General features: G+C 64.8%; 61 protein-coding genes. 39 read left to right on the top strand and 22 right to left on the bottom strand.

Going from position 1 to position 55,192, the window contains the following annotated elements:
* A partial coding sequence (locus D769_RS11665) for a tripartite tricarboxylate transporter permease (protein ID WP_008645236.1) occupies positions 1 to 437 on the top strand: 437 nt, incomplete at its 5' end.
* 107 nt (positions 438 to 544) lie between these two features.
* Here the strand turns inward: D769_RS11665 and D769_RS11660 are convergent.
* The gene (locus D769_RS11660; protein ID WP_008645234.1) at positions 545 to 1,429 is read right to left on the bottom strand and encodes a LysR substrate-binding domain-containing protein; all 885 of its coding nucleotides are present in this window, start codon (positions 1,427 to 1,429) and stop codon (positions 545 to 547) included.
* A gap of 169 nt (positions 1,430 to 1,598) precedes the next feature.
* On the opposite strand from D769_RS11660, the gene D769_RS11655 reads away from it, so the two are divergent.
* From D769_RS11655 to D769_RS11640, 4 genes are all read left to right on the top strand, one after another.
* Positions 1,599 to 2,576: a tripartite tricarboxylate transporter substrate binding protein gene (locus D769_RS11655; RefSeq protein ID WP_008645233.1), complete on the top strand. Its 978-nt coding sequence runs from the start codon at positions 1,599 to 1,601 to the stop codon at positions 2,574 to 2,576.
* 78 nt (positions 2,577 to 2,654) lie between these two features.
* On the top strand, positions 2,655 to 4,280 hold the full coding sequence (gene ggt / locus D769_RS11650) for a gamma-glutamyltransferase (protein WP_008645232.1): 1,626 nt from the start codon (positions 2,655 to 2,657) through the stop codon (positions 4,278 to 4,280).
* A gap of 323 nt (positions 4,281 to 4,603) precedes the next feature.
* On the top strand, positions 4,604 to 5,464 hold the full coding sequence (locus tag D769_RS11645; RefSeq protein WP_008645231.1) for a PhzF family phenazine biosynthesis protein: 861 nt from the start codon (positions 4,604 to 4,606) through the stop codon (positions 5,462 to 5,464).
* A 13-nt stretch (positions 5,465 to 5,477) separates the two neighbouring features.
* Positions 5,478 to 6,095: a pyridoxamine 5'-phosphate oxidase family protein gene (locus D769_RS11640; protein WP_008645230.1), complete on the top strand. Its 618-nt coding sequence runs from the start codon at positions 5,478 to 5,480 to the stop codon at positions 6,093 to 6,095.
* Here the strand turns inward: D769_RS11640 and D769_RS11635 are convergent.
* Positions 6,092 to 7,543 (bottom strand): CoA transferase, encoded by a 1,452-nt coding sequence (locus D769_RS11635; RefSeq protein ID WP_008645228.1) that lies wholly within the window; start codon positions 7,541 to 7,543, stop codon positions 6,092 to 6,094. The genes D769_RS11640 and D769_RS11635 overlap by 4 nt on opposite strands.
* 279 nt (positions 7,544 to 7,822) lie before the next feature.
* On the opposite strand from D769_RS11635, the gene D769_RS11630 reads away from it, so the two are divergent.
* The 7 genes from D769_RS11630 (at position 7,823) to D769_RS11600 (ending at position 12,426) form a co-directional block, all read left to right on the top strand.
* Positions 7,823 to 9,571, top strand: a complete 1,749-nt coding sequence (locus D769_RS11630; protein WP_008645226.1) for a glutamine--tRNA ligase/YqeY domain fusion protein — start codon at positions 7,823 to 7,825, stop codon at positions 9,569 to 9,571.
* 2 nt (positions 9,572 to 9,573) lie between these two features.
* The gene (locus D769_RS11625) at positions 9,574 to 9,804 is read left to right on the top strand and encodes an RNA-binding S4 domain-containing protein (protein WP_008645224.1); all 231 of its coding nucleotides are present in this window, start codon (positions 9,574 to 9,576) and stop codon (positions 9,802 to 9,804) included.
* A 109-nt stretch (positions 9,805 to 9,913) separates the two neighbouring features.
* Positions 9,914 to 10,297: an MAPEG family protein gene (locus D769_RS11620; protein WP_008645223.1), complete on the top strand. Its 384-nt coding sequence runs from the start codon at positions 9,914 to 9,916 to the stop codon at positions 10,295 to 10,297.
* A 39-nt stretch (positions 10,298 to 10,336) separates the two neighbouring features.
* Positions 10,337 to 10,930 carry a YceI family protein gene (locus D769_RS11615; RefSeq protein WP_008645221.1) on the top strand — a complete coding sequence of 198 codons (594 nt, stop codon included), beginning with the start codon at positions 10,337 to 10,339 and terminating at the stop codon, positions 10,928 to 10,930.
* A 127-nt stretch (positions 10,931 to 11,057) separates the two neighbouring features.
* A complete protein-coding gene (locus D769_RS11610; RefSeq protein WP_008645220.1) occupies positions 11,058 to 11,366 on the top strand; it encodes a hypothetical protein in 309 nt (102 codons plus the stop codon).
* 132 nt (positions 11,367 to 11,498) lie between these two features.
* Positions 11,499 to 12,047 (top strand): YaeQ family protein, encoded by a 549-nt coding sequence (locus D769_RS11605; RefSeq protein WP_008645219.1) that lies wholly within the window; start codon positions 11,499 to 11,501, stop codon positions 12,045 to 12,047.
* A gap of 31 nt (positions 12,048 to 12,078) precedes the next feature.
* Positions 12,079 to 12,426: an FKBP-type peptidyl-prolyl cis-trans isomerase gene (locus D769_RS11600; RefSeq protein WP_008645218.1), complete on the top strand. Its 348-nt coding sequence runs from the start codon at positions 12,079 to 12,081 to the stop codon at positions 12,424 to 12,426.
* A gap of 71 nt (positions 12,427 to 12,497) precedes the next feature.
* On the opposite strand, the gene D769_RS11595 is transcribed toward D769_RS11600, so the two are convergent.
* The 6 genes from D769_RS11595 to D769_RS11570 all read right to left on the bottom strand — a co-directional run bounded on the left by D769_RS11595 (position 12,498) and on the right by D769_RS11570 (position 16,779).
* Positions 12,498 to 12,725 carry a sulfurtransferase TusA family protein gene (locus D769_RS11595; RefSeq protein WP_008645216.1) on the bottom strand — a complete coding sequence of 76 codons (228 nt, stop codon included), beginning with the start codon at positions 12,723 to 12,725 and terminating at the stop codon, positions 12,498 to 12,500.
* Positions 12,726 to 12,737: 12 nt separating this feature from the next.
* A complete protein-coding gene (locus tag D769_RS11590; RefSeq protein ID WP_008645215.1) occupies positions 12,738 to 13,334 on the bottom strand; it encodes an NUDIX domain-containing protein in 597 nt (198 codons plus the stop codon).
* Positions 13,335 to 13,394: 60 nt separating this feature from the next.
* Entirely contained in the window at positions 13,395 to 14,426 is a 1,032-nt protein-coding gene (locus D769_RS11585; RefSeq protein ID WP_008645214.1) for a low specificity L-threonine aldolase, read from the bottom strand.
* A gap of 40 nt (positions 14,427 to 14,466) precedes the next feature.
* Positions 14,467 to 14,655 carry a 4-oxalocrotonate tautomerase gene (locus tag D769_RS11580; protein WP_008645213.1) on the bottom strand — a complete coding sequence of 63 codons (189 nt, stop codon included), beginning with the start codon at positions 14,653 to 14,655 and terminating at the stop codon, positions 14,467 to 14,469.
* 19 nt (positions 14,656 to 14,674) lie between these two features.
* Positions 14,675 to 15,448: a class II aldolase/adducin family protein gene (locus D769_RS11575; RefSeq protein WP_008645212.1), complete on the bottom strand. Its 774-nt coding sequence runs from the start codon at positions 15,446 to 15,448 to the stop codon at positions 14,675 to 14,677.
* A gap of 86 nt (positions 15,449 to 15,534) precedes the next feature.
* Positions 15,535 to 16,779 carry a YbfB/YjiJ family MFS transporter gene (locus D769_RS11570; RefSeq protein ID WP_040010990.1) on the bottom strand — a complete coding sequence of 415 codons (1,245 nt, stop codon included), beginning with the start codon at positions 16,777 to 16,779 and terminating at the stop codon, positions 15,535 to 15,537.
* A 197-nt stretch (positions 16,780 to 16,976) separates the two neighbouring features.
* Here D769_RS11570 and D769_RS11565 point away from each other — a divergent pair, with 197 nt between their 5' ends.
* From D769_RS11565 to D769_RS32300, 4 genes are all read left to right on the top strand, one after another.
* Positions 16,977 to 18,389, top strand: coding sequence for a nodulation protein NfeD (locus tag D769_RS11565; RefSeq protein WP_052018079.1), 1,413 nt, complete (start codon positions 16,977 to 16,979; stop codon positions 18,387 to 18,389).
* Between the two features lie 36 nt (positions 18,390 to 18,425).
* Entirely contained in the window at positions 18,426 to 19,181 is a 756-nt protein-coding gene (locus D769_RS11560; protein WP_008645208.1) for a slipin family protein, read from the top strand.
* 118 nt (positions 19,182 to 19,299) lie between these two features.
* A complete protein-coding gene (locus D769_RS11555; protein ID WP_234706942.1) occupies positions 19,300 to 19,782 on the top strand; it encodes a hypothetical protein in 483 nt (160 codons plus the stop codon).
* 34 nt (positions 19,783 to 19,816) lie between these two features.
* Positions 19,817 to 19,954: a hypothetical protein gene (locus tag D769_RS32300; RefSeq protein WP_160172182.1), complete on the top strand. Its 138-nt coding sequence runs from the start codon at positions 19,817 to 19,819 to the stop codon at positions 19,952 to 19,954.
* Between the two features lie 49 nt (positions 19,955 to 20,003).
* On the opposite strand, the gene D769_RS11550 is transcribed toward D769_RS32300, so the two are convergent.
* Genes D769_RS11550 through D769_RS11535 form a run of 4 tightly spaced genes read right to left on the bottom strand, consistent with a single transcriptional unit; the run spans position 20,004 to position 23,535 of the window.
* Entirely contained in the window at positions 20,004 to 21,200 is a 1,197-nt protein-coding gene (locus D769_RS11550) for a betaine/proline/choline family ABC transporter ATP-binding protein (RefSeq protein WP_008645205.1), read from the bottom strand.
* Positions 21,197 to 21,847: an ABC transporter permease gene (locus D769_RS11545; RefSeq protein ID WP_008645203.1), complete on the bottom strand. Its 651-nt coding sequence runs from the start codon at positions 21,845 to 21,847 to the stop codon at positions 21,197 to 21,199. The genes D769_RS11550 and D769_RS11545 overlap by 4 nt, the downstream gene beginning before the upstream one ends.
* A gap of 10 nt (positions 21,848 to 21,857) precedes the next feature.
* Positions 21,858 to 22,808 carry a glycine betaine ABC transporter substrate-binding protein gene (locus tag D769_RS11540; RefSeq protein ID WP_008645201.1) on the bottom strand — a complete coding sequence of 317 codons (951 nt, stop codon included), beginning with the start codon at positions 22,806 to 22,808 and terminating at the stop codon, positions 21,858 to 21,860.
* 10 nt (positions 22,809 to 22,818) lie between these two features.
* Complete coding sequence (locus tag D769_RS11535) at positions 22,819 to 23,535, bottom strand: ABC transporter permease (RefSeq protein ID WP_008645200.1); 717 nt, start codon at positions 23,533 to 23,535, stop codon at positions 22,819 to 22,821.
* Between the two features lie 644 nt (positions 23,536 to 24,179).
* On the opposite strand from D769_RS11535, the gene D769_RS11530 reads away from it, so the two are divergent.
* From D769_RS11530 to D769_RS11505, 6 genes are all read left to right on the top strand, one after another.
* Positions 24,180 to 25,103, top strand: a complete 924-nt coding sequence (locus D769_RS11530) for a pirin family protein (protein WP_008645198.1) — start codon at positions 24,180 to 24,182, stop codon at positions 25,101 to 25,103.
* 322 nt (positions 25,104 to 25,425) lie between these two features.
* Positions 25,426 to 26,994 carry an ABC transporter ATP-binding protein gene (locus D769_RS11525; protein WP_008645197.1) on the top strand — a complete coding sequence of 523 codons (1,569 nt, stop codon included), beginning with the start codon at positions 25,426 to 25,428 and terminating at the stop codon, positions 26,992 to 26,994.
* Positions 26,987 to 28,081 carry an ABC transporter permease gene (locus tag D769_RS11520; protein WP_008645196.1) on the top strand — a complete coding sequence of 365 codons (1,095 nt, stop codon included), beginning with the start codon at positions 26,987 to 26,989 and terminating at the stop codon, positions 28,079 to 28,081. The genes D769_RS11525 and D769_RS11520 overlap by 8 nt, the downstream gene beginning before the upstream one ends.
* Positions 28,082 to 28,099: 18 nt before the next feature.
* Positions 28,100 to 29,020: an ABC transporter permease gene (locus D769_RS11515; protein WP_008645195.1), complete on the top strand. Its 921-nt coding sequence runs from the start codon at positions 28,100 to 28,102 to the stop codon at positions 29,018 to 29,020.
* Between the two features lie 80 nt (positions 29,021 to 29,100).
* Positions 29,101 to 30,243 carry a BMP family ABC transporter substrate-binding protein gene (locus D769_RS11510; protein ID WP_008645193.1) on the top strand — a complete coding sequence of 381 codons (1,143 nt, stop codon included), beginning with the start codon at positions 29,101 to 29,103 and terminating at the stop codon, positions 30,241 to 30,243.
* Positions 30,244 to 30,375: 132 nt separating this feature from the next.
* Entirely contained in the window at positions 30,376 to 30,669 is a 294-nt protein-coding gene (locus D769_RS11505) for a YkvA family protein (protein ID WP_008645191.1), read from the top strand.
* Between the two features lie 24 nt (positions 30,670 to 30,693).
* Here D769_RS11505 and D769_RS11500 read toward each other — a convergent pair whose 3' ends face one another.
* The 3 genes from D769_RS11500 to D769_RS11490 are packed head-to-tail and all read right to left on the bottom strand — an operon-like array spanning position 30,694 to position 32,838.
* Entirely contained in the window at positions 30,694 to 31,116 is a 423-nt protein-coding gene (locus D769_RS11500; protein ID WP_008645189.1) for a methylglyoxal synthase, read from the bottom strand.
* Position 31,117: 1 nt separating this feature from the next.
* Positions 31,118 to 31,906 carry an SDR family oxidoreductase gene (locus D769_RS11495; RefSeq protein WP_008645188.1) on the bottom strand — a complete coding sequence of 263 codons (789 nt, stop codon included), beginning with the start codon at positions 31,904 to 31,906 and terminating at the stop codon, positions 31,118 to 31,120.
* Between the two features lie 44 nt (positions 31,907 to 31,950).
* The gene (locus D769_RS11490) at positions 31,951 to 32,838 is read right to left on the bottom strand and encodes a DMT family transporter (protein WP_008645186.1); all 888 of its coding nucleotides are present in this window, start codon (positions 32,836 to 32,838) and stop codon (positions 31,951 to 31,953) included.
* 243 nt (positions 32,839 to 33,081) lie between these two features.
* On the opposite strand from D769_RS11490, the gene D769_RS11485 reads away from it, so the two are divergent.
* From D769_RS11485 to D769_RS31005, 3 genes are all read left to right on the top strand, one after another.
* Positions 33,082 to 34,071: a tripartite tricarboxylate transporter substrate binding protein gene (locus D769_RS11485; protein ID WP_008645185.1), complete on the top strand. Its 990-nt coding sequence runs from the start codon at positions 33,082 to 33,084 to the stop codon at positions 34,069 to 34,071.
* Between the two features lie 91 nt (positions 34,072 to 34,162).
* On the top strand, positions 34,163 to 34,813 hold the full coding sequence (gene upp / locus D769_RS11480; protein WP_008645177.1) for a uracil phosphoribosyltransferase: 651 nt from the start codon (positions 34,163 to 34,165) through the stop codon (positions 34,811 to 34,813).
* 147 nt (positions 34,814 to 34,960) lie between these two features.
* Positions 34,961 to 35,113, top strand: coding sequence for a DUF3149 domain-containing protein (locus D769_RS31005; RefSeq protein ID WP_008645176.1), 153 nt, complete (start codon positions 34,961 to 34,963; stop codon positions 35,111 to 35,113).
* Positions 35,114 to 35,221: 108 nt separating this feature from the next.
* On the opposite strand, the gene D769_RS11475 is transcribed toward D769_RS31005, so the two are convergent.
* Positions 35,222 to 36,757, bottom strand: coding sequence for a helicase HerA-like C-terminal domain-containing protein (locus tag D769_RS11475; protein ID WP_008645175.1), 1,536 nt, complete (start codon positions 36,755 to 36,757; stop codon positions 35,222 to 35,224).
* A 255-nt stretch (positions 36,758 to 37,012) separates the two neighbouring features.
* On the opposite strand from D769_RS11475, the gene D769_RS11470 reads away from it, so the two are divergent.
* From D769_RS11470 to rng, 8 genes are all read left to right on the top strand, one after another.
* Positions 37,013 to 37,738 (top strand): YebC/PmpR family DNA-binding transcriptional regulator, encoded by a 726-nt coding sequence (locus tag D769_RS11470; protein ID WP_008645174.1) that lies wholly within the window; start codon positions 37,013 to 37,015, stop codon positions 37,736 to 37,738.
* 84 nt (positions 37,739 to 37,822) lie between these two features.
* Positions 37,823 to 39,091, top strand: coding sequence for a phosphoribosylamine--glycine ligase (gene purD / locus D769_RS11465; RefSeq protein ID WP_008645173.1), 1,269 nt, complete (start codon positions 37,823 to 37,825; stop codon positions 39,089 to 39,091).
* Between the two features lie 134 nt (positions 39,092 to 39,225).
* Entirely contained in the window at positions 39,226 to 40,137 is a 912-nt protein-coding gene (gene hemF / locus D769_RS11460; protein WP_008645172.1) for an oxygen-dependent coproporphyrinogen oxidase, read from the top strand.
* Between the two features lie 4 nt (positions 40,138 to 40,141).
* On the top strand, positions 40,142 to 40,849 hold the full coding sequence (locus D769_RS11455) for a nicotinate-nucleotide adenylyltransferase (RefSeq protein ID WP_008645171.1): 708 nt from the start codon (positions 40,142 to 40,144) through the stop codon (positions 40,847 to 40,849).
* A 45-nt stretch (positions 40,850 to 40,894) separates the two neighbouring features.
* Complete coding sequence (gene rsfS, locus D769_RS11450) at positions 40,895 to 41,641, top strand: ribosome silencing factor (protein ID WP_193750039.1); 747 nt, start codon at positions 40,895 to 40,897, stop codon at positions 41,639 to 41,641.
* Between the two features lie 34 nt (positions 41,642 to 41,675).
* Positions 41,676 to 42,155, top strand: a complete 480-nt coding sequence (rlmH, locus tag D769_RS11445) for a 23S rRNA (pseudouridine(1915)-N(3))-methyltransferase RlmH (protein WP_008645169.1) — start codon at positions 41,676 to 41,678, stop codon at positions 42,153 to 42,155.
* Positions 42,156 to 42,270: 115 nt separating this feature from the next.
* Entirely contained in the window at positions 42,271 to 42,873 is a 603-nt protein-coding gene (locus D769_RS11440) for a Maf family protein (protein WP_008645168.1), read from the top strand.
* Positions 42,874 to 43,006: 133 nt separating this feature from the next.
* Positions 43,007 to 44,464, top strand: coding sequence for a ribonuclease G (rng, locus tag D769_RS11435; RefSeq protein WP_008645167.1), 1,458 nt, complete (start codon positions 43,007 to 43,009; stop codon positions 44,462 to 44,464).
* Here rng and D769_RS11430 read toward each other — a convergent pair.
* Both D769_RS11430 and D769_RS11425 read right to left on the bottom strand, forming a co-directional pair.
* The gene (locus D769_RS11430) at positions 44,451 to 45,707 is read right to left on the bottom strand and encodes a multidrug effflux MFS transporter (protein ID WP_051705313.1); all 1,257 of its coding nucleotides are present in this window, start codon (positions 45,705 to 45,707) and stop codon (positions 44,451 to 44,453) included. The genes rng and D769_RS11430 overlap by 14 nt on opposite strands.
* Positions 45,707 to 47,050 carry an MFS transporter gene (locus D769_RS11425; protein ID WP_008645165.1) on the bottom strand — a complete coding sequence of 448 codons (1,344 nt, stop codon included), beginning with the start codon at positions 47,048 to 47,050 and terminating at the stop codon, positions 45,707 to 45,709. The genes D769_RS11430 and D769_RS11425 overlap by 1 nt, the downstream gene beginning before the upstream one ends.
* Before the next feature lie 280 nt (positions 47,051 to 47,330).
* Between D769_RS11425 and phnC the strand changes: the two genes are divergently transcribed.
* From phnC to D769_RS11400, 5 genes are all read left to right on the top strand, one after another.
* A complete protein-coding gene (phnC, locus tag D769_RS11420) occupies positions 47,331 to 48,185 on the top strand; it encodes a phosphonate ABC transporter ATP-binding protein (RefSeq protein WP_024570712.1) in 855 nt (284 codons plus the stop codon).
* 128 nt (positions 48,186 to 48,313) lie between these two features.
* Positions 48,314 to 49,294, top strand: coding sequence for a phosphonate ABC transporter substrate-binding protein (gene phnD / locus D769_RS11415; protein ID WP_008645163.1), 981 nt, complete (start codon positions 48,314 to 48,316; stop codon positions 49,292 to 49,294).
* 82 nt (positions 49,295 to 49,376) lie between these two features.
* Complete coding sequence (gene phnE, locus D769_RS11410) at positions 49,377 to 50,189, top strand: phosphonate ABC transporter, permease protein PhnE (protein WP_035881553.1); 813 nt, start codon at positions 49,377 to 49,379, stop codon at positions 50,187 to 50,189.
* The gene (locus D769_RS11405; protein ID WP_008645157.1) at positions 50,186 to 50,725 is read left to right on the top strand and encodes a phosphonate degradation HD-domain oxygenase; all 540 of its coding nucleotides are present in this window, start codon (positions 50,186 to 50,188) and stop codon (positions 50,723 to 50,725) included. Before phnE ends, D769_RS11405 begins: the two co-directional genes overlap by 4 nt.
* Positions 50,722 to 51,189, top strand: coding sequence for a GNAT family N-acetyltransferase (locus tag D769_RS11400; protein ID WP_008645156.1), 468 nt, complete (start codon positions 50,722 to 50,724; stop codon positions 51,187 to 51,189). The genes D769_RS11405 and D769_RS11400 overlap by 4 nt, the downstream gene beginning before the upstream one ends.
* A gap of 94 nt (positions 51,190 to 51,283) precedes the next feature.
* On the opposite strand, the gene phnN is transcribed toward D769_RS11400, so the two are convergent.
* From phnN to phnF, 4 genes are all read right to left on the bottom strand, one after another.
* Positions 51,284 to 51,871: a phosphonate metabolism protein/1,5-bisphosphokinase (PRPP-forming) PhnN gene (phnN, locus tag D769_RS11395; RefSeq protein WP_008645155.1), complete on the bottom strand. Its 588-nt coding sequence runs from the start codon at positions 51,869 to 51,871 to the stop codon at positions 51,284 to 51,286.
* Positions 51,868 to 52,602 (bottom strand): DUF1045 domain-containing protein, encoded by a 735-nt coding sequence (locus D769_RS11390; RefSeq protein ID WP_008645154.1) that lies wholly within the window; start codon positions 52,600 to 52,602, stop codon positions 51,868 to 51,870. Before D769_RS11390 ends, phnN begins: the two co-directional genes overlap by 4 nt.
* Entirely contained in the window at positions 52,599 to 53,822 is a 1,224-nt protein-coding gene (locus tag D769_RS11385; protein WP_040010989.1) for an alpha-D-ribose 1-methylphosphonate 5-triphosphate diphosphatase, read from the bottom strand. Before D769_RS11385 ends, D769_RS11390 begins: the two co-directional genes overlap by 4 nt.
* Before the next feature lie 93 nt (positions 53,823 to 53,915).
* Positions 53,916 to 54,650: a phosphonate metabolism transcriptional regulator PhnF gene (gene phnF, locus D769_RS11380; protein ID WP_008645152.1), complete on the bottom strand. Its 735-nt coding sequence runs from the start codon at positions 54,648 to 54,650 to the stop codon at positions 53,916 to 53,918.
* Between the two features lie 183 nt (positions 54,651 to 54,833).
* Between phnF and phnG the strand changes: the two genes are divergently transcribed.
* Positions 54,834 to 55,192: phosphonate C-P lyase system protein PhnG (gene phnG / locus D769_RS11375; protein ID WP_008645151.1), on the top strand; the 359-nt coding region annotated here is incomplete at its 3' end.

Here is a 55,192-nt window from a genome sequence, read left to right as displayed (position 1 = left end):
GGGGCCTGATCGCTTCGATGTGGATTGGCAACTTCATGCTGATCATCCTGAACCTGCCGATGATCGGCGTGTGGGTGAAGCTGCTCAAGGTGCCGTACCGCTTCCTGTTCCCGGCGATCCTGACGTTCTGCTGCATCGGCGTGTACTCGGTCCAGAACACCACGTTCGACGTGTTCCAGACCGCGGCCTTCGGCGTGATCGGCTACCTGTTCATCAAGCTGAAGTGCGAACCCGCTCCGCTGCTGCTGGGCTTCGTGCTCGGACCGATGATGGAAGAAAACTTCCGCCGCTCGCTGCTGCTGTCGCGTGGTGACTTCACCGTGTTCGTGACGCGCCCGCTGTCGCTGGGTCTGCTGATCGGCGCGGCAGTGCTGGTACTGATCGTGGCCATGCCGTCGATCAAGGCCAAGCGCGAAGAAGCATTCCAGGAAGAGTAAGGCCTCCGGCCTCAGCTTCCGCCGTACTGGAAGGGCGCCCATTGCGGCGCCCTTTTTTCATTCCGGCGCCGCAGCAATGCGGCATTCAGGTGGGGCTCATGCGGCGTTCAGGTGGCGAACAAATCGGCACACGCGGCGCGGATCGCTTCGGTCACGTGCGCGCGGCCGTGATCGCGCCGCTCCAGCATGCCGATGGTGCGGACCATCGGCTCGCCATCGGCCTGCAGCGGCAGGATGCGCAGCGCCTCGTCTTCCTGCCAGCGGGCACGTTTTAGCAGCGGCACCACGGTCACCCCCACTTCCTGACGCACGAGTTCCACCAGGGCCTCGATCGAATTCAGTTCGAGAAACTCGTTGGTGCGCAAATGGGCGCGGCGGAGCGCGCGCTCCACCAGCACGCCGGTACGCTGGGTGCGATCGAACCGCAGGAACGGATTGGCCGCCAGCGCCTGACGCGCCGTATCGCCGCTGCTGCCCCGCGCGGCGATGGCCACCAGCGGCTCGTTATAGAGGGGCGTCCAGCGCAGCACCCCGGATGGGCGCGCCATGCCTTCGACCAGAAACGCCGCATCGAGCTCGCCGCCCTCCACCATCGTCGCCAATTCGATCGACTTCGCGCCGATAAGCCGGACATCAAGCGCTGCGTGCGTGCGCTTGAGCCGCGCCACGACATGCGACAGCCCACCCATCACCGACACCACCGCGCCGACCGCCACGGCCCCCGCCATCGTATCGGACCCTGAAAGCGGCAGCCGCATCTCCTCATAGAGATCCAGCAGCCGCCGCGCCATGGGCAGCAATTCGCGGCCATCGGCATTGAGCACTGCCACGCGCCCGCTGCGGTCGAACAGTTCGCGCCGCAATTCTTCTTCCAGGGAGCGCATCTGCAGGCTCACTGCCGCCTGGGTCAGCGCCACCTGACCGGCGGCGGCGGCGAACGAGCCATGCTCGGCCACGGCTACGAAGGTCCTTAGAAAGCGGATTGTGCTCATGGGGTGCTCATTGAATGCATATGGGTCGCTGGCCTCCTTGCCTGATCCACAAGTTTTTCTTGTGGATCAGGCAAGGAATATTAACTTTCATTATGTCGACCGGCGCGGAATAATTTTGGGTTGCTGCCCAGAAGAGATGTGCCGTACCCATCCGCACCGGAGAAGAGAAATGAAAACCTGGCTTCGCCTGATTGGCGTCGGCCTCGCCACGAGCCTGACCCTGGCTGCTGCCCCGTCGCACGCAGAGAACTATCCCAGCAAGCCGATCCGGCTGATCGTGCCCTTCCCGGCCAGCGGCGCCACTGATCTGCTGGCGCGCGCCATTGCCCAGAAGGTGGGCACGAGCATGGGCCAGCAGATCGTGGTGGACAACCGGCCCGGCGCCGGCGGCGCGATCGGCTCGGACATGGCGGCCAAGGCGCCCGCCGACGGCTACACACTGCTGATCGCCACGACCAGCACGCACTCTATCGGCCCGTATATCAACACCCATCTGCCGTACAACACCGAGACGGACTTCACGCCGATCGGCCAGGTGGCCACAGCCACCAACGTGCTGGTGGTGCCGAACTCGCTGCCGGTGAAGAACGTCAAGGAACTGATCGACTACGCGAAAAAGCATCCGGGCGAACTGAATTACGCATCGAGTGGCAACGGCACGGTCGTGCATCTGACCGCCGAGGCATTCAAGGCCCAGGCCGGCGTGTTCATCACGCATATTCCGTACCGTGGCACAGCGCTGGCGGTACCTGACCTGATCTCGAACAAGGTGCAGATCCTGTTCGACAGCATCGTATCCGGCATGCCGCACGTGAAGGACGGCAAGCTGAAAGGGCTGGCCGTGACCAGCATGAAGCGCTCGCCGCTGGCACCGGACCTGCCGACGGTCAACGAATCGGGGCTGCCCGGATTCGAATCGGACACATGGTTCGGCATCTATGGTCCCAAGGGCCTGCCGGCTGATATCGTCAACCGCCTGAACAGCGAGTTCAACAAGGCCATCCAGTCGCAGGACGTCAAGGATCGCCTGGCCAAGCTCGGCGCCGAGCCCGTTGGCGGCACACCGGCGCAGTTCGCCGCGATGGTGAAGAAGGACAGCGCCCGCTGGGGCAAGCTGATCAAGGATCGGAAGATCCAGGTGGATTGATTCTTTGATCCCCAATTTTGCTCTGCTCTCCTGCGTGATGGGAGAGCAGAGAAAACACTAGGCATAGCGAGAGACACCATGCAGAACTTCAACTGGACCAACCCCTACCCCACCGTGCGCATTCCGCTGTTCGCGCGCAACGTTGTGTCGACCTCGCATCCGCTGGCGGCCCAGGCCGGCCTGCGGATGCTGCTCAAGGGCGGCAACGCAGTGGACGCCGCGATTGCCGCCGCCGCGGCGATCACGCTGGTGGAACCAGTGTCGTGCGGCCTGGGCAGCGATGCCTTCGCAATCCTGTGGGACGGCAAGCAACTGCACGGCCTGAATTCGTCGGGCGTGGCGCCGGCCGCGTGGAATCCGGACTACTTCAAGAACAAGTACGGCGCCGATGGCAACGGCCTTGCGAACCGGCCCATCCGTGGCTGGGATTCGGTCACCGTGCCTGGTGTCATCGCCGGCTGGGCCGCGCTGCACGAACGCTTCGGCAAGCTGCCGTTCGAAGACCTGATGGAACCCGCGATCGAGATCGCAGAACGTGGCTATGCAGTGCCGCCGGTGGTTGCGCACAAGTGGGCCGCCGCCGTGCCGGACCTCAAGAGCCAGCCCGGCTTTGCCGACACGTTCATGCCGAATGGCCGCGCGCCGGCCGTCGGCGAGAAGTTCTTGTTCAAGGATGCCGCAGACACGCTGCGCAAGATCGGCGCCACTGGCGGCCGTGCGTACTATGAAGGCGAAATCGCCGAGAAAATCGCCGCGTTCAGCAAGGCATGCGGTGGTGCGATGACGCTCGACGATCTGCGCAACTACCGCCCCGAGTGGGTCACGCCGATCAGCAAGTCCTACCGTGGCTACGAAGTGCACGAGATTCCGCCGAACGGCCAGGGCATTGCCGCGCTGATGGCGCTGGGTATCCTCGATCAGTTCGACGTCGGCTCGCTGCCGGTGGATTCGGTCGACTCGCAGCACCTGCAGATCGAGGCGATGAAGCTTGCCTTCGCGGACCTGTACCGCTACGTGGCCGATCCGCGCAGCATGGAGGTCACGCCCGAGCAGATGCTGGACGATGCCTACCTGAAGTCCCGCGCCAAGCTGATCGACATGCAGCGCGCGACGCATTTCAACTTCGGCATGCCCCGCACTGGCGGCACGATCTACCTGACCGCGGCGGACGAGAACGGCATGATGATCTCGTTCATCCAGTCGAACTACATGGGCTTCGGTTCCGGCGTCGTGGTGCCGGGCACCGGCATCAGCCTGCAGAACCGTGGCGTGGGATTCTCGATGGATCCGAAGTCGGCCAACGTGGTGGAAGGCGGCAAGCGCCCGTTCCACACGATTATCCCGGCCTTCCTGACCAAGCAAGGCAAGCCGGTGATGAGCTTCGGCGTCATGGGCGGCGATATGCAACCGCAAGGTCATCTGCAAACCGTCGTGCGCATGCTCGACTACAACCAGCAACCGCAGGCTGCCTGCTGCGCACCGCGCTGGAAGGTCAACCGCGACTTCACGCTGGACGTTGAAGGCACCATGGACCCGAACACCGTGGCCGGGCTCAAGGAGCGCGGCCACAAGCTCAAATCCGTGGAAGACCCGTATATGGACTTCGGCTCCGGCCAGTTCATCTGGCGTTTGTCGGACGATGCCGAGCAAGGCTATGTGGCCGCCAGCGACAGCCGCCGCGACGGTCAGGCCGTGGGCTTCTGAGGCAGAGGTTTAGCTGTACCGCTGTAGGTAGTACGTAGTAGAAGTCCTGCGAGGCGCCATGGGGAAACCCATGGCGCCTATTTTCATTCCGGGATTGCCACGCTCAGTACTCAATACACCGGCAGGCTCAGGAAGCGCTTGATCGCCACGGCATAGACGATATCAATGCAAAAGGCGCCAATCGTAGTTCGCTCAAACGCGCACGCCGCTTGCATCAGGTCCCGACTGCAACTGTTCCGCTGCATTCGCGTGAAACTGTGCATGGCATGGCGTGGCGGCTCCCGTACACTTGCCGAGTCGCTGATTTCTGGAAAGCCGCCCCCATGCCTACTTTTGCCTACCGAATCGTCAACGTATTCGCCGAGTCCACCTTCGGCGGCAATCCCCTGTGTGTGTTCGAGGACGCGCGCGGACTCGATGACACGACCATGCAGGCGCTGGCCCTGCAGTTCAACCTGTCGGAGACCACCTTCGTGCTCCCATCCGACAACGCCAACGCCGCCGTGCGCATTTTCACGCCGGGATACGAGATGCGCTTCGCAGGCCATCCGACGCTTGGCACGGCGCACGTTGTACGGGACCTGATGAAAACGGGCGATGCGCTTTCGCTCGAATTCAAGGCCGGCGTGGTCCCGGTCACGGCCAAGGGTGACCGCTGGACACTGACCGCGCCGCACACAGGCGCGCCGAAGACCGCCCCGGCGGGCCTGCCGGATGCCGAGATGGCATCGTTGCTGGGCCTGACCATGGACGATCTTGCCGGATCACCGATGTGGGTCGACACCGGCGCCGACCAATTGCTGGTCCCCGTGAAGACGCCCGACGCAGTACGTCGCGCACAACCGGACAGCAGCCGGCTCGATCGCTGGCCGCAAAGCAGCCTGGGCCGCAAGACCGCCTATGTCTTTGCATTCGACCCGGAACAGCCAGGCAAGGCACTCGTGCGGTATTTCTTCACCAAGCAAGGCGGCGGCGTAGCGGAAGACCCGGGCACCGGCTCCGCTTGCGCCAACCTGGGCGGATGGCTGGTGGCAACCGGCCACCCGTTGCCCGCCAGCTACGAGGTGGACCAGGGCGAGTTCGTCGATCGCCGCTGCCGGCTGGACCTGAACGTGACCACCGAGGGCGCGATTCGCGTGGGCGGCCGCGTGATCGAACTCGGTCGCGGCACCGTGACACTCTGACAAGGACTCTGCCATGCCATCGCACGACATTGCCACACTTGCCGATCTCGAATCGTTGTACGCCGAGCCGTCAGGGGCATCGCTTGCCAAGGAGGTGGACTACCTCCACCCGTATTACCGAGCCTTTGTGGAGGCGTCACCGTTCTGTCTGCTCTCGACGGCCAGCGCAAAGGGAGGCGACTGCTCCCCACGTGGCGACGCGCCCGGATTCGTGCATGTGCTCGACGATCGCACATTGTTGCTGCCGGACCGTCGCGGGAACAATCGCATCGACAGCCTGCGCAATATCATCGCCGACCCGCGCGTCGGACTGCTGTTCCTGATTCCGGGCGTCAACGAAACACTGCGCGTCAGCGGGACCGCAAAGATCTCCACGGATCCGGATCTGATCGCCCGCTGCGTGGTGCAGGACAAAGCGCCGACCTCGGTGCTCGTCATCGCGATCCAGTCGGTATTCTTCCAGTGCGCCCGCGCGCTGATGCGATCGCACCTGTGGTCCGCCGACGCGCAGATTTCACGTGAGACGCTGCCAAGCAATGGCACGATCGTCGCAACGCTAAGCCAGAATGCGATCGACGCCACCACCTACGATCGCGAACTCCCGGACCGGCTGCGCAATAACCTCTACTAGCGCGGCAGCCACTCGGCCGCGTGGGTACCGAGCGGTTCGGACGGCAACGCCCAATATGCCGGCGTTTCCGATAACCGGGCCGCGTGACGCACCACGGTCAACTCGCCGAAGCCCGACTCCTGCACTTCGAGCAGGTCCGAAATCTCGTCGATGTGCTGGTCGGGCACGCTGAAACCATCCGGCACACGACCTAGCCCGCGCAACCATTGCCCGACCTGGGCCAGCGACACGCGCACATGCCAGCTTCCGCCTTCCACCGCGCGGCGGTGCAGCGCCGCCATCGCGCCAAAGGCCAGCAGGTATCCCGCGGCATGATCCAGCACCTGCGCCGGAAGCGGCTTCGGTTCAGTGCTGCCGGCTGCCCGGGCTTCGTCGTCATTGAAGCCGGTGGCCGTCTGCACGAGCGAATCAAAACCACGCTTACCCGCCCACGGCCCGACATGGCCATAAGCAGATAGCGACACATAGACGATGCCCGGACGCGCGCGCGCCGCGGCTTCGGCGCCGACCCCAAGCTCCGCCAGCCCGTTCGGGCGATATCCCTGCACCACGACATCCGCGCCATGCAGCAGCTTGTGCAGCGCGCGCTTGTCATCCGCGTCGCGCAGATCGAGCTGGCAGGAACGTTTGCCACGGCCGGTATCAATGACGAGCGGCGGAATCGACGGCAGGTGCGCAGCCGAAACCAGCAGCACATCGGCGCCGTGGGCGGCCAGTGTCCGCCCCGCCACCGGGCCGGCGATGATGCGCGTGAAGTCGAGCACGCGGACGCCGGACAGCGGCCTGGCATCGACATTGATTTCGGCCTGGGGTGCAAATGCCGGCAGCGGCATCGGCGGCGCATCGCCGATCCGTTCGATGATGACCGGCGGTAGCCCCCGCAACGCCTGAGCCTGCGGGTGCGCCTGCCATTCGTCATAGGTCCGCATCGCCGCCACGACCATGCCGGCGTCCGAAGCCGCCGCTTCGAAGTCCTCGGCCTTCCACTTGGACAGCGCGGCGCGCACGGCATCCTTGTCGTGCGCGCAATGCAGAAGCTTCAGCACGCCATCCCGATGATGCGGAAAATTCGTATGCAGCCTGACCCAGCGGCCATCGCCGCACGGGTACAGCCCCGCGATCTTGTCCCATAGCTCGGGCGCCGCGCCACCCTTGACGCGCAGATAGCGCTCGCTGCGAAACTCGGCCATGGCATGGCGCATGTCGACCGCGACGCCCTGCCAGTTGCCGGTCCGCTGCGCCCACAACGCGGCGGCAGCCAGCGCCGACGCACCCAGGCTGGCCTGGGCCGCAGTGCCAATGGCGAAGCTGGATGGGAGAACCGGATCGGCGCCGGTCAGCGTCAGATGCCCAAGTGCTTCCGGGGGCATCCCGGCCTCGCGCCAGAGCGCGGCCAGGACATCGGGGGCAGTTTGGGGGGAAACGGTGGCAAAGGAAGCGGAGTTCATGGCTTGTATTCCAGCAGCGGCAAGCCCCGGACTGTGCGACGATTGCGCACCACGGCCCGAGGTCCACCGCACGATGACGACCCTGATATCTCGTGGATTCTGCACCACTTCAGCCCATCGCGCCGTGAGACGATTCGGAAAAAGCCCCGCAGGTGCCGGGTTACCCCGCAGGCACGGTAAAATCGCCCCATTCCACGGAACATCAGGACCGCAAACCGGGTCAATCCAGGCCCGGACCGTCCGCCCAAGCAATCGAGCCGCCCCCGTTGCGGCGACAACATGAGCCACGACACCAAACCCAACGACACGCCCGCCGCCTCCAACTTCCTGCGGAGCATCATCGACCAGGACCTCGCCACCGGCACCTACGCCGGCCGCGCGGACAAGCAAGGCGACCCGCTGCCGACCGTCATCACGCGCTTCCCGCCGGAGCCGAACGGCTACCTGCACATTGGTCACGCCAAGAGCATCTGCGTGAACTTCGGGCTGGCCCGCGACTATGCCGGCCGCTGCCATCTGCGCTTCGATGACACGAACCCGGTGAAGGAAGATACCGAGTACGTCGACTCGATCATCGATGCCGTGCACTGGCTCGGCTTCTCCTGGGACAGCGCCCAGGCTGGCAGCACGCCGCACCTCTACTTCGCGAGCGACTACTTCGACCAGCTCTACAAGTTTGCCGAGACGCTGATCGAGCGCGGCGTGGCCTATGTGGACAGCCAGAGCGCCGAGCAGATCGCCGCCATGCGCGGCAACTTTTCCGAGCCGGGCAAGCCGTCGCCGTTCCGCGACCGCTCGGTCGAGGAGAACCTGAAGCTGTTCCGCGAGATGCGCGACGGCAAGTACGCCGACGGCGAGCACGTGCTGCGCGCGAAGATCGACATGACCGCCCCGAACATCGTGATGCGCGATCCGGTGCTCTACCGCATCCGCCACGCCCATCACCACCGTACCGGCGACAAGTGGTGCATCTACCCGATGTACGACTTCACGCATTGCATCTCGGACGCGATCGAGAACATCACGCATTCGCTGTGCACGCTCGAGTTCGAAAACAACCGCCCGCTCTATGACTGGGTGCTCGAGCACCTGCGCGACGCTGGCGTGTTCGCCAATCCGCTGCCGCATCAGTACGAATTCGCGCGCCTGAACCTGACCTACGCGATCACCAGCAAGCGACGCCTGAAGCAGCTCGTGGACGAGCAGCGCGTGACCGGCTGGGACGATCCGCGGATGCCCACCATCGTCGGTATCCGCCGCCGCGGCTACACGCCCGAGTCGATCCAGCTCTTCTGCGATCGCGTGGGTGTGTCGAAGGCCGATAGCTGGATCGACATGAGCACGCTCGAAGGCGCGGTCCGTGATGACCTCGACGCGCGGGCACCGCGCAGCGTTGCCGTGCTGGACCCGCTCAAGCTGATCCTGGACAACTACCCGGAAGGCCAGAGCGAGGAATGCTCGGCGCCGGTGCACCCGAAGCAGCCTGAAATGGGCCGCCGCGTGTTCCCGCTGTCGCGTGAGCTGTGGATCGAGCGCGAAGACTTCAACGAGAACCCGCCGAAGGGCTACTTCCGTCTGTTCCCAGGCAACAAGGTGCGCCTGCGCTACGGCTATGTGATCGAATGCACCGGCGTCGACAAGGATGCCGACGGCAACGTGATTGCCGTGCATGCGAACTACCTGCCGGAAACCAAGAGCGGCACGCCTGGCGCGGACAGCGTCAAGGTCAAGGGCAACATTCACTGGGTCAGCGCGCCTCACGCGTGTGAAGCCGAAGTCCGCCTGTACGACCGTCTGTTCAACGACCCGAACCCGGATGCCGGTGGCAAGAACTTCCTGGACGCGCTGAATCCGAACTCGAAGAAGGTCGTGACCGCCTATCTGGAGCCGGGCCTGCGCGATGCCAAGCCAGAGGATCGTTTCCAGTTCGAGCGGCACGGTTACTTCGTCGCGGACCGCGTGGATTCGCAGCCGGGCAAGCCGGTGTTCAACCGCACGGTTGGACTCAAGGACAGCTGGGGCAAGTAAGCATGGCGCAAACGATTACTTTTCCGCTTGATCGCGAGTTCATCGCGCTGAATGACCTGCTGAAGCTTGCCGGCGTCTGCGACAGCGGCGGTGCCGGCAAGGCGCTGGTCGCGGCGGGCGAGGTATCGGTGGACGGTGCGCCCGAGTCACGCAAGACCGCGAAGATCCGTGCTGGCCAGGTGGTCGGCGTGGGCGGCACCGGTGGTGTGCGCATCAAGGTGGTGGCAGCCTGAACGCCAGGCAGTGCGATCACGAGGCGGCGGTGCAATACCGTCGCCTCATCAACTTGTCACATGATTGGCCGCATCAAATCGAAGGCGAAGCGGCTTCCAAGGAGCACTAATGCCAATCGCGTTCTGGTGTGTACTCGTGGCTGGCCTGATGCCGGTCCTGACCGTCGCCGTTGCCAAGGCCGGTAGCCGTGGTTACGACAACCATGACCCACGTGCCTGGCTGGAACGACAGAGCGGCCGCGCGCGGCGTGCCGACATGGCCCACCGCAATCATTTCGAGGCATTCCCGTTCTTCGCCGCCGCCGTGCTGATCGCCTCGCATCTGGCCGCACCGCAAGCACGAATCGACGAACTGGCGATTGCTTTCATCGTCATCCGGGTTCTGTACACCATTTGCTACCTGACTGATCGCGCCACGCTGCGCACGTTGTTCTGGACGATTGGGCAACTGACGGTGATCGGCATATTCCTGCTGCCCGTCTTCGTTCACTGAGTCTGTTCACGGATTGCGTCCATGAAGCGGAGGCCCCGAATGCGCGTCGTCCTTCCGATTGCCGCAGCCCTGCTGGCCTCCCCTGCCCTGGCCGCGCCGGCCACCTACACCGTGGACCCGACACACACCGCCGTGTACTTCGGCGCGAGTCACTTTGAACGCACCACGGTTCGTGGCCGCTTCGGCAAGATGGACGGGCGCATTCTTTACGACCCCGACAGCGGCACCGGGTCCATCGACTTCACCGTTGACACCGACTCCGTCGACACGGGCAACCGCAGCCTCGATGGTGTGCTGCGTTCCGCGCAGTTCCTCGACGCCCAGAACTTCCCCGTTGCCCGGCTGCAGGCGAACCGCTTTATTGTCGAGAACGGCAAGCTTGTCGCCGTGGAAGGTTCGTTATCGCTCCATGGCGTCAGCCAACCCTTGCGGCTCGAGGCCGATCGTTTCAGTTGCGGAGAGACGGTCCTGTTCGGTGTCAGGCGGAACGTGTGCGGCGGCGACTTCCACGCCAGTTTTCCGCGCAGTGCCTTCGGGATAACACGTTTCCTGCCCGAGGTTGGCGATCTGGTCACACTTCAGGTGTCTGTCGAAGCATCCCCCGCCAGCACGGCGGAACCGGCGGGAAAATAGCCGGCGGCACATCCTGTCGAAGGCGACCCGGCGTCACCTTTATCTGGAGGAAGTTCAGTAAAATCAGCCCTTTGCCAAGACCATCCAGCCGCGTAGCCCCACTGCGAACGGCGATGCGCGAGCCAAGATGAGCATGATTCACCTGAACGACGTCGTTGCGGCGTCGCTAGCTGCTGCCGGCGCCTGCCTGGCGTGCAGCATTCCCGCCGATTTTCTTCGCCAATTTCCACTCTGGGCCTACAAGACCTATGGCCGTGGCGCGCTGTTGCTGCCGCTGCTCGCCGTCATGGTCGGGACGTTGATCGCTGGTGTAGCCGTCGAGGGCGACATCAACAGTGATGGCGGTATTGCCTTGGTGGCGGCCGCCTCGTTCCTGGGCCTGATACTGGCATCCGCCCTGCTGCGCTTCTGGCTCGCCGACTATCGCAAGCGCTGACCCGGCGCGGGCCAGCCGGGACAATTACCGCTCCGGATACCCCATTTCCATCGTGTGGACGTCCGGATCACGTATGATTCGGCCTTTCGCGCACAGAGCACGATTGCTGGCGCGTGCCGCTTACCTGATCCCATGGCGCTCAAGTCCACCATTTTCAAAGCCGACCTGTCCGTGTCCGACATGGATCGGCCGTACTACGGCAGCCACACGCTGACCATTGCCCAACACCCGTCCGAGAACGACGCACGCATGATGGTCCGCCTGCTGGCCTTTGCCTGCGAAGCCACCGAGACGCTGACCTTCACTCGCGGCCTGGACGAGCCCGACGAACCCGATCTCTGGGACAAGACGCTGACCGGCGACATTTCGCATTGGATCGACCTCGGCCAGCCCGACGAAACCCGGCTGAAGCGTGCGGCCGCACGTGCCGATCACGTCACCGTCTATACCTACCAGAGCGCCAGCGCGCGTGAATGGTGGAAAGGCATGTCGGGCAAGGCCAGCAAGCTGCGCAACGTGACCATCTACAATGTGCCTTCGGATGCCGTGGAAGCGCTGGCACGTATGGCCCAGCGTGCCATGCGCCTGTCCGTGACCATCCAGGATGGCGACATCTGGGTCAGTGACGACGACCACAATGTGCAGATTACGCGCGAAGTGCTCCAGCGCGCGGACGATTGATTCCCAGCCACACTCAAAAAGGAAGACTGCGATGCAAACCACTCCCTCCGGCCTGCAATTCGAAGACACCGTCGTCGGTTCGGGCGACGAAGCCAAGGCAGGCAAGCATGTGACCGTGCACTACACCGGCTGGCTCTTCGAGAACGGCCAGGCTGGCCGCAAGTTCGATTCGAGCAAGGATCGTAACGACCCGTTCGTGTTCCCGCTGGGCGCCGGTCACGTCATTCGCGGTTGGGACGAAGGCGTGCAGGGCATGAAGGTTGGTGGCACGCGCCGCCTGGTCATTCCCGCCGACCTGGGCTACGGTGCCCGTGGCGCCGGTGGCGTGATTCCTCCGAATGCCACGCTGCTGTTTGAAGTGGAACTGCTCGCGGTCTGAGCCAGCACCCGCCAATAAAAAACGGACGCCTTGGCGTCCGTTTTTTATTGCGCATGAAGCACAAGCGAGAATCAGCGGCGCTTCATGTAGAACACAAAGACCTTGTCGACCTCGGCGTGCGACAGCAACTCATTGCCCGTCTGCTTCGCGAATGCCTGGAAATCGCGCGTGGCGCCCGGATCGGTGGCCAGCACCTTGAGCACTTCGCCACTGGCCATGTCAGCCAGCGCCTTCTTGGTCCGCAGGATCGGCAGCGGGCAATTCAGGCCGCGGGCGTCCACTTCTTTTTGGAAATCCATTCCTCACACCTTCTATTTCTGATAGATGCCGTATTGTAGCGAAGCGCCGAGCAGGCTGAAGTCGGTCGGGCGACGCGGGTCGGGAATGTCGTCACCAGTAGCGCGATCATAGAATCGCACCGGCATTCCGCGGCGCTCCAGGAAATCGGCCACGGCGAAGCCGGTACCCGCATTCCAGATCCGCATCTTCTCCGGCGCCACGAGCTTGTATTCCGCCAACTCTTCCGACAGCCGGATGTTCCCGATCGCCTGAACGTGGTAGGCAATGATCAGCTCGTTCTTGCGCATGAAGTCGTAGACACCAATCAGCGATGCCGACACCGTATCGAGATTGGTCTCTTCCTTGAGCTCGCGTGCCACGCCCAGTTCCGGCGTTTCGTCGCGTTCCATAAAGCCGGTCACCAGCGCGAACATCTTCTCAGGCCACACGGCATTGCGTGCCAGCAGCAGCTTGCCTTCGTACTCGACCACGGCCGCCAGCACCGGCAACGGATTGTCCCAATGCACGAATCCGCAGCCATCCCGCAGGCAAACATGGCGATAGCGTCCAGACATTGGCAGATGCTCAAGTTCCGAACCGCATTGCGGGCAAAAACGATAGTTATGCATCGGGGGTCTCCTGTCTTCTGTCTCGTTATTGTTGATGAATGCTGGATGCGTAACTGCCCTTCAACCCGGGCAGGCCGCGCGGATATCGGCGGCAAACGCTTCCACTGTATCTGGCTGCAGGTCCCACGCGCACATCAGCCGGCACCCGCCTGCGCCGATGAACGTGTAGAACAGCCAGCCCCGGGCGCGCAGCGCCTCGATGGCCGGCAGCGGCAGTTCGGCAAAGACGGCGTTTGCCTCGGTCGGGAACATGATGCGCACGCCAGGAATATCGGCGATGCGCTGGTGAAGCAGCGTCGCCATGGCGTTGGCGTGGCGCGCGTTATTCAGCCACACGTCGTTTTCGAGCATGCCGAGCCATGGCGCCGAAATAAAACGCATCTTCGACGCCAGTTGCCCCGCCTGCTTCACGCGGTAGGCAAAGTCCTCCGCCAGCTTGCGGTCGAAGAAAACCACGGCCTCCCCCACGGGCAAGCCATTTTTGGTGCCACCAAAGCAGAGCACATCGACGCCCGCACGCCAGGTGATTTCTGACGGGTGCACACCGAGCGATGCCACCGCATTGGCGAATCGCGCGCCATCCATATGCACGCGCAACTGGCGCCGCTTGGCGATGGCCGCAATGGCACGCACTTCCTCCACCGTGTAGACGGTGCCCACCTCGGTGGCCTGCGTCAGCGAGACGACACGCGGCTTCGGATAGTGGATATCGGCGCGGCGCGTGACCAGCGCCTCCACCGCATCGGGCGTCAGCTTGCCGTTCTCGCCGGGGGCGGTGAGCAGCTTCGACCCGTTCGAGAAGAACTCGGGGCCGCCGCACTCGTCCGTTTCAATATGGGCGAGTTCATGACAGATCACCGAGTGGTAAGACTGGCACAGCGAGGACAGCGCAAGCGAATTGGCCGCCGTGCCATTGAAGACGAAGAAGACCTCGCAATCGGTCTGGAACAGATCGCGGATGCGATCGCAGACCTTTTGCGTCCAGCTGTCGTCGCCGTAGGCCTTCTCATGGCCGCTGGCGTTGGCCTCGAGAAAATATTTGAGCGATTCCGGGCAGAAACCCGCGTAATTGTCCGAGGCGAACTGCTGCATGGTGGAGACTGCGGAGGTCATCGTTCAGCCTTGCTGGAAGTTACTTCTTGTCGGCCCAGAGTTCGCCACCGGTAGCCCAGTTCTCGCGCTTGACGTCGGTGATGATGATGTCGACCGCGCCCGAGGAGCAGCCAAGCGTCTCGCACGTGACACGGGTAACTTCCTCGACAAACTTGCGCTTCTGCTCGACGGTGCGGCCTTCAAACATTTCTACGTGGAAAGTGGGCATTCGTGACTCCTTTGGAATGTCAGTTCTTGTAAGAGGGATCGATTTTATCGAGTTTGCGCAGCAGTGCGGGCCATTCCATCACGCCCTCGACGGCGCCACCGTCATAAAGCTGCAGAGAGGTCTTGTCCGCAATGGCCGCTGACGGCTGGACGGTAGCGCTGCCGAGCTGCGCGCCGAGCTGGATCTCACACGCCTTGATCAGCGTGGCCATCAACACATAGGCCTCCGCCACCGTGCGGCCCACGGTCAGCGTGCCGTGGTTGCGCAGCAGCATGGCCGGGTGCCCGCCCAGCGACCCGGTAAGCCGCCCGCCCTCAGCCGGCGAGAACGCCAGCCCTTCGTAATCGTGATAGGCAATCCGCCCGTGGAAACGCATCGCATGCTGCGAGAGCGGCAGCAGCCCTTCGGCCTGAGCCGACACCGCGATACCTGCGGTGTTATGCAGGTGCATCACGCAGTGCGCATCGGGGCGGGCCGCATGGACCGCGCCGTGCAGCGCAAAGCCTGTCACGTTGACGGGATGGACGGTTTCGCCGACCACCTCGCCTCGGCTGTTGATCTTGACGAGATCGGACGCACGAATCTCGTCGAAGGCAAAGCCAAACGGATTGATCAGGAAGTGATCGGGCTCACCGGGCACGGTGGCCGAAATATGGGTGTAGATCAAGTCATCCCAGCGCGCCAGCGCGGCCAGCCGGTAGGCGGCGGCAAGGTCCACGCGCACGCGCGCTTCTTCGTCGCTGATCGGGAAAGCCGGGCCCGCGGCACGGCCGGGCTGCAAGGCAAAAGACATGGGGCAAAGGCTCCGCGCCGCCCTGCAACGCCTGCGCGGGTGCGTCCGGTCGAGTGAGCGGCGGAGCCGATACTGTAGCGCAGTCCTCAGGCGCCGGCATGGGCCGGTTTGCCACCCACCGGCATCGCGCGCGACATCCAGACGTAGATCAGTGCGCCCAGCAGCAACGCGCCGGCTGCCACTGCCAGCGACGCCGAAAATCCGCCCGTGCGGGCCACCAGCGCCGTGGCCAGCGGCGGCCCCGCGATCTGGCCGAGCGCGTATGCCGCCGTCATCAGGCCGATCAACTTCGAGGCACGCTGGCCCCACAGGCGCCGCGCTTCACGCATCGCAAACGACACCAGCGCCGTGAACGGCAGGCCCACCAGCAGGCTGCTGAGCGCGAATCCGGCCACCGTCGGCCAGACCGCCGCCACGCCCACGCCGATGGCCTGCATCGTGTACAGGATCGTCATCATGCGGCGGTTGTCGTGGTGCATGCCCACGCGCGTGACCAGATACGCGCCCACCATCACCCCTGCTCCCAGGATCGGCCAGAACAGGTCTGCCCAGACACTGCCCGGCATGGCCTGGCGTGCGATCACCGGCAGGAATGTCGCGGTAATGATGTAGCCGAATCCGGCCAGGCCGTAAGCCAGCGTCAGGGCCCAGGTTTCAAGGTCGAGTCTCGGCGTGGGTGCCGGTGCGAGAGTTGGTGCGCTGCCGCCGCACGGCGCGTGTAACGCTGGAGGCGGCGAACCGAACACACGCCACACCAGCGCCAGCATGACCGCGCCAAGCACCGCGAACGTCATCCATCCCCAATTGGCCAGCCAGTGCGCCGCCACCATGCCGAACGCCGACACCCCTGTGATCACGATGCCGACCCCCGGCCCGCAGAACATCAGGCCGCCAAGGGTCGGATGGTCGAGTTCGGCGAGCCGCTGCATACACCACGCGGTCGCGTAGACCATCACCACCGCGCTGGCGATACCGGCCAGCGTGCGCCAGGCGAGCCACGCCACCATGCCGCCCGGGAGCGCCATGGCCAGCGTCAGCACCACGGTCAGCACCAGCGCGCCGCGCACCATGCGCACCGGGTCGGGCCGGATGAACAGGCATAACAATGCACCCAGCAGGTAGCCGATGTAGTTCAGCGTCGCCAGCGCACTGCCCTCGGCCAGGGTCACGGTGCCGTCGTGCAGCATCATCGGCAGCAGCGGCGTGAAGGCGAAGCGCCCGATGCCCATGGCCAGCGCCAACGAGACGAGCCCGGCCAGCGCCACGGCCCATGGGCCAGCGGTTTGCCGGGTCAACCTTCCGGAGGAAACATCGGCGTTTGCGGAAGGCATGTGACGGAATCCGGGCTGGCGCCGCATTCGGCGGATTTGACAATGTCGCCAATGCTACGCCTGAATCGTCATACCTGCCGGCAGCCGGCCGGCCCGCGCCGGCACGCGCCGGCACCAATGCGCGATGGCGGAATGTGGCCGGTCGCCTACACTGGAAGTGGCGCGGCCACGGCATTCACTGCGGGCCGCTCCCCGCCATGACACTCGCACCGATCCGAGGCTGGCTGGCCCGGGTGCGCTGGCTCGCACTGGGACACGCCCTCGGGCTCACCTTGCTGGCGATTGCAGGCGCGCACGCGCAGTCCGCGTCATCCGCATCCACCGCGCCTGCCGTGCCGCCGGTCTACGTCATCCCCATCCAGGGCGCCATCAGTCCGGCCAGCGCCAGCTTTGCCGTCCGCGGCATCGAGCAGGCCCGCAAGCATGGGGCGCAACTCATCGTGATCGAGATAGATACGCCAGGCGGCCTGGACAAATCGATGCGCGACATCATCCAGGCCATCATCGCATCGCCCGTGCCGGTTGCAACATACGTCTATCCCGGCGGCGCGCGGGCCGCCAGCGCGGGCACCTACATCCTCTACGCCAGCCACATCGCCGCAATGGCGCCCGGCACCAACCTGGGCGCGGCCAGCCCCGTGGCGATCGGCATTGGCGGCCCGAAACCGGAAGCGGGTCCGGCACCCGCATCGGCACCATCCAGCGCCCCGGCGGCCGAGGACACGATGACACGCAAGCAGATGCATGATGCATCCGCCTATATCCGAGGGCTGGCGCAGTTGCGACACCGCAATGCGGACTGGGGCGAGCGCGCGGTAAGAGAGGCGGTGAGCCTATCCGCCGACGAAGCCGTGGCGCAGCATGTGGCGGACTTGATCGCCGTCGACCTTCCGGTACTGCTCAGGCAGGTGGACGGCAAACACATCGAGGCCGCGGGCGCCGTGCGCACCCTGCATACGGCGGGCGCGCCCGTGGTCACGCTGGAACCCGACTGGCGCAGCCGCCTGCTCGCCGTCATCACGGACCCGAGCGTCGCGCTGATCCTGATGATGATCGGCATCTACGGTCTGATCTTCGAGTTCTCCACGCCGGGCATGGTCGTGCCGGGCATTGCCGGCGCGATCTGCCTGCTGCTGGGCCTGTTCGCGCTGCAGATGCTGCCCGTCAACTACGCCGGGCTGGCGCTGATCGCGCTTGGCGTCGGCTGCATGACCGCGGAGCTGTTCCTGCCGACGTTCGGCGCGCTGGGTGTTGGCGGCATCATCGCCTTTGCGTTCGGCGCCGTGATGCTGATCGACACCGACGTGCCTGGCTTCGGCGTGCCGCTATCGCTGATTGCCACCCTGTCCACGGTGTCGGCGGTCTTCCTGTTCGGCATGTCGATGGTGCTGTTGCGCGCGCGCCGGCGGCCAGTTGTCAGCGGCGCAGACGCGCTGGTCGGCAGCATCGGCGTGGTGATCGACGATGCCCCGGTAGACGGATGGGCAACGGTCCATGGCGAACAATGGCGTATCCATAGCGCCGCCCCGCTGGTACGTGGCCAACGCGTGCGCGTGACGGCGCGGCGTGGGCTGGTGCTCGACGTGACGACCGCGGGCGAACGGTCATGAGCATTCCCACTGAAACAAGAACGGAAGGAGTCTGATATGGCTTTCGGATTCAGCTTCGGCGGCTTGATCTTCCTGCTGGTTCTGCTGGTGATCTCCGCATTTCGCGTGCTGCGCGAGTACGAGCGCGGCGTGGTATTCATGCTTGGGCGCTTCTGGCGCGTCAAGGGACCTGGGCTGGTGCTGATCATCCCCGCCATCCAGCAGATGGTGCGCGTGGACCTGCGCACCGTGGTACTGGACGTGCCCCCTCAGGACGTGATCTCGCACGACAACGTATCCGTCAAGGTCAACGCGGTGATCTACTTCCGGGTGGTCGACCCGGAACGCGCGATCATCCAGGTGGCCAACTTCCTCGAGGCCACGAGCCAGCTCGCGCAGACCACGCTACGCTCGGTGCTAGGCAAGCACGAGCTCGACGAAATGCTTGCGGAAAGGGAGAAGCTGAACCTCGACATCCAGAAGGTGCTCGACGCCCAGACGGACGCATGGGGTATCAAGGTATCGAATGTCGAGATCAAGCATGTCGACCTCAACGAGACGATGGTCCGCGCGATCGCACGGCAGGCCGAGGCCGAACGCGAGCGGCGCGCCAAGATCATTCATGCCGAAGGCGAATTGCAGGCATCGGTGAAGCTGCTGGAAGCCGCGCAGATGCTGGCGCGTCAGCCGGAGGCGATGCAACTCCGCTACCTGCAAACGCTCACCCAGATCGCTGGCGACAAGAGTTCGACCATCGTCTTCCCGTTGCCAATGGGCGTGCTGTCAGCACTTGCCGGCGGAGGGTCGAAATAGCACATTTTGATGCGATTGATTGGCCTCAAGAGTTGGCTCTGGGCGCCACAATCGTTCACAACTTCCCTATTGGCATGAGCCGGATCGAGGCCTAGCATCGGCCTCGCCGTCTGCACCTTTGCTGACGGTTTCCTCCACTCATTTCAATGGCACCATGGCAAGGACTATCGAGCTGTTCGGCTGGTTTGTGTTCAACGTCGCGATTCCGTTGCTCGCGCCGTTAGCACTGCTGCCGCTAGCCAAAGTGCCCCACTTCTTCCGGGAAGAAAGTCACGGCATCGTCCGGCGTGCGATCGAAGGCGGACAGCTACTCTGGGCCGCGATCCCGATGAGCGCCAGCGCCTGCTACCTGCTGGCTTCCGCGCTGGATGAGTCCCACTGGAACCGCCAGACCATGTGGATTGGCATTGCGATGCATGTGTTCCTGATCGTCTTCGCAGCCGTGCTGGTACTGCTGGGCGCAATGGAAGCCAGCGCCGCAGTCACGCGTCCACGCAATCGACCTAACTGGGTCTTGAGGATTTCAGTCTGCCTGACGATCGTCAGTGCGGGAGCCTATTTCGGGATCTATGCCGAACTGGTTCGGCCCAACGGCCTTTGAAAACATCGCGAACCATCAGCCAAGGAGCATCAACATGCAGAAAGCCATCATCAGATTCCTGGAAGACAACGACCTTCAGCGCAAGGTGATGACGAGGGTCTTCAAAGGGTACCTCGTCGTCTACGCGTCGTGGGTTGCCTGGGGCATCTATCTGAAGCATGCGGCAGCTTGAAGGTGTCGCGAATCCTGACCGCGCCACGCGGCTGCGGTCAGGAGATTCCCTATGCGGCGTGCGCTGTCGATTCCGCGGGCGCGGTGCGCTGAGACAACGCCGAGGCAAGGCCGCCCGCCATACCGCGCGACCGGCCCGAGCTGAGGTAATCCGCAATCGATTCCTGCGTCACATCCCCCAGGTACCCCCCATCGGCATCGAGCACGGGCAGCCAGCTCGTGTTGTGCTGATACATGCGCGACAGCACGATGCGCAGGTGTTCATCGCACGTCGCCGTGACGGTGAGCGGCCGCATGACATCGGCACAGTGCCCGCCAGACGCCATCGCGCCCCGCACATCGCGGCGCGTGACATAGCCAAGCACGTGCTGCGCGTCGTCGACAACGGGAAGGTGGCGCACATCGGCATCGTCCATCACACCAAATGCTTCGGCCAGCGGCATGTCGGGCCGGCTGATCGGCGGCATCGTGGCGGCGTCGCCCGCACGCACCAGCAGCAGGCGCTTGAGCGTGTTGTCGTGACCGACGAAGGCCTGCACGAAATCGTTGGCGGGATGCGCCAGCAACGCATCGGGATGATCGAACTGCACGAGCTTGCCACCACGGAACACGGCAACCTTGTCGCCGAGCTTGATCGCTTCATCGATATCGTGCGACACCATGATCACGGTCTTGCCGAGCTGGCGTTGCATCTGGAAGAACTCGTTCTGAATGCTCTCGCGGTTGATCGGATCGACCGCGCCGAACGGCTCGTCCATCAACAGCACCGGCGCGTCGGCCGCCAGTGCCCGGATCACGCCGATGCGCTGCTGCTGGCCGCCGGAGAGTTCGCGCGGATAGCGCTTGAGCATCTTGTCCGGGTCCAGCTGCACCATCCGGATCAGTTCGCGTGCCCGCTCGCGGCATTGTTTCCTGTTCCATCCGAGCAGGCGCGGCACGACCATGATGTTTTCTTCGATCGTCATGTTAGGAAACAGGCCGATCTGCTGGATCACATAGCCAATCTTGCGCCGCAGGGTCACGCCGTCGAGTCCGGCCGTGTCCTCGCCATCGATGCGAACGGTACCGGAGGTCGGTTCGATCAGGCGGTTGATCATCTTGAGCGTGGTGGTCTTGCCGCAACCAGACGGCCCCAGGAACACACAGATTTCGCCGCGCGGCACCGCCAGGCTGACGGCATCGACGGCATGCACTTCAGTGCCATCCTTTTGGTGGAAGGTCTTGGTAAGCTTGTCGAGTTCTATCATTGACGGATTCCTTTCGGCGTCAGCGCGCGCTGCAGTGCCTGCAGGCACGCGTCCGCCACAATGGCGAGCAGGCTGACGAGAACCGCGCCCACGGCCAGCTTGCTCATGTTGCTCTGGCTGATCGCTTGCAGGATCAGCACGCCCAGGCCACCGGCGCCGATGACCGCCGCGATCGTGGCCACGCCGATGTTCATCACGACGGCGGTACGCACGCCGCCCAGGATCACGGGCACTGCGAGCGGAAGATCCACCAGCCGCATACGCTGCCACGTGGTCATGCCGATGCCGCGGCCGGCTTCCTGGATGCCAGGATCGATATTGGCCAGCGCGGTGTACGTGTTGCGCATGATCGGCAGCAGCGAGTACAGGAACACGGCGGTCACGGCCGGCAGGTAGCCCAACGCGTGGCCGAAGCGCGCGAAGATCGGGATCATCAGCCCGAACAGCGCGATCGACGGCAGCGTCAGCACCACGGTCGCCAATGCCAGCATCGGCCCGGCCAGAAAGCGGTGTCGCGTGATCAGGATGCCGAGCGGCACACCGATGACGATGGCCAACCCGACTGCGGAGCCGACCAGCGCGAGATGCTCGCCAGTCAGCCGCAGCAGCGTCGGCCAGCTATGGTGAAGGTAGGTCAGCAGATCCATGATGGGCTCCTCAGATCAGGCCATGGCTGCGCAGGAAGTCTCCCGCCACCTTGTCCACCGGCTGCTGGTCGATGTCGACCTGATAGTTCATATCGGTCATCGCCGCGTTGTCGAGCTTGGCGGCGAGCGCGTTGAGCAGGTCGGCAAGTTCGGGATGCGCGTCGAGCGCGGCCTTGCGCACCACGGGCACCGCGTTGTACGGCGGGAAGAAATTCAGATCGTCCTCAAGCAGGACCAGATCGAAGCCCTTCACTCGGCCATCGGTCGTGTAGACCAGGCCCAGGTCCACTTGGTTATTCTTCAGCGCCGTATAGACCAGGCCCGGGTCGAGCTGGATCACGTCCTTGCGCGTGAATGGCAAGCCGTAGGCCGCTTTCAGTGGATCGAGTCCGTCAGGGCGCGCGGCGAACTCCATGTCCACCGCCAGCGGGTGCCGCTTGTCCTCGCCGTCGGCACGCATTTTCTCGGCATACGCGGATAGCGTGGTGGCTGTGCCGGCGCGCTCCTTCGGCATCGCCAGCGCGTACGTATTGTTGATGGCCGACGGATCGAGCCAGACCAGCCCCTTGGCCGCGTCGAGCGCCTTCACACGCGCGTAGCTCTGCGGGCCGTCCAGCTTTTCCTCGACCTTGTTGAAGACGATCAACGCGGTGCCCGTGTAGTCCCACACGACGTCGAGCTGACCGGACTCCATGGCCTGGCGCATCAGCGTGCTGCCCAGCCCCGCGGTCAACGTGGTGTCGACACCGTGGGCACGCAGGTACTGCGATGTCATCGACGACAGGATCAGTTGTTCGGTGAAGTTCTTGCCACCGATGCGCACCGGATCGCTGGCGCTCTGCGCGCGTGCCGGGGCGGTAGTCAGCAGGATCGCGGCGAACGCCGCGCCTAGTGCGACGACCAGCCAGTAGAGCCGGCTCTCGGAGAACGGCGCAGGGTGTCGGTTCTTGTTGGATCTCATGGATGATTCCTCAGCGTGCCAGCCCGCGGCGGCGCAGGTAGACATGGCCAGCGGTGGCGAACAGCGCGTCCAGCGTGAGGGCCAGCAGCGCGGTGGCGCCGGCACCCAGCAGCAGGAGCGACTGGTTGTTCAGGTAGATGCCCGGGAAGATCAGTTCGCCAAGGCTGTTGGCGCCGATCAGGAACGACAGCGGCACGGTGCCGACATTGATCACCAGGCTGATACGCACGCCAGCCAGGATCACGGGCAGCGCATTGGGCAGTTCCACACGGATCAGTTGCTGGCACGGCGTCATGCCGATGCCGCGTGCGGCTTCGAGCAAGGCAGGTGACACAGTGCGCAGGCCCTCGTACGTATTGCGCACGATCGGCAGCAGCGATGCCAGCCACAGCGCCAGGATGGCGGGCCGTTCGCCGATGCCGAGCACTGCCAGCGCGAGCGCCAGTACCGCCAGCGAAGGCACGGTGTTGCCGACGTTGAAGATCTGCATCAGCCGGTCGGCCCAGCGGTGCATGCAGGGGCGGCTCAGTCCGATTCCGGCGGGGATGCCGGTAGCCAGCGCGAGCGCCATCGAAATGGCCACGAGGCGCAGGTGATCGACCACATCGTAGAGCAGGCGCTCCTGGTACTGATTGATCACATCGACGCCAATCCAGGCGACGAGTCCCGCCAGTGCGACGGCAACGACGCCACTCCAGGCAAATGCCCGGATGGTTTGCTTTGACATATTCCCTCTCTCCTCTTCCGGAACGAAAAGCGAAAGAGATTTCGCCGCCACTTCCGAAATGCGGAAAACAAAGGGGCCGGCGGAGTTGATTGGGGGTGCCCGCCGGGGCCCGTTTCAGATTGCCTTGCCGCCATGACCGGCACGATTGCCGGCGGACGGACTTTCGGGTGTCACACCACCGATGGCAGTGGCGAATCACCCTGTTGATGGGGTTCGAGCAAGAAGCCAGAACCCGCAGATTGCGGCGCAACCCGGAGGGCTGGCCAGTGGCGGCGACTGATGTCGTGTCAAACGCGCTTCGGTGGAGCGCCGCCAGGTCAATCGGCCGTTAGCGGATAACGCTTCGCGGGGTTCAGGAAAGGTCCGAGCCCATCGAAATTCACGTCAACGGATGACAAAGAGAGCGCTATTATACACATCTTCTGCGATTTCGTCATCTTCACGAATTCTGACGCCTCAACGACCCGATTTCACCGGCATTTTTCGGCCACTGCGGCGTTGCAGAAATACGCCTGACACACCCGCTTTCGTCCCATGCACAGAACAATCTGTTGCCTCCTGCCCCACTACCGCTTTGGCGCCGAAGCCTTACATTGAGTGGGTAGATCCGACGGCCAGAGCGCCGTCCCAATGGAGAGAAATTCATGGACACCACCCGCATCCAGACCGTTCCGGCAACCGCCACGGAGACCGTGCAGCGCTCGCGCAGCGTGGACCGCGTGGTTCGCGGCATTGCCACATCCGACGGCGCCGGCGTCAAGCTGACCCGTGTGCTGACGCAGAACCTGCAGCGTCGGCTCGACCCGTTCCTGATGCTCGATGCCTTTGGCACCGACAACAAGGACGACTACATCGGCGGCTTCCCTGATCACCCGCACCGCGGCTTCGAGACCATCACCTACATGCTGGCCGGCCGTATGCGCCACCGCGACAGCGCCGGCCATGAAGGCCTGCTGGAAAACGGCGGCGCGCAATGGATGGTCGCGGGCGCCGGCGTGGTGCACTCGGAACTGCCCGAGCAGGAGGACGGCCGCATGGAGGGCTTCCAGCTCTGGCTGAACCTGCCGGCTGCGGACAAGATGACGACGCCGTGGTATCGCGATATGCCGGCGTCGGCCATCCCGACCGTGGCGCTGCCATCGGGCGGCACCGTGCGCGTCCTGGCGGGGGCCTCGCATGGGGTGGCAGGCGCGGTGACGCGGCCGGTTACCCAGCCGCTGTACCTCGACGTGCACCTGCCCGCAGGCCAGACGTTCGCGCAGACGCTGACGGCCGGCCATAACGCATTCCTCTACGTCTATCGCGGCGCGGTCACCGTGGGCGACGCCGATGGCGCCGTGGTCGAGGCCCAGCGCATGGGGGTGCTCGACAACGCCACCCGTGCCGACGGGGTCGTGATCAAGGCCAATGAGGACGCGCGCTTCCTGCTGATCGCAGGTCAGCCGCTGAACGAGCCGATCGCGCAGTACGGCCCGTTCGTGATGAATACGCAGGATCAGATCTACCAGACCCTGGCAGACTTCCGCGATGGCCGTTTCGCCACGATTCCGGCGAATCAGGCCAGTTGACCTGACCGTCTGAGCGCGTCGCCCGACGCGCCCGACGTCTACCCAGCCGCCGCTGGGTCGGGGTTTCCCCGGCCCAGCGGCGGTTTTTCTTTGCCACTGTGGTCGGCACGCGACTTGCAACCTTCCTGGAACCGTTGTGGGGCATGGGAAAGAGGTCAAAGTGACCCGCCGAACCCCCACGCACTTATATAATTCATCGCAAATTCCGAGCATCACGCAACCATGATGATGACGACCTGTCGCGCAGCGATGCTGCGCCACGCACAGCCGCTGTCACGTGCCTGATCTCAACGTTGCTGCCACAACAATTCGAGCCGCCTCAGTGACATTACAAACCCCTTCCAGGCTGGCGCTTGCGCATATCACCAAGCGCTATCCCGGCGTGACCGCCAATGACGACGTCAGCCTTAGCGTCGCGCCCGGCGAAATCCATGCCGTCCTTGGCGAAAACGGCGCCGGCAAATCCACCCTCATGAAAATCATCTTCGGCGCGGTTCGCCCCGACGCCGGCGAGGTGCACTTCAATGGGGCGCCGGTGTCGATCAACAGCCCGCATGACGCCCGCAACCTGGGCATCGCGATGGTCTTCCAGCATTTCTCGCTGTTCGACACGCTGACCGTGACCGAAAACATCGCGCTTGGGCTGCCCCCCAAGGACATCGGCAGCATGAAGCAGCTCGCCGAGCGAATTCGCGCCACGGCCGAACGCTACGGCCTGCCGCTGGAGCCGCACCGGCACGTGCACACGCTCTCCGTGGGCGAACGCCAGCGCGTTGAGATCGTGCGCGCGCTGCTGGCCAATCCCCAGTTGTTGATTCTCGATGAGCCCACTTCGGTCCTGACACCGCAGGCCGTGGAAACGCTCTTCGTCACGCTGCGCCAGTTGGCCGCCGAGGGCACAAGCATTCTCTATATCAGCCACAAGCTCGACGAGATCCGCGCGCTGTGCCATCACGCGACGGTGATGCGAATGGGCAAGGTCACGGGTGTATGCGATCCGCGCGAGCAAAGCGCCGCGTCGCTGTCGCGCATGATGATTGGCGGCGAGCCGCCGCGCGAAGCCCGCGTGACGGCCGAACGTGGCCCGGTCCGGCTTGCCGTACGCGATCTGTCGCTGCCGCCCGCGCACCAGTTCGCCACCGAATTGCAGCACATCTCGCTGGATGTCCATGCGGGCGAGATCGTCGGCATCGCCGGCGTTTCCGGCAATGGCCAGCAGGAGCTGCTGGCCGCGCTGTCCGGCGAAGACGCACGCACGGCCGGTACAGCCGTGCATCTCGACGGCAAGGCGGTTGGCAAGCTTGACGCGCGTGGCCGCCGCCGCGCCGGCCTGGCCTTCGTTCCCGAGGAACGCCTGGGCCGTGGCGCGGTGCCGGGCATGAGCCTGTCGTCGAACACGCTGCTCTCTCACCAGACGCCGCCATTCGTCCGCCATGGCATGGTGTCGCCGAAGGCCGCCGACGGCCTGGCGGCTGGCATCATCAACCGCTTCCGCGTCAAGGCAAGCGGCCCCGCCGCGCTGGCGCGCAGCCTTTCGGGCGGGAACCTGCAGAAGTTCATTGTCGGCCGCGAGATCGAGACCGGTCCGAAGGTGCTGATCGTTGCCCAGCCAACCTGGGGCGTCGACGTCGGCGCCGCCGCCCAGATCCACAACGAGATCCTGGCGCTCAAGGCTACCGGCTGCGCAATTCTCGTCGTCTCCGAAGAACTCGACGAACTGTTCGCCATCTGCGACCGGCTCCACGTCGTCGCCAAGGGCCACCTGTCGCCGTCGATTCCGGTGGAATCGGCCACGCGCGAGCAAGTGGGCCTATGGATGAGCGGGCTATGGGAAGGTGGGCCAGCCAGCCGGCATGACGGCGTTGCCGCGGAGGTGACCGCCCATGGCTAAGCTCCTCTCCCCCGTCGTGCTCGCGCCGCGCGGTGTCCCCTCGCGCCGCATGGCCTATGCGTCGCCGCTATTCGCGATCGTGCTGACGCTGTTGTTCGGCGCCATGCTGTTCCTGTTGATCGGCAAGGATCCGATGGCCGCGCTCAAGGTCTTCCTGGTCGATCCGCTCAAGGACAAGCGGGCGATCGGCGAAGTCCTGCTCAAGACCGTGCCGCTCGTGCTCTGCGCGCTTGGCCTTTCCGTCTGCTATCGCGCCAATGTGTGGAATATCGGCGCGGACGGCCAGCTCATTCTCGGCGGCATCTTCGCCGGGGCCACCGTGCTCTGGTTCGACACGCCGGGCAACACCACCAGCGGCTTCGTCGTGCTGGTGCTGGCTTCGCTGGCGGGTGTCGTCGGCGGCATGGTGTGGGCATCCGTCACCGCGCTGCTGAAGGATCGCTTCAATGCCAACGAGATCCTGGTCTCGCTGATGCTGACGTATATCGCGCAGCAACTGCTGCTGTGGGTCGTCAATGGGCCGCTCAAGGACCCGAATGGCATGAACTTCCCGCAGTCGAAGGTGTTCTCCTCGGCATTCCTGCTGCCGAACCTGCTGCCCGGCTCGCGCCTGCACGTGGGCTTCGCGGTGATGCTGGTGCTCGTGGTCATCATGACCGTGTTCGTGTTCCGCAGCTTCGCCGGATACCGCCTGCAGGTGGGCGGCACCGCGCCGCTGGCCGCGCGCTACGCGGGGTTCTCGTCGCGCAATGCGCTGTGGAGCGCGCTGATGGTCTCAGGCGGCACCGCCGGGCTCGCCGGCGCATTCGAGGTCACCGGCCCGATCGGTCAGTTGCTGCCGTCGATCTCGCCGGGTTACGGCTTTACCGCGATCATCGTCGCGTTCGTGGGTCGGCTGCATCCGGTGGGCGCCGTGTTTGGCGGCATCGTGATGTCGCTGTTCTATATCGGCGGTGAGATGGCGCAGTCCCGACTGGGCTTGCCGTCGGCAATCGGCTGGGTGTTCCAGGGAATGTTGCTGTTTTTCCTGCTGGCCTGCGACACGCTGATCGATAACCGCCTGCGCTGGCGCGCCCGCGCCGCCTGATCCGGAGCCCACAAGAACATGGAACAACTCGCTCCCCTGATCGCCACCGCGATCAACGCCGGCACCCCGCTGCTGCTGGCCGCGCTCGGCCTGCTCATCAACGAACGCGCCGGCGTGCTCAATCTTGGTGCTGAAGGCATGATGCTGGTGGCCGCCGCATTCGGCTTCATGGTCGGCTACCAGACCCAGTCGCCGATGCTCGGCTTTGTCGCGGGCGCCGTGGCCGGCATGCTGATGGCCACGCTGTTCTCGTGGCTCGCGCTGGTGCTGGCCACCAATCAGGTGGCCACCGGCCTGGCGTTGTCGATCTTCGGCACGGGCCTGTCGGCCTTCATCGCCCAGCGCTTTGTTGGTTACGCCATGCCCGCGCAGGCCAAGTCGGTCCCGTATCTGGCCGATCTGCCATTCGTCGGCCCGGCGTTCTTCCAGCATCACTGGATGGTCTATTTCAGCCTGGCCCTGTGTTTCGCCATCATGTGGTTCCTGTTCCGCACGCGCGCCGGCCTGACACTGCGCGCGATCGGCGAATCGCCCGAATCGGCGCACGCGCTCGGCTATCCGGTGCGCTGGATCCGCTTCTGCGCGCTGCTGTTCGGCGGTGCGTGCTGCGGCCTTGCCGGCGCGTACCTGTCGCTGGTCTACACGCCGATGTGGGTGGAAAACCTCGTGGCCGGCCGTGGCTGGATCGCACTTGCACTGACCACGTTTGCAACCTGGCGTCCTGGCCGCGTGCTGATCGGCGCCTGGCTGTTCGGCGGCGTGACGATCCTGCAGTTCTACCTGCAGGGTATCGGCGTATCGGTGCCGTCGCAGTTCCTGTCGATGCTGCCGTACGCGGCGACGATCGTCGTGCTGGCATTGATTTCGCGTAACCCGGCCTGGATCCGCCTGAACATGCCGGCCTCGCTCGGCAAGCCGTTCCGCCCCGGCAACGCGTGACCCGTTTTCAGCAGTCAAACGAAGTCGAACCACAACTCGAATCACAAACGCATCACAAGACGTTCTACTAGGAGAGATCGATGATCGTCACACGCAGGACCACCCTCGCGGCCCTGGCCGCCACCGCAGTACTGGCGCTGGCCGGCTGCGGCAAGAAGGAAGCCGAGAAGCCGGCCGAAACCGCCGCCCCGGCATCTGCGCCGGCCGCTGCGGCTGCCGAGCCGCTGAAGGTGGCGTTCGTCTACATCGGACCGGTCGGCGACGCCGGCTGGACCTATGCCCACGACGCGGGCCGCAAGGCTGTCGAAGCCAAGTTCGGCGACAAGGTGAAGACCACCTTCGTCGAGAACGTGCCCGAGTCCGCCGCTGACGCCGAGCGCGTGTTCCGCGACCTGGCCAGCCAGGGCAACAAGCTGATCTTCGGCACCACGTTCGGCTACATGGAGTCCATGCTGAAGGTGGCCAAGGAGTTCCCGGACGTCAAGTTCGAGCACGCCACCGGTTTCAAGACCGCCGAGAACCTGGCGCAGTACGACGTGCGCACCTATGAGGGCGCGTACCTGGCTGGCGTGGTGGCCGGCAAGATGAGCAAGACCGGCAAGATGGGCGTGGTGGCGTCGGTGCCGATTCCTGAAGTGATCCGCAACATCGACTCGTTCACGCTGGGCGCGCGCAGCGTGAACCCGAAGGCCACGGTCAAGGTGGTCTGGGTCAACAAGTGGTTCGATCCGGGCAAGGAACGTGAAGCCGCCACGACGCTGATCGGCCAGGGCGTGGACATGCTGATGCAGAACACCGACTCGGCCGCCGTGGTGCAGACCGCACAGGAAAAGGGTGTGTACGCATTCGGCTGGGACAGCGACATGAGCAAGTTCGGCGAGAAGGCTCACCTGGCCGCGTCCGTGATCTCTTGGGGCGTCTACTACAACAAGGTGGTCGAGGACGTGCTCAACAACCAGTGGAAGCCCAACACCACGTGGTGGGGCCTGAAGGAAGGCATGATCGACCTGAAGGGCTTCAACGCCGTGGTGCCGGATGACGTCAAGGCACTGGTGGAAGAGCGCAAGAAGGGTGTGATCGACGGCACCGCGCCGATCTGGAAGGGTCCGCTCAAGGACAACGCCGGCAAGGAACAGCTGACCAAGGATCAGGTGGCCGACGACAACTTCCTCCACAACATCAAGTTCTACGTGGAAGGTGTGGAAGGGAACGTTCCGGGCTGATTGACCCGGTGACTGACTCCCCACTCCCGCCTTGCGAGAGTGGGGAGAAAACCAAAGGAACTTGAATCGGCTCCGGGCAGCCCAAACTAGCTGTTCACGCGCATGCGTGACTTGTGATCGAGGAGGCCCACCATGTGGAAACGATTCTCAGCCCTGTGGACGCTGGTACGACGTGACGGCCGGCTGTTCTGGTTTGCCCTGCGCCACCCGGACTCGCCGCCGTGGCTGAAACCCGCCGCAGCCGGGCTGCTGCTCTACGCGATCTCGCCGATCGACCTGATTCCCGACTTCATCGCCGGACTCGGCATCGTGGACGACGTCGTGCTGATTCCACTCGCCATCCATCTGATTCTGAAGCGCCTGCCGCCGCATATCCTGCGCCAGGCTGAAATGCGCGCCAGCGCGACCACCGTGCGGTCGCGCTGACTGCCGTACTACTACCGTACTTCCTCAGGGTGCCGCGTCGTCGGCGGCTGCCTGATCTTCCTCAAAGCAGATCCGCGCAAGTTCCACGACCACCAGTTCCGCCGTGGCAAGGTTCGTCGCGCATGGCACGTTGTGCACGTCACACGCGCGCACCAGCGCGTTGATATCCGGTTCGTGCGGCTGCGGCGTCATCGGATCGCGCAGGAAGACCACCGCGGTGACGCGGCCTTCCGCGAGTTGGGCGCCGATCTGCAGGTCACCGCCCCACGGGCCGGACAGCATCCGCGCGACAGGCAGCCCCGTTTCGGCAGCGATCCGGCCGCCGGTGGTGCCGGTGGCCAGCAGGTCGCATTGGGCCAGGAAGTCCCGATGGCGACCCGCGAACGCGACGATGTCATCCTTCTTGTGATCGTGCGCGATCAGCGCGATGCGTGGCTTGCTGCGCATGTCAGAACGTCCCCGGATACGCACCACCGTCGAGCAGCACATTCTGGCCGGTCATGAATGCGGCCTGGCGGCTGCACAGGAACGCGCAGGTGGCGCCGAACTCAGCCGGGTCGCCGAAGCGGCGCGTCGGGTTGGACGCCGCGCGGCGCTGCGCCATTTCATCGACGCTGATGCCGGCCTTCTGCGCGCCGCCTTCCATCGTCTTGTAGAGACGATCGGTGTTGAACGGTCCGGGCAGCAGGTTGTTGACGGTCACGCCATGCTGCGCCACTTCGCGCGCCAGGCCAGCGACGAAGCCGGTCAGCCCCGAGCGGGCGCCGTTGGACAGGCCCAGCACGTCGATCGGCGCCTTCACCGCGCCACTCGTGATGTTGATGATGCGGCCCCAGCGGCGCGCGATCATGCCATCGACCGTGGCCTTGATCAGCTCGATCGGGGTCAGCATGTTGGCGTCGAGCGCCTTGAGCCATTCGTCGCGGCCCCAGTCGCGGAAGTTGCCCGGAGGCGGGCCGCCGGCATTGTTGACCAGGATGTCGAGATCGCCCAGCTTCGTGGCTGCGTCGAGGGCAAGCCTGCGGCCTTCCGCCGTGGTGATGTCGGTAGCTACCGCCAGCACGCGGCGGCCGTGACGGGCGCGCAGATCGGCTGCGGCCTTCTCCAGCGCCTCGGCGCCACGCGCCACGATCACCACATCCACGCCTTCCGCCGCGAGCGCATCGGCACACGCAAACCCGAGCCCCTTGCTGGCGCCACACACCAGCGCATGCTTACCGCGCAGTCCGAGATCCATTTCTTGCTCTCCTTCCTTGGTTGATTCTTCTCGAATTTTCGAATTCAGGCTTTCTTCGTCGAAAGCAGATACATGCCGCCGAGCACCAGGGCACTACCGATCATCTGCACGCCGCTGATGGGCTCGCCAAGCAGCCAGAACGCCAGCAGCAACGTCGAGACCGGGCCGACCATGCCAGCCTGCGACGCCATCGGCGCACCGATCCGCGCCACCGCGATCATCGTCAGCGACACCGGCAACACGGTGCAGAACACCGCGTTCACCACCGACAGCCACATTACGGGCGCCGGCTGGGCGAGCTCTGCGATCGGCCGGCCCAACGCCAGATATTGCACCACGCAGCAGAACGTGGACACGCACATCGCATAGGCCACGAGCCGCAGCGATCCCACCCGCTGCACCAGTTCACCGCTCAGGATCAGATACACACCATACGACATGGCGCTGCCAAGCACCAGCGCGCCACCCAGCCAGACCTGCGCGCCGCTCACGTCGAGGTCGTGCGCGAACACCAGCACGATGCCCGCATAGGCCAGCAGCAGCGATATCCACTGGCGGCCCGCGATAGGCCGGCGGAAGACCAGCGCGGTCGTCAGCAGCACGAAGGAAGGGGTCAGGAACAGGATCAGCCGCTCGAGGCTCGCGGTGATGTATTGCAGCCCGATGAAGTCGAGGAAGCTCGACAGGTAGTAGCCGATGAAGCCCAGGAACACCACGCGGCCACGATCGGCCCAGGACAATGCGGGAAGCTTGCGCGCCTGCCACCAGCCGATCGCCATGAACAGCGGCACCGCGAACAGCATGCGCAGCGTGATCACCATCACGGCGTCGACGTTATAGCGGTACATCAGCTTGGCGACGATGGCCTTGGCCGAGAAAAGCACGGCGCCGATGGCCGCGACGGCAAGCCCGACGCGCTGTGCGGCAGGCACTTCGACGGGCGGAGACAAAGACTTCTGGGAGGCTGGCACGGGGGACGCAGTTCGGGCATACGCCGGGCCGGCACGTTGGATTCGTGCGGCGCGCGGCGGGAACCCGGCGATTGTATGCCAAAAGACGCAATGCTCGCCGGGGCCGCGCTAATGCCTGCTTTCCCATACAATGGCCGGCGCCTGTCCGGCACGCCAGAGCGGCGAACCGGACAGGAACAACAAGAAACTGGAGATACCCGAGTCATGCCGTCCTACCGCTTCACGGCGCGCCGCCGTGCCATCCTTTCCGCCACCCTGCTCGCGATCGCCGCGCCGTCAGCCGCCTTTGCCGCCGACAGCTTCCCGAGCAAGCCGATCCGCTTCATCGTGCCCTATGCCGCAGGCGGCACCACCGACCTCGTGGCCCGCACCGTGGGCCAGCGCGTGGCCGAAAAGCTCGGCCAGCCGGTCGTCATCGAGAACCGGCCGGGCGCCGGTGGCAACATCGGCATGGATGCCGTGGCCAAGGCACCGGCCGACGGCTACACGATCGGCTTCGGCGCGATCTCGACCAACGCCCTCAACCCGCATATCTACAAGCACGTGCCGTTCGATCCGCGGCGCGACTTCACGGCGGTCAGCCTGCTCGGCACCTCGACCATCGTGCTGGAGGTGAGCGAGAACCTGCCGGTGAAAACCGTCCCGGAACTGATTGCCTATGCGAAGGCCCATCCGGGGCTGACCTATGCCACGGCTGGCACGGGTACCTCGATGCACCTGGCCGGCGCGATGTTCTCGCAGGTGACGCAGACGAATCTGACTCATGTGCCGTACAAGGGAAGCAGCCCGGCCATCAACGACATGCTCGGCGGCCACATCCAGGTGATGTTCGACAATCTGCCGGCCTCGCTGCCGCACATCCAGGCGGGCAAGCTGCGCGCGCTGGCGGTGGCTGGCAAGACACGCTCGCCGTCGCTGCCGAACGTGCCGACACTGGCCGAAGCCGGGTTGCCGGGCTACGCGGTCGAACCATGGTTCGGCGTCTACGGCCCGGCCAACCTGCCAGCGCCGGTGGTGCAGACGCTCAATACGGCGTTTGTCGAGGCGCTGGCGCGTCCGGACGTGCGCGACAAGCTGGCCCAGGCCGGCTTCAATCCGAAGGGTTCGAGTGCTGCCGAATTGCAGACACTGACTCAGACTGAATACGAACGTTTCGGAAAGGTCGCAAAGTCGGCCGGGATCACGGTGGACTGACCACCGGGCAGGCCCGCGCATCCATTACAATCGCGCTGCACAGGGCCCTCCCGCTCCAGGGAGGGCCTTCCCGATTTCCGAGCCTGCCGCCATGAAACAAGATCCGCGCTTTCCCAATCTCTTCATCCTCGATCACCCGCTGATCCAGCACAAGCTCTCGCACATGCGCGACAAGGAAACGTCGACGCGCACGTTCCGCGAGTTGCTGCGCGAGATTACGCTGCTGATGGGCTACGAGATCACGCGCAACCTGCCGCTGACCACGCGCCGCATCGACACGCCGCTGGTACCGCTGGACGCCCCGGTCATCGCCGGCAAGAAGCTGACGATCGTGCCCGTGCTGCGCGCCGGCGTCGGCATGAGCGACGGCCTGGTGGAACTGATTCCGTCGGCGCGTATCGGCCATATCGGCGTATATCGCGACGATCAGCACCGCCCGGTGGAGTATCTGGTACGCCTGCCGGACGTGGAAGATCGCTCGTTCATCCTGTGTGACCCGATGGTCGCCACCGGCTATTCGGCCGCCCATGCGGTGGATGTGCTCAAGCGCCGTGGCGTCAAGGACGAATCCATCACCTTTGTGGCGCTGGTGGCTGCGCCCGAGGGCGTCGAGGTATTTCAGAAGGCCCACCCCGGCGTGAAGCTCTACGTCGCCTCGCTGGACAACCATCTCGACGACCATGCCTATATCGTGCCGGGCCTCGGCGACGCTGGCGACCGTCTCTTCGGCACCAAGAACTAAGCCCGAACTGAACTGGATTCGTCTGAATGAAATTGAGGCGCTTGATGCGCCTCAAGGTTTTTGTGGGATGACCTTTCCCCGTGCCTTGTACTGACTACACTGTCCGCCATACACGGTGAATCAATATAAAAGCGAAGGGAGTCCCACATGGAAGCCATCAAGATCCTGTTCACAACGCCCACCGGGCTCGGCAGTCTGGCCGTCATTGCCTTCATCATCGGGATGGGCGCGTTCTTTGCGCGGATGTTCGCGCGCAAGATGCGCGAGGACGCAGAGGCGGCGCGGCGCGGCGGCAACTGAGCCCCTGGCCAGCGGCGCTGACCCCGGCCCCTGACCATCCGCATGAAAAACGCCCGCATCGCGCGGGCGTTTTGTGTTGATGCATCGGCGTTAGTCCAGCTTCGCAGGCTACTTGCGCTTGCCGCCGCCGAGCAGACTGCCCAGCACGCCGCGGATCAGTTCCCGTCCCACCTGGGAACCCACCGTCCGCGCCGCCGACTTGGCCATCGACTCAAGGATCGAATCGCCGCGCCCGGTCTTGCCGGTGCCTTTCGTCAGCGTGCCGAAGATCTCGCCAGCCTGATCGAGCCAGCCGCCCTGCTCCGCGCTACCACTTGTCCCGCCTGCCGCGCCGCCACTGGCCGGCCCCGGCGTTCCCGTGCCCGACGCCGCCGCGTTGCCGCGCAACTTCTCGTACGCCGATTCCCTGTCAATCGCTTTCTCATAGGTACCCGCCACCAGCGACCCCGCGATCAGCGCCCGACGCTCGTCGTCCGTAATCGGGCCGATACGGCTGCCGGGCGCAAGCACCCAGGCACGCTCGGTGACGCAGGGCGTGCCCTTGGCGTCGAGGCACGACACCAGCGCCTCGCCAACGCCGAGTTCGCCGATGATTTGCTCCAGATTGAGCTTCGGGTTCGCGCGCATCGTCGTAGCCGCCACCTTGACCGCCTTCTGGTCACGCGGCGTGAATGCGCGCAGCGCGTGCTGCACGCGGTTGCCAAGCTGACCGAGCACGGTGTCCGGAATATCGACCGGATTCTGCGTCACGAAATACACACCCACGCCCTTCGAGCGCACCAGCCGCACGACCTGCTCGATCTTGTCGAGCAGCGCCTTGGGCGCATCATTGAACAGCAGATGCGCCTCGTCGAAGAAGAACACCAGCTTGGGCTTTTCCAGATCGCCGGCCTCGGGCAGCTTCTCGAACAGTTCGGACAGCATCCACAGCAGGAAGGTCGCGTAGAGCCGTGGCGCGTTCATCAGCTTGTCGGCGGCCAGGATGTTGACCACGCCCTGCCCCTTCTCGGTCTGGATGAAGTCCTCGAGGTTGAGCATCGGCTCGCCGAAGAACTTGTCCGCCCCCTGTGATTCGAGCGCCATCAGACCTCGCTGGATCGCGCCGATCGACGCCGCCGAGATATTGCCGTACTCGGTCGTGAACTGGCCTGCGTTGTCGCCCACGTACTGGAGCATCGCCCGCAGATCCTTGGAATCGAGCAGCAGCAGGCCGTTGGCGTCGGCGATGCGGAATACCAGGTTCAGCACGCCTTCCTGGGTATCGTTGAGTTCGAGCATCCGCGACAGCAGCAGCGGCCCCATATGCGAAACCGTCGCGCGTACCGGGTGGCCTTTTTCGCCGAATACGTCCCAGAGCGTGGTCGGGCACGCGCCCCAGACCGGCTCGGGCAGGCCATGCTCGGCCAGGCGGGCCTTGAGCTTGTCCGTGGGCTGGCCGGCCTGGGAAATGCCGGTCAAGTCACCTTTTACGTCAGCCATGAACACCGGCACGCCCAGCCGCGAGAAGCCCTGGGCCAGCGTCTGCAGCGTGACGGTCTTGCCCGTGCCGGTCGCGCCGGTGATCAGGCCGTGGCGGTTGCCCATTTCGGGCAACAGCACGAGTTCTTGGTCGGCATTCTTGGCGATGAGGATTGGATCGGCCATGTGATCTCGGGAAGCGGGAATGAACGGGGTGGAAATGCGCCCGCAGCCATCGGCGGAAGCGCGATGCGTGGCGCTTCGGAGCGGCGGGGGCGCGTGATAAAATCCTGCGCTGATTATAGCCAGCAGATTGGCACATCAATCACATGGCGCGGCCGCCGGATTGTCAGCAACTGTCAAGGAAGCCTGATCCACGCCCGCGCCGCGCCAACAGCGGCCGCACGCCGCACGATTCGTTTTTGCGCCACGGAGAGAAACATGGCCGGTCATTCCAAATGGGCCAACATCAAACACAAGAAAGCCGCCGCTGACGCCAAGCGCGGCAAGGTCTGGACGCGCCTGATCAAGGAAATCACTGTTGCCGCCAAGCTCGGCGGCGGCGAAGTCGACTCCAACCCGCGTCTGCGCCTGGCCATGGAAAAGGCCATGGACGCGAACATGCCCAAGGACAACATCCAGCGCGCGATCCAGCGCGGCGTGGGTGGCCTGGAAGGCGCAAACTACGAAGAAATCCGTTACGAAGGCTACGGCCTGGCCGGCGCCGCCATCATCGTCGACTGCCTGACCGATAACCGCACCCGTACCGTGGCCGAAGTCCGCCACGCGTTCTCGAAGCACGGCGGCAACATGGGCACCGAAGGTTCGGTGGCCTTCATGTTCACGCACTGCGGCCAGTTCCTGTTTGCCCCGGGCACCCCGGAAGACAAGCTGATGGACGCCGCGCTGGAAGCCGGCGCGGACGATGTGGTCACCAACGACGACGAATCGATCGAAGTGACTTGCCCGCCCAATGACTTCGGCGCGGTCAAGGCCGCGCTGGAAGCCGCCGGCTTCAAGGCCGAAGTGGCCGACGTGGTGATGAAGCCGCAGAACGAAGTGAGCTTCGTCGGCGACGACGCCATCAAGATGCAGAAGCTGCTGGACGCGCTGGAAAACCTGGACGACGTACAGGAAGTCTTCACCAACGCGGTGATCGAGGAATAAGCCTCTCGCGCCGCGCCCCATGGCGGCAGCCCGGCACCAGCCAGCTGCCGCTTTTCGCATGCGTTTCTTTTCTGGCAGTGGATCATGAAAGTTTTGGTTGTCGGCTCGGGTGGACGTGAACACGCGCTGGCGTGGAAGTTGGCCCAGTCCCCCAAGGTGCAAGTCGTATACGTAGCACCGGGCAACGGCGGGACGGCGCTGGACAAGCGTCTGCAGAACGTGCCGCTGACCGACCCGGAGGTGCTGGCCGCCTTCGTCGAGCGCGAAGGTGTGGCGTTCACCGTGGTTGGCCCCGAGGCGCCGCTGGCAGGCGGGATCGTCGACGTGTTCCGCGCCCGCGGCCTGCGTATCTTCGGCCCGACCAAGGCCGCCGCCCAGCTGGAATCCTCCAAGGACTTCGCCAAGGCCTTCATGCATCGCCATGGCATTCCCACGGCCTATTACCAGACGTTCTCCGACGCCGCCGGCGCCCACGCCTATATCGACGCCCAAGGCGCGCCAATCGTGATCAAGGCCGACGGCCTGGCCGCGGGCAAGGGCGTGGTGGTGGCGATGACGCTGGAAGAAGCGCACGCTGCGGTCGACATGATGCTGGCCGACAACAAGCTCGGCGATGCCGGCGCCCGGGTCGTGATCGAGGAATTCCTTGAAGGCGAGGAAGCCAGCTTCATCGTGATGGTCGACGGCAAGAACGTGCTGGCACTGGCCACCAGCCAGGACCACAAGCGCCTGCTGGATGCCGACGCGGGCCCCAACACCGGCGGCATGGGCGCGTACTCGCCTGCCCCCGTGGTCACGCCCGCGCTCCATGCGCGCGCGCTGCGCGAAATTATCCTGCCGACCGTGCGCGGCATGGAAAAGGACGGCATCCCGTTCACGGGTTTCCTGTACGCCGGCCTGATGATCGACGCCAACGGCAACCCGAAGACGCTGGAATTCAACTGCCGCATGGGCGATCCGGAAACGCAGCCGATCATGGCGCGCCTGAAGACCGACCTGGTGGACGTGATGGAAGCGGCCGTGGACGGCAAGCTGGATCAGATCGAGCTGGACTGGGACCGCCGCACTGCGCTGGGCGTGGTCATGGCCGCTTACGACTATCCGGAAAACCCGCGCAAGGGCGATGCGATCACCGGCATCCCCGCGGAAACCGCTGACGCCGTGACGTTCCACGCCGGCACCACGCTCAAGGATGGCACGCTACTGACCTCCGGCGGCCGCGTGCTCTGCGTGGTGGGCCTGGCCGATACGGTCAAGGCAGCACAGAAGAACGCCTACGCCGCAGTGGAACAGATCCGCTTCGACGGGATGCAATTCCGCACCGACATCGGATACCGCGCCATCAAGCGTTGATGACCCCAGGTATCCGACCATTCGCCCCACGACACGTGGGGCGAAGCCAGCCGGTACAATCATGACACCGCAATGACAGCCGGAGCGCCCGCCGCCCGGCTGTCCTGCTACCGGCCTATTCAGACCCACCCATCATGATCGATTCCCAGGCAGTCCGTGACTATCTGCTCGGCCTGCAAGACCGCATCACCGACGCCATCGCCGCTGTCGACGGCCAGGCGTTCCTGACCGATAACTGGGAGAAGCCCCCCACCGAGCGCCTGCGCGGCAGTGGCCGCACGCGCATCCTGGAGGGCGGCGCCGTGATGGAGCGGGCCGGCGTGGGGTTCTCGCACGTGCGCGGTGACACGCTGCCGCCGTCGGCCAGCGCCAACCGGCCTGAACTGGCCGGCCGCAGCTTCGAGGCGATGGGCGTCTCGCTGGTATTCCACCCGCGCAACCCGTACGTGCCAACCGTGCACATGAATGTGCGCTGCTTCATTGCCGTGAAGCCCGACGCGGAACCGGTCTGGTGGTTCGGGGGTGGCATGGATCTGACGCCGTACTACGGCGACGCCGACGACTGCGCGCACTTCCACCGCACCTGCAAGGATTCGCTGGCCCCGTTCGGCGACGACCTGTATCCGCGTTTCAAGCAGTGGTGCGATGAGTATTTCTTCCTGCGCCATCGTGGCGAGGCACGCGGCATCGGCGGCATCTTCTTCGATGATTTCTCGGCGCTCGGCTTCGACCGCAGCTTCGAGATGCTGCGCTCGGTCGGCGATGCGTTCCTCGCCGCCTACCTGCCCATCCTCACCGCACGCAAGGACGCCCCCTATGGCGAGCGCGAGCGCGATTTCCAGGCCTATCGCCGCGGCCGCTACGTCGAATTCAATCTCGTGTTCGACCGTGGCACGCTGTTCGGCCTGCAGTCTGGCGGTCGCACGGAGTCGATCCTGATGTCGATGCCACCGCAGGTATCGTGGCGCTATGACTGGCAGCCCGAGCCGGGCACTCCGGAAGCCGCGTTGTATGCCGATTTCCTGCCGGCGCGGGACTGGGCCTGAGTCGATGATCGATAAGAAGCCGGCCACCGCCAACGGACAGCAACGTCCCTACCGCCTGGGTATCCTCGGCGGCACCTTCGACCCCCCGCATCGCGGCCATGTTGCGCTGGCCCAGTTGTGCATCGATCACCTGGATCTGGACGAACTGGTCTGGATTCCCACCGGCCACTCGTGGCAGAAGGGCGACCACGTCACGCCCGCCGCCGACCGTCTGGCCATGACAGAGCTGGCTGCCGGGACACTGGATCCGGGCCGCGCCAAGGTCCGCGTGAGCCGCATGGAGGTCGAGCGCGAGGGCCCAAGCTACACGATCGACACGGTGCGGCAGTTGCGTGCCGAATACGGCGCCGACACGTCGATGTCCTGGCTGATGGGCGCCGACCAATTGCTGCGCCTGCACACCTGGCACGGCTGGGAGGCCCTGTTCGAGCAGGTGCACCTGTGCATCGCCACCCGCCCGGGTTTCGACCTCGCGGCGCTGGACGGCCCAGTGCTCGACGCGATGCAGCAACGGCTGGCGGACACGCACCTGATACAATGCACGCCCTCCGGCCATATGTGGATCGACCAGACGCTTGCCGTCGACCTGTCCTCCACCGGCCTGCGCCAGCGCCTGGCCGATGGCCCGATCGCGAATGATCCGGCGGATGACCAGTTGCCCGCCGGCGTGGCACACTACATCGCGCGTCACGGCCTGTACCAGCAGGCCTGAACCGACGCGCCCCCCTACCGAATGAAGCTGAACAAGAAAGACACCATGGATATTCGTAAACTGCAGCGCGCGATCGTCGACGGGCTCGAGGATGTGAAGGCGCAGGACATCAAGGTGTTTGACACCACTCACCTGACCGAACTGTTCGACCGGGTGGTGATCGCCAGCGGTAATTCGAACCGTCAGACCAAGGCGCTGGCGGCGTCGGTACGGGATACGGTCAAGGATGCCGGCGGCCACATCGTGGCGGTCGAGGGCCTGGAGACCGGCGAGTGGGTACTGGTGGACTGCGGCGACGCCGTGGTGCACATCCTGCAGCCGCAACTGCGCCTGTACTACAACCTGGAAGAGATCTGGGGCGACAAGCCGGTGCGCGTGAAGCTGGCTGCTGGCAAGGGCCTGGCCAAGGCCAGCGAGCCGATGGACGACGAGGATGCCGAGCCGGCCCCGCGCGTGCGTCGCGCATCGAACCTGCGCCCGGCGCTGGCCCGTTTGCCGGAAGGCATGAAGGAGCCGTCGCCGCCGATGGGTCACGAGGACACCGATCCGGACGCGATCGCCACGATCCGCAAGCCGGCGCGCAAGACCAGCAGCGCGGGCACCGCAGCCAAGGCACCGGCACGCAAGACCACGACGGCTCGCAAGACGACGACCGGCACGGCCGCCAAGACGCCGGCCCGCAAGTCGGCAACAGGCACCGCCACGAAGACGACGGCTCGCAAGACCACCGCGACCAAGACTGCTGCTGCCAAGACCGCTGCACCGCGCAAGCGCGCAACGCGTTCGGCCTGACCCTTCCTGACGTACCGACCACCGGGCATCTCTCATGCAACTTGCTATCGTGGCTGTCGGCCACAAGATGCCCGCGTGGATCGAAACCGGTTTCAGCGAGTACACCAAGCGGATGCCGCCCGAGTTGCGCATCGAGCTTCGCGAGGTCAAGCCGGAAGCCCGTTCATCGAGCAATAACGCCGCCACGGTGATGCAACGCGAAGCCGCGCGCATCGAGGCCGTGCTCGGCTCGCTGTCGAAGCGGTGCCGGATCGTGGCGCTCGACGAACGCGGCAAGGACTGGACCACCGTGCAACTGGCCGAGCAACTGACCGGCTGGCAGCGCGAAGGCGGCGACGTCGCCTTCCTGATCGGCGGTGCGGACGGCCTCGATCCGGCGCTCAAGGCACGCGCGCACACACTGTTGCGTATATCGAGCCTGACGCTGCCACACGGCATGGTGCGCGTGCTGCTGGCCGAGCAGCTTTATCGTGCCTGGTCGGTCACGCAGAATCATCCGTATCATCGCGCCTGAGTCATTGGGCCTGAATCATCGGGCCTGAACACCGGCGGGGTTGGCCCGCTCTCCGTGATAGCGGAAAGGCAAGCCAGTACAATCGGGGCAACTGTTTCTCTCGCCTCGATTTCCCATGACCTCCATCCTCTATCTGGCTTCCCAGAGCCCGCGCCGCCGCGAGTTGCTGACGCAGCTCGGCGTGACCTATGAACTGCTGCTGGCGGATGCCGGCGAGGATGCCGAAGCGCTCGAGGCCGTCCGGCCCGGCGAGTCCCCCGATGACTACGTCCAGCGAGTCTGCGCGCTGAAGGCCGACGCGGCACTTCAACGCCGCGCGCGTCGCGGCCTGCCCGAGGCGCCGATCCTGACTTCCGACACCACGGTCTGCCGTGGCGGCGACATTCTCGGCAAGCCCGCCGACGCGCGCGACGCTGCTGCCATGCTGGCGTCGCTTTCCGGCACCACCCATCGCGTATTGACTGCCGTGACGGTCGCGACGTCCGCCGGCCAGCGCCATGCGCTGTCGATCTCCCACGTCACTTTCCGGCCAATGCTCGCCCCCGAGATCGAGCGCTACGTGGCCAGCGGCGAGCCGCTCGGCAAGGCAGGCGCATACGGCATCCAGGGCCGCGCGGCGGAGTTTGTCGAGCGAATCGACGGTAGCTATTCGGGTATCATGGGCCTGCCCTTGTTCGAGACGGCGGCACTGCTGCGCGAGGCCGGTTTGCACTTCTGACCGGCGCTTCCAACCCGGCCTTCCGACCCAACCTCTCCGACAAGGCCCCTGGGGTCAAATGCCCGGCCACGAGCCGGGCCACAACAACAAGCGCCAACGGATCGGCGACGCGAGATTAAGCGTATCCATCGCTATGACCGAAGACATCCTCGTCAACATCACGCCGCAGGAAACACGCGTCGCCATCGTGCAGCAGGCGGCCGTTCAGGAACTCCATGTCGAACGCACGCTAACGCGCGGGCTGGTCGGCAACATCTATCTGGGCAAGGTCGTGCGGGTGCTGCCGGGCATGCAATCGGCGTTCATCGACATCGGTCTGGAGCGCGCTGCGTTCCTGCACGTGGCCGACATCTGGCATCCGCGTGACGGCGACAAGAACGGCCACCTCGCCATCGAGAAAACGCTGTTCGAGGGCCAGGCGCTGATGGTTCAGGTCATCAAGGACCCGATCGGCACCAAGGGCGCGCGGTTGTCCACACAGGTCAGCATCGCAGGCCGCACACTCGTCTATCTGCCGCAGGATCCGCATATCGGCATCTCGCAGCGTATCGAGGGTGAAATCGACCGAGAAGCGCTCCGTGCCCGCGTGCAGGGCCTGGTGCCCACCGACGAGCGCGGCGGCTTCATCGTGCGCACGATCGCCGAGGAAGCCAGCGACGAGGAACTTGGCAACGACATCGCCTACCTGCGCAAGATCTGGGCGACGATCCGCTCCAACGCCACCACCCTGCCCGCGCCGAGCCTGCTCTATCAGGACCTGAACCTGGCCCAGCGCGTGCTGCGCGACTTCATCAATGACGCCACTGGCGTGATCCAGATCGATTCGCGCGAGAACTACCAGAAGCTGGTGGAGTTCGCGCAGGAATACACGCCCGCCGTGCTGCCGCGCCTGTCGCACTACACCGGCGAGCGCCCGATCTTCGACCTGTTCAACATCGACGCGGAAATCGAAAAGGCGCTGTCGCGCCGGGTAGACCTGAAGTCCGGCGGCTACCTGATGATCGACCAGACCGAGGCGATGACGACAATCGACGTCAATACGGGCGGCTATGTCGGCGCGCGCAACTTCGACGATACGATCTTCAAGACGAATCTCGAAGCCGCGCACACCATCGCGCGGCAGCTCCGGCTGCGCAACCTGGGCGGCATCATCATCATCGACTTCATCGACATGGAGAACGTGGAGCATCGCGACGCGGTGCTCTCCGAGCTGAAGCGCGCGCTGTCACGCGACCGCACGCGCATCACGGTCAACGGCTTCTCGCAACTCGGTCTGGTGGAGATGACACGCAAGCGCACGCGCGAATCGCTCGCGCATGTGCTGTGCGAGCAGTGCCCGGTCTGCACCGGCAAGGGCCAGGTCAAGACACCGCGAACGGTCTGCTACGACATCTTCCGCGAAATCATGCGCGAGTCGCGCCAGTTCAATCCGCGTGAGTTCCGCATCCTGGCCTCGCAGGAAGTCATCGACTTGTTCCTCGAGGAAGAAAGCCAGCATCTTGCGATGCTCGGGGACTTCATCGGCAAGCCGATCTCTCTCCAGGTGGAATCGACGTTCCACCAGGAGCAGTACGACATCATCCTGATGTAACCCCCACCCGCCGGCCGCGCAGGGCCACGTGGAACGCCACGAGCCCTGCGATCTGCAATCCGGCCATACCGAGCGCCATCTTCATCGTGGAGTCCAGCAGCAGCGGCACCAGCAACGCGGAAGACAGCAAATTGCCGATCTGCTGCGTCGTGACGTAGCCGCTGGAGGCCAGACCCCGCCGCTCCGGAAAGCAGTCCAGCGCCAGCAGTTGCAGGCTGGGCTGCGTCATCATCATTCCCGCCGCGAAGACCGGCAACGCGACAAGCGCCCAGGGCATCGGCGGCAGGTGCAGCGCGGCCACCGCGAGATTGAAGACACCGGCCGCCATCATCACGAGATGGCCCCGATTCACGCTGGACTCCGGACTCGTGCGGCCGGCAATGCGATGTGCCACCAGCGCACCCGCGATGATGCCCGCCACGATCGGAATGAACAGCCAGCCGAACGACTGCGCGCCGAGCCCCAGATGCTGATAGACGAAGCGCGGCGCCGCGAAGACGTAGATGTAGATCGCCAGGTTCACCCCGGCATTGGCCAGCGCCAGCGACATGAATCTCCGGCTCGACAACATGGCGAAGTAGCCCCGCGCGAGCAGCTTTGGGTGCATCGGATGCCGACATGCTGGCGGCAAAGTCTCCGGCACCCAGATCCAGCAGGAAACCAGCAGGCTCCCCGAGATCAGCGCAAGGAACACGAAGATGCTGCGCCAGCCCATCCAGACCAGCAGCCAGCCGCCGCAGATCGGCGCCAGGGCCGGTGCCAGCGCGAAGATCATCGCGATCAGGGCCATGACTTTCTGGGCCTGCATGCCGTCGAACGTATCGCGCACCATCGCGCGCCCGACGATGACGCCGATCCCGGCCCCCACGCCTTGCAGTGCCCGCCCGGCGTAGAACATGTCGATACCGGTCGCTCCGGCGCAGACCAGCGATCCGGCCACAAAGAACACGCAGCCCGCAAGAATCATGCGGCGGCGGCCTATCGCGTCAGAGATCGCACCGTGCCAGGGCAGCAGCAATGCAAACGGCAACAGGTAGGCCGTCAGCGATTGCTGGACCTCGGCAGTGCTCGCATGAAGCGCGTTCGCGATTGCCGCGAACGCTGGCAGGTACGTCGCAATGGCAAACTGCCCCAGCATCGACAAGCCAGCGGTCAGTGCCGCCATGCTGCCGACGCTGGGGCGCCTGGGGCCCGCTTCCGCGCCCACTGCTACGACTGCCCCAGGCACATCCACTTCACTCATCACGCTGTCATCGAAGCCGCGGCCCCGGCGGGTTGTTCGGCGATGGCGGACTGGATCTGCGCCACCTCCTGCAGATCGCGCTCATAGGTGCGCGATGCACGCAACAGGCACAGCGCCGCGAGCAGGCCAAAGACCGGCATTGCCGTCAATGCTGCCTGCAGCCCAAACGCGTCGGAAAGCGCACCGCCTACGAACGGGCCGATGGCGAGTCCAAACAGGTTCTGGAACAGCGACAGCAGCGCCGCGCCGGTGGAACGCAGCCCCGGATGCACCACGTCGAGCACCACGCTCGAAGCCGGCCCAACCGTGCAGGTCATCAGGAAGCCGCCCAGCGCGATCAGCAGGAACTGCTGGTTCATGGACTCCGCCGCGCCGAACGCAATCACCAGGATCGGCGCGGTCACCATGCACAGGAACGACACCGCCTTGAGCTTGTTGCGCGGCTGCTTGGTGCCGGCGATATCCGCGACAACGCCCCAGATGAAGCAACCCACCGCGCCGCACAGCACGATCAACGCCGACTGCATGGCGGCCTGATCCTCCGGCATGCCGTGGAGGCGATTGAAGTAGCTCGGCAGCCAGGCCCAGATCGTCGATACCACGACAAGCTGCAGCGCCGCGCCCAGGCAGGTCCACCACAGCGTTCGCGAGCTGGTCAGCGCCGACACCATATGCGCGAACAGGCTCTTCGCTTGCCGTTGCTCATGGGCAGGACGCGTGTCCAGCGCCGCGGTCTTGTAGTCCGGCACGAACATGTACAGCAGCGCCAGCAACAGGCCGGGCACACCCACCACGCCGAACGCGGCCTGCCAGCCCCAGCGCGCAGTGATCACACCACCTAGCACCACGCCGAGCACCGCGCCAATCGATCCGGCTGCGAAAAACGCGCCAAGCAGCATCGAACGCAGCCTTGCCGGGAACAGGCTGGCGATCAGCGCCGCGCCGACGGAGCCGTAACCGGACTCGCCCACACCCACCATCGCGCGCGCCACGAACAACTGCGAGTAGTTGCGGGTGAACATGCAGGAAATCGTCGCCAGGCTCCAGACCACGCCCATCACCACCACGCTTTTGACGCGGCTGACGCGGTCCGCCAGCAGCGCAACCGGGATGCCGCCCAGCGCGACCACCACCGAGATGATCGACACCAGCCCGCCCAGTTGCTTGTCGGAGAGATTCCACGCGGCCTTCAGGTGCGGAAACAAGGACACGATCACCTGACGGTCGATGTAGTCGAACAGCATCAGCGCGAAGGTCATGGCAAACGCAAACCATGCGCGTGATTTGCTGACCAGATAGTCGTTGTTGTTAGCCTGCTGCGTGTCGGCTGAAAGATGGTGCATGAGCGGTGTCTCCTGTGCAGGCCGGCTGTCGGGCCCTGTCACAACTGCCTGGTTTTCTATCGGAAGCCCGCCGTTTTTCCCTCCAGAATCCGGCGGTGCGTCAAGCAGTATGGGGGCTCACCGAATGTCGATTTGACTGCGCGGGACATCAATTTGACATACCGGGACACTAAGGGAATGTTCTATCCGTGACCGGCCATTGGGAATGACGCCGGTCGGCGTCATCGTTCTGTCACTGTCGGCCGCCAGAATGCGCCTGTCATTCAAGGAAGGAGTCGACATGACGCATGCAATTGAAGTCCGCGGACTGAGCAAGTCGTTCCGCGCGGACCGCAAGGCGCTTGACGATGTCACGCTGCAAATCGCCCCGGGTGAAATGGTTGCGCTGCTGGGCGCATCGGGCTCGGGCAAATCGACGCTGCTGCGCCATGTGGCCGGTTTCGTCACGGGCGATGCCGGTTCGGGAGAGATCCTCGTCAACGGCCGCACGGTGCAGCGCAACGGACGTCTGGCCCGCGATGTGCGCCGTGTACGTGCGGACATCGGATTCGTATTCCAGCAGTTCAACCTGGTCGGCCGCCTGCCGGTGATCACCAATGTGCTCGTGGGAATGCTGACGCGTGTGCCGAAATGGCGCAGCCTGCTCCGCATCTTCAAGGCCAGCGAAGTGCAAGCCGGGCTCGATGCACTTGCCCAGGTTGGTATAGACGACTATGCGTTTCAGCGCGCCTCGACCCTGTCGGGCGGGCAGCAGCAACGCGCCGCGATCGCTCGCACGCTGGTGCAGAACGCGCAGGTGATCCTGGCCGACGAGCCGATCGCCTCGCTCGATCCGGAATCGTCGCGTCGCGTGATGTCGCAACTGGCGCAGATTAACCGCACGCGCAAGGTCGCCGTGGTCGTATCGCTGCATCAGGTGGACGTGGCGATGCGCTATTGCCCGCGCGTGGTGGCACTGCGTCACGGCAAGGTGGTCTATGACGGCCCCTCCGCCGCGCTGACGCAGCAGATGCTGCGCGACCTGTACGGCAGCGAAGCCGACGAGCTACTGCACGACAGCGTGCCCGAGGCCCCCTCTTGCGCCGAAGGCGTGCCCGCGCCGGTGATGGTCAGGATGGATCTGGCCGCGGCCTGAGGCTTGCCTCGCACGCCTCGCCACGCCAGCTCATCGCATCGCCGGCCTCGCACTGTCAGACCCGAATACCCGAATACCCGATTCACCCAACCCGTATTTCCCTTCAGCCTTTCCAAACGGAGTCATCGATGCTTCGCAGAACTTTCCTCGCCGTGGTCGCTTCGGGTGTCGTCGCGCTGCCCGCCTTCGCCCAGGACGTCAAGACCCTGAACATGGGCATCATCTCGACGGAAACGTCGTCGAACCTGAAGTCCGCCTGGCAACCCGTGATCGACGACCTGAGCCGCGCACTCGGCGTGCAGGTCAAGCCGTTCTTCGCCTCGGACTACGCCGGCATTATCGAAGGGATGCGTTTCAACAAGGTGCAGATCGCCTGGTACGGCAACAAGTCGGCCATGGAAGCCGTGGACCGCGCCAACGGCGAAGTGTTCGCATCGGTGATCGACAAGGACGGCAACCCGGGCTACTGGTCGCTGCTGATCGCGCGCAAGGATAGCGACCTGAAGTCGGTCGAAGACGTCATCAAGCGCGGCAAGGACCTGACCTACGGCGCCGGCGATCCGAACTCCACGTCGGGCACGGCCGTGCCGGGCTACTACCTGTGGGCCGCCAACAAGGTCGATCCGAAGACGCTGTTCAAGGCCGTGCGCATCAGCAATCACGAAACCAACCTGCTGTCGGTGCTGAACAAGCAGGTGGACGTGGCCGTGAACAACACCGAGAACTTCGAGCGCTATCGCATCAACACGGGCAAGAACGCCTATGACGACGTGCGCGTGCTGTGGAAGTCGCCGCTGATCCCGGCCGATCCGCTGGTCTACCGCAAGGACCTGCCGCCCGAGCTGAAAAAGAAGATCCAGGACTTCTTCGTCAACTACGGCAAGGGCGCCGACGCCGCGCGCGAAAAGCAGGCGCTGGCCACGCTGACCTACCAGGGCTTCCGCGTCTCGACCGATGCCCAACTCGTGCCGATCCGTCAGATCGAACTGGCCAAGGAAAAGGCCAAGATCGAATCCGACAGCACGCTGGCCGCTGCCGACAAGGAAAAGAAGCTGGCCGACGTCTCGCGCCGCCTGGCCGAACTCGACCGCGCCAGCAGCACGCAGTAAGCCTCGCCTGAAGCCGATGGCGCCACTCGGGTCGCCATCGGCTTTGCATTTTCCGCTTCAGCTTTACCTCTTCCGACTGCCCATGACCGCCACCGCCAAGCCCGGCCTGCCGCCCACACCCCAGAGTACCGTCCGGCCGCCGCGCAATTCCCTTTCCGTGATGCTGATCTGGGCAATCGTACTGGCCACGCTCGCCATGTCCTGGCAAGGCGCGGACATGCGTCCGATGGACCTGTTGCGCGACTCCGGCAACATGGCCAAGTTCGCCGCCGATTTCTTCCCGCCCGATTTCCGCGATTGGCACACCTATCTCGACGAGATGCTCGTCACCGTGCAGATCGCGCTCTGGGGCACCGCGCTGGCCGTCGTCATGGCCGTGCCGTTTGGCCTGCTGTGCTCGGCCAACATCGTGCCGCCCTGGGTCTATCAACCTGCCCGCCGTCTGATGGATGCCTGCCGCGCGATCAATGAAATGGTCTTCGCGATGCTGTTCATCGTCGCCGTGGGTCTGGGACCGTTCGCCGGCGTGCTGGCGCTCTGGATCCACACCATGGGCGTGCTGGCCAAGCTGTTCGCCGAAGCCGTGGAAGCGATCGACCCGCGCCCCGTTGAAGGCGTGCGCGCCACGGGTGCCGGCCCGATCGAAGAAATCGTCTACGGTGTGATTCCGCAGGTGTTGCCGCTGTGGCTGTCGTTCGCGCTCTATCGCTTCGAGTCGAACGTGCGCTCCGCTTCGGTGGTCGGCATCGTCGGCGCCGGCGGCATCGGCACCGTGCTGTGGGAGATCATCCGCAGCTTCCAGTATGCGCAAACCTGTGCCGTGATGATCATCATCATCGTGTTCGTGACCGGCCTCGACATCGTCTCCGCCCAGATCCGCAAGGTGCTTGTATGACCACGCTGACCCTGTCCAGCATCGCCGCGCTGTTCGAGAACCACGGCACCGCGTATTACGGCGGCGAGGCCATCAGCCAGACCGCCCACGCGCTGCAGTGCGCGCAGCTTGCCGAGCAGGCCGGCGATCCGGAACCGCTGATCGTCGCGGCACTACTGCACGATATCGGCCACCTGATGCTGGCCGAAAGCCTGACCACCGACATGCGCCACCAGGAAACCGGTGCCGACGCGCTGGCCAGCCTGTTCGGCGAAGACGTCACCGAGCCGGTACGAATGCACGTGGCGGCCAAGCGCTATCTGTGTGCAGTCGATCCCGCGTACTTCGACACGCTCTCGCCGGTATCCGTGCACAGCCTCTCGCTGCAGGGCGGCCCATACGACAGCGAACAGGCCAGTGCGTTCGCCGCGCAGGTGCACGCCGACGCCGCTGTGCGCCTGCGCCGCTACGACGACCTGGCCAAGGTGGTAGATCTGCAGACCCCTACCCTGTCCCACTATCTCGACATGGCCGCACGCTGTGTCCGCGTCGCATGAGCGAGGCCGATTTCTTCACAGGGCTGATACTCCGCGAAGTGCGAGGCAACGACGCAGAGCTGCTGCACCTGTCCGCCCTGCTGGCGACGATGGATAACGAGACGCCGCTGCCGCTGGAGACCATGCGCGAGCGCTTTGCCGCGATGCGTCGCTACCCGGACTACCGCGTCTATCTGATGTTCGATGCGGACGGGGTGCCGCTCGGCACGTTCAGCCTGCTGGCGTTTCCGGTGATGGTGCACGACGGACGGCCCGAGGCGATACTCGAAGCCGTGGTCGTCGCGCCGGCCGCGCGAGGCCGTGGAATCGGCAAGCAGATGATGCGGGAAGCCATGCGGCTGGCGCGTGAAGCCGGCGCGGCCAAACTCATGCTCTCATCGAATGCGCGGCGCCTGCAGGCGCATCAGTTCTATCGGCAGCTCGGGTTCACCGAGCACGGGATCAGCTTCAGTACGGCGCTTTGAGCCGTACTCGGGGGCATTGTCGCTCAGACGCTTGCCCTCTCCTCCGGCCCCTCGCCCGCGTAGTGGCGAGAAACCGCGAGACACGGACTGCGCCTCAATCCCCCACAGCGCCAACCAACCGCGCGAATGCATCGGCCGAATCGGCCAGGTCGCCACTATTGTCGATCTCGACCACCCGGCAGCCAGGCGGCACATCGAACGGCTGCGTCGCGCGTGCCAGCCTCCGGGCAATTCCCTCTTCCGACTCCCGCCCGCGCTGGCGCAGACGCGCGGCCAGCACCTCGGGTTTCACGCGCACATGCACTGCGCATAGATGCGGATAGCGTGCCACCGCCTGCGGCAGGTACTCTCGGGAGCCATTGACGACAACCTTGATGCCCTGCGTCAGCCACTGCTCGATCTCCACGCCAATGCCATAGTGCAAGCCGTGGCTATTCCAGTGCAGCGCCAGGCAGCCAAGATCCACGCGGCGGTGAAACTCGTCGGCCGACAGCGCGACCGATGCCTCGTTTTCGTCGGCAGCACGCGTGATATAGCGATGAGCCACCACGATACGATCATCGCGCTGCAGCCGTTCGCGCAAGGCCCGCAGCAGCGAGTCCTTGCCGCTGCCGGACGGGCCCATCACATAGAACAGCCCGCTGCCATCAGGCGCGGAGCCGGAGTGGAATCGTGTGGTCATGCCGAAAGATAGCCGACACCCGCGCCGTCGACGGTGGTGCCATCGAAGCCGTAGTGACGTGCGACGATAAAATCCGCCCCGGGCTCGGGTTGAACGAAGAGACTGATGGCATCGACATGCAGCGGGCTCTCGAGCAACCTGCCGCCGCTGGCCGATAACTGCGCGAACGCAGCGGCCTCGTTGTCGGCATCAAGCATGCCACTCAGCGTGATATGAAACGTGAACGTATCGAACGCGTACGGATAGCCCCAGGCTTCGAGCATCTCGCGCTGCGCTGCCGTCAACTGGTCGGGCCGACGCCGGCTCACTTCCTCCGGCGTGGCCGGCGCGCGGAAATGGTCGAAGGCACGCATGCAGTCGTCGGCAAGCTCATGCATCCGCTTAACGCCCTGCGCCCGCGCATCGTCAAGGCACCAAGCCAGAAACCCACGCAAGGCACGCAGCGTCAGCGGCGCGTCAAACGCGGCGCGCTCCCGTGCGAACGCGCGGACGGCGGCGTCGAGCATGGACGCATCGGTGCCATCGGCCAGACGGAACGGCGGCTTCAGCGTGGCGTGCAGCGCATAGTGCGCCGGGGCCTTGACCCATTCGGCGGGACGCGATGCGATGCCCGGCGGCAACGGCGTTGGATTTCCGGTGTCGGCATCGCGGCCAAGCCATTGCGCGCCGAACGTGCGGAATGGCTCGGCGGGCGCGAGATAGATCGCGTAGCGGTGCGCCTGCATCTTCATGCCGCCAGGCTGCCGCGAGCGTTGGCCACATCTGCGAGATCGGCCAGGTCAGTCATCGACAGCGCGCCGGACGCATGACGCACTTCACCATTGACGATGGTGGCGCAGACACGCGGCAGTCCGGGCTGGCTGTCGTCAACGAGAATCGCATCGGCGCGCATTCCCGGCGCGAGCACGCCACGGTCGCGCAGCCCCGTCGCACGGGCCGGATTACGCGACACCAGGTGCCACGCCTCGGGCAGCGAGCACACGCCAAGCTGCGCGAGCTTGAATGCGGCCTGCAGCAGCGCGGGATAGTAGTAATCGGAAGCCAGAACCGAACACAGGCCGGCGGCCACCATTTCCGTCGCGTTGGGCGCGCCGGTATGGCTCTTGCCGCGCAGCACGTTGGGCGCGCCGAAGACGGTTTCGTCGCCGATCTGGCGTGCCAGCGTCGCGGCCTCCACCGTCAGCGGGAACTCCGCGATCCGGCAGCCCTGGGCGTGATAGTGCTGGCGCGTCGCCACGTCGGGATCGTCATGCGATGCAATCGGCAGGTTCGCGGCCAGCGCCGCGGCGATCAGGCACGACATCGCGGCAGGCACTTCCTGCGCATTGCGGCTGGCTGCGCGCAGACGGTTGCGGAATGTCTCGGTATCGCACTCGGCGCGTTCCGCGTACTGCACGAGCTTGCGTTCGTCACTCATGCGTCGCGCCATGGTCGGCAGGTGATCGTTGATCGCCAGCAGGGCCACGCGGCCATCCGCCATCCACGACAAGGCCGTCTCCACGCCAGCGAGGTGATAGGCCTCGAAGCGCAGATGCACCTTGTGCTCCGCGCCCAGCACGGGCTGCAACTGGGCCAGCGCATCGAACATGCGCAGCGCGTAGGCCTCGCCACGCAAACCCCCCTCCCACGACAGGGTCACGCCATGAAACTCGGTCGTGATGCCGTGCGCGAGCAACTGGCGATCGACGTCGAGCAGCGCGGCGCCGTACGGGAAGCTCACACCGGGACGCGGCATCACGGAACGCTCGAACGCATCACCGTGAATGTCGACAATGCCCGGCAGCACCAGCAAGTCGCCCGCGTCGATGCAGGGGCCACTTGCCGGTGGCTGCGCCATCACGTTGCCGTTGTGGATGCCCAGCGTTGCCAGGCCGATGCCGTCGGCGCCCATCACGCGGCGTCCGGTGATCCCCGCGAGCGGGGTCGATGAAGTTTGAGAGATCGTATGCATGGGCAATACGTTAGCTTTGGTAGATGACAGACGGATGTCTAGACCAATACGCGGGCATCACCCCGTGTGGAACAGCGGGACGATGCCGTCATTTCAATCCTGATCGGAGACCGTGAGTTGCACCCAATCGCCGGCAAAGCGCGTCATGCTGTATTGGACGGGGGCGCCGTCGATATCGATGTTCAGTGCCTCCACTTGCAGGATAGGACGCGTCTTCGGCTGATTCAGCAATCGCGCCACCGGGGCGCTCGGCATGGCCGCCGTGATGCGCGACCACTTGCGCGTGTAATCGGCAATGCCGTACTGCGCCAACGCGCGCGAGATTGATTGCGTCTCGCTCACCTTGTCTTCGAAACCGGGAAAACGCTTTGGATCGAAGTAATGCTCGGCCACGTCGATCGTACGCCCTTCGGCCTTGCCGATCATCTGCACATGCAGAATCTCCGCCGTGCGGGACAGGCCAAGATGTTTGGCGATTTCCGGCGCGCGCAGGATCTGGCTATCGACGAGTTCCGTGTGCCCGCGCATCCCCTGCGCGGCCAGGTTCTGAGAGAAGCGCGTGCGACGCCCGATGGCATAGTCAATGGCGTGCTCCTGCACGAAGGTGCCTCGGCCCTGCTCGATCCGCACCAGGCCGCTCAGTTCGAGTTCACCCATCGCGCGCCGGATCGTATGCCGGTTCACGGCGAAGCGCGAGGCCAGTTCCGGTTCCGGCGGCAACTGCTCACCCGGTCCATAGAGTTTGTTGCGGATGTCCTCCGCAAGCGCCTCGCCAATCTGCCGCCATACGGCGACGCCGGAACCCCGTTCGACTTCCCGATCAGACATCTTGCCTTGCCCTGTTGTCATCAAGCATTCACCAATAGCGTGCGATTGTGCCTCATGCCTTGGCGCCGATGTTGCGTGTCCGAGAAAAGGTCCGACCCGTCACGAAACGTTCATGTGCCTGTGTTCTAGTATCGCCGTGTTGTGTTAGTGTACATCTAAACGTATAGACGTATAGGGGTGATCATGCAAAGCGAAACCGCCAACCAGGCCAACGCGGCACGGGCCGCGTGGCTGAGGATTCTGGCGCTGGCCCAATCGGATGCGCTCGATGCGGCCTACTCGCAGCTCGGCGACGTGGCGGCACTGCCCGGCTACCGGCTGCTGCGCAAGCCCGAATCGGGCATGGCGATGGTCCGGGCCCGCGCGGGTGGCACCGGTGCCCAGTTCAATCTGGGTGAGATGTCCGTCACGCGCTGCGCCGTGGTGCTCGACGAGACCGAAGGCCAGGCCGCCACGGCTGGCGTGGCCTACATACAGGGACGCGGCACGCGCCACGCCGAACAGGCCGCCGTGCTCGACGCGCTGCTGCAGCGCCCGGCCTG

This window comes from Cupriavidus sp. HMR-1 (assembly GCF_000319775.1).
Classification (GTDB): Bacteria; Pseudomonadota; Gammaproteobacteria; order Burkholderiales; family Burkholderiaceae; genus Cupriavidus; species Cupriavidus metallidurans.
The sequence above is the reverse complement of the archived record's forward strand: the minus strand, read 5'-3'. Positions and strand labels throughout refer to the sequence as shown.

Coding starts and splice junctions, on each gene's coding strand:
- D769_RS11660 (WP_008645234.1), bottom strand. CDS start 1,429: ATGAGCACAATCCGCTTTCTAAGGACCTTCGTAGCCGTGGCCGAGCAT.
- D769_RS11655 (WP_008645233.1), top strand. CDS start 1,599: ATGAAAACCTGGCTTCGCCTGATTGGCGTCGGCCTCGCCACGAGCCTG.
- ggt (WP_008645232.1), top strand. CDS start 2,655: ATGCAGAACTTCAACTGGACCAACCCCTACCCCACCGTGCGCATTCCG.
- D769_RS11645 (WP_008645231.1), top strand. CDS start 4,604: ATGCCTACTTTTGCCTACCGAATCGTCAACGTATTCGCCGAGTCCACC.
- D769_RS11640 (WP_008645230.1), top strand. CDS start 5,478: ATGCCATCGCACGACATTGCCACACTTGCCGATCTCGAATCGTTGTAC.
- D769_RS11635 (WP_008645228.1), bottom strand. CDS start 7,543: ATGAACTCCGCTTCCTTTGCCACCGTTTCCCCCCAAACTGCCCCCGAT.
- D769_RS11630 (WP_008645226.1), top strand. CDS start 7,823: ATGAGCCACGACACCAAACCCAACGACACGCCCGCCGCCTCCAACTTC.
- D769_RS11625 (WP_008645224.1), top strand. CDS start 9,574: ATGGCGCAAACGATTACTTTTCCGCTTGATCGCGAGTTCATCGCGCTG.
- D769_RS11620 (WP_008645223.1), top strand. CDS start 9,914: ATGCCAATCGCGTTCTGGTGTGTACTCGTGGCTGGCCTGATGCCGGTC.
- D769_RS11615 (WP_008645221.1), top strand. CDS start 10,337: ATGCGCGTCGTCCTTCCGATTGCCGCAGCCCTGCTGGCCTCCCCTGCC.
- D769_RS11610 (WP_008645220.1), top strand. CDS start 11,058: ATGAGCATGATTCACCTGAACGACGTCGTTGCGGCGTCGCTAGCTGCT.
- D769_RS11605 (WP_008645219.1), top strand. CDS start 11,499: ATGGCGCTCAAGTCCACCATTTTCAAAGCCGACCTGTCCGTGTCCGAC.
- D769_RS11600 (WP_008645218.1), top strand. CDS start 12,079: ATGCAAACCACTCCCTCCGGCCTGCAATTCGAAGACACCGTCGTCGGT.
- D769_RS11595 (WP_008645216.1), bottom strand. CDS start 12,725: ATGGATTTCCAAAAAGAAGTGGACGCCCGCGGCCTGAATTGCCCGCTG.
- D769_RS11590 (WP_008645215.1), bottom strand. CDS start 13,334: ATGCATAACTATCGTTTTTGCCCGCAATGCGGTTCGGAACTTGAGCAT.
- D769_RS11585 (WP_008645214.1), bottom strand. CDS start 14,426: ATGCAGCAGTTCGCCTCGGACAATTACGCGGGTTTCTGCCCGGAATCG.
- D769_RS11580 (WP_008645213.1), bottom strand. CDS start 14,655: ATGCCCACTTTCCACGTAGAAATGTTTGAAGGCCGCACCGTCGAGCAG.
- D769_RS11575 (WP_008645212.1), bottom strand. CDS start 15,448: ATGTCTTTTGCCTTGCAGCCCGGCCGTGCCGCGGGCCCGGCTTTCCCG.
- D769_RS11570 (WP_040010990.1), bottom strand. CDS start 16,779: ATGCCTTCCGCAAACGCCGATGTTTCCTCCGGAAGGTTGACCCGGCAA.
- D769_RS11565 (WP_052018079.1), top strand. CDS start 16,977: ATGACACTCGCACCGATCCGAGGCTGGCTGGCCCGGGTGCGCTGGCTC.
- D769_RS11560 (WP_008645208.1), top strand. CDS start 18,426: ATGGCTTTCGGATTCAGCTTCGGCGGCTTGATCTTCCTGCTGGTTCTG.
- D769_RS32300 (WP_160172182.1), top strand. CDS start 19,817: ATGCAGAAAGCCATCATCAGATTCCTGGAAGACAACGACCTTCAGCGC.
- D769_RS11550 (WP_008645205.1), bottom strand. CDS start 21,200: ATGATAGAACTCGACAAGCTTACCAAGACCTTCCACCAAAAGGATGGC.
- D769_RS11545 (WP_008645203.1), bottom strand. CDS start 21,847: ATGGATCTGCTGACCTACCTTCACCATAGCTGGCCGACGCTGCTGCGG.
- D769_RS11540 (WP_008645201.1), bottom strand. CDS start 22,808: ATGAGATCCAACAAGAACCGACACCCTGCGCCGTTCTCCGAGAGCCGG.
- D769_RS11535 (WP_008645200.1), bottom strand. CDS start 23,535: ATGTCAAAGCAAACCATCCGGGCATTTGCCTGGAGTGGCGTCGTTGCC.
- D769_RS11530 (WP_008645198.1), top strand. CDS start 24,180: ATGGACACCACCCGCATCCAGACCGTTCCGGCAACCGCCACGGAGACC.
- D769_RS11520 (WP_008645196.1), top strand. CDS start 26,987: ATGGCTAAGCTCCTCTCCCCCGTCGTGCTCGCGCCGCGCGGTGTCCCC.
- D769_RS11515 (WP_008645195.1), top strand. CDS start 28,100: ATGGAACAACTCGCTCCCCTGATCGCCACCGCGATCAACGCCGGCACC.
- D769_RS11510 (WP_008645193.1), top strand. CDS start 29,101: ATGATCGTCACACGCAGGACCACCCTCGCGGCCCTGGCCGCCACCGCA.
- D769_RS11505 (WP_008645191.1), top strand. CDS start 30,376: ATGTGGAAACGATTCTCAGCCCTGTGGACGCTGGTACGACGTGACGGC.
- D769_RS11500 (WP_008645189.1), bottom strand. CDS start 31,116: ATGCGCAGCAAGCCACGCATCGCGCTGATCGCGCACGATCACAAGAAG.
- D769_RS11495 (WP_008645188.1), bottom strand. CDS start 31,906: ATGGATCTCGGACTGCGCGGTAAGCATGCGCTGGTGTGTGGCGCCAGC.
- D769_RS11485 (WP_008645185.1), top strand. CDS start 33,082: ATGCCGTCCTACCGCTTCACGGCGCGCCGCCGTGCCATCCTTTCCGCC.
- upp (WP_008645177.1), top strand. CDS start 34,163: ATGAAACAAGATCCGCGCTTTCCCAATCTCTTCATCCTCGATCACCCG.
- D769_RS31005 (WP_008645176.1), top strand. CDS start 34,961: ATGGAAGCCATCAAGATCCTGTTCACAACGCCCACCGGGCTCGGCAGT.
- D769_RS11475 (WP_008645175.1), bottom strand. CDS start 36,757: ATGGCCGATCCAATCCTCATCGCCAAGAATGCCGACCAAGAACTCGTG.
- D769_RS11470 (WP_008645174.1), top strand. CDS start 37,013: ATGGCCGGTCATTCCAAATGGGCCAACATCAAACACAAGAAAGCCGCC.
- purD (WP_008645173.1), top strand. CDS start 37,823: ATGAAAGTTTTGGTTGTCGGCTCGGGTGGACGTGAACACGCGCTGGCG.
- hemF (WP_008645172.1), top strand. CDS start 39,226: ATGATCGATTCCCAGGCAGTCCGTGACTATCTGCTCGGCCTGCAAGAC.
- D769_RS11455 (WP_008645171.1), top strand. CDS start 40,142: ATGATCGATAAGAAGCCGGCCACCGCCAACGGACAGCAACGTCCCTAC.
- rsfS (WP_193750039.1), top strand. CDS start 40,895: ATGGATATTCGTAAACTGCAGCGCGCGATCGTCGACGGGCTCGAGGAT.
- rlmH (WP_008645169.1), top strand. CDS start 41,676: ATGCAACTTGCTATCGTGGCTGTCGGCCACAAGATGCCCGCGTGGATC.
- D769_RS11440 (WP_008645168.1), top strand. CDS start 42,271: ATGACCTCCATCCTCTATCTGGCTTCCCAGAGCCCGCGCCGCCGCGAG.
- rng (WP_008645167.1), top strand. CDS start 43,007: ATGACCGAAGACATCCTCGTCAACATCACGCCGCAGGAAACACGCGTC.
- D769_RS11430 (WP_051705313.1), bottom strand. CDS start 45,707: ATGAGTGAAGTGGATGTGCCTGGGGCAGTCGTAGCAGTGGGCGCGGAA.
- D769_RS11425 (WP_008645165.1), bottom strand. CDS start 47,050: ATGCACCATCTTTCAGCCGACACGCAGCAGGCTAACAACAACGACTAT.
- phnC (WP_024570712.1), top strand. CDS start 47,331: ATGACGCATGCAATTGAAGTCCGCGGACTGAGCAAGTCGTTCCGCGCG.
- phnD (WP_008645163.1), top strand. CDS start 48,314: ATGCTTCGCAGAACTTTCCTCGCCGTGGTCGCTTCGGGTGTCGTCGCG.
- phnE (WP_035881553.1), top strand. CDS start 49,377: ATGACCGCCACCGCCAAGCCCGGCCTGCCGCCCACACCCCAGAGTACC.
- D769_RS11405 (WP_008645157.1), top strand. CDS start 50,186: ATGACCACGCTGACCCTGTCCAGCATCGCCGCGCTGTTCGAGAACCAC.
- D769_RS11400 (WP_008645156.1), top strand. CDS start 50,722: ATGAGCGAGGCCGATTTCTTCACAGGGCTGATACTCCGCGAAGTGCGA.
- phnN (WP_008645155.1), bottom strand. CDS start 51,871: ATGACCACACGATTCCACTCCGGCTCCGCGCCTGATGGCAGCGGGCTG.
- D769_RS11390 (WP_008645154.1), bottom strand. CDS start 52,602: ATGAAGATGCAGGCGCACCGCTACGCGATCTATCTCGCGCCCGCCGAG.
- D769_RS11385 (WP_040010989.1), bottom strand. CDS start 53,822: ATGCATACGATCTCTCAAACTTCATCGACCCCGCTCGCGGGGATCACC.
- phnF (WP_008645152.1), bottom strand. CDS start 54,650: ATGTCTGATCGGGAAGTCGAACGGGGTTCCGGCGTCGCCGTATGGCGG.